At 34.7% G+C, this 57,671-nt stretch carries 46 protein-coding genes and 2 tRNA genes (2 of these 48 running past the window's edge); 25 read left to right on the top strand and 23 right to left on the bottom strand.

Features of this window, described 5'->3' with window-relative positions; genetic code table 11:
- A protein-coding gene (locus P177_RS03385) for a DUF5916 domain-containing protein (RefSeq protein ID WP_036151841.1) crosses the window boundary here: on the bottom strand, positions 1 to 2,440 show its 5' portion. Its footprint begins 191 nt before the window's first position; only the first 2,440 of its 2,631 coding nucleotides appear in the window; the start codon lies at positions 2,438 to 2,440; the stop codon falls past the left edge of the window.
- A 245-nt stretch (positions 2,441 to 2,685) separates the two neighbouring features.
- Here P177_RS03385 and rplM point away from each other — a divergent pair, with 245 nt between their 5' ends.
- The 4 genes from rplM (at position 2,686) to tsf (ending at position 5,925) form a co-directional block, all read left to right on the top strand.
- Positions 2,686 to 3,141, top strand: coding sequence for a 50S ribosomal protein L13 (gene rplM, locus P177_RS03380; RefSeq protein ID WP_036151839.1), 456 nt, complete (start codon positions 2,686 to 2,688; stop codon positions 3,139 to 3,141).
- 1 nt (position 3,142) lies between these two features.
- Positions 3,143 to 3,529 carry a 30S ribosomal protein S9 gene (rpsI, locus tag P177_RS03375; RefSeq protein ID WP_036151836.1) on the top strand — a complete coding sequence of 129 codons (387 nt, stop codon included), beginning with the start codon at positions 3,143 to 3,145 and terminating at the stop codon, positions 3,527 to 3,529.
- A 241-nt stretch (positions 3,530 to 3,770) separates the two neighbouring features.
- Positions 3,771 to 4,889, top strand: a complete 1,119-nt coding sequence (rpsB, locus tag P177_RS03370; RefSeq protein ID WP_036151833.1) for a 30S ribosomal protein S2 — start codon at positions 3,771 to 3,773, stop codon at positions 4,887 to 4,889.
- 70 nt (positions 4,890 to 4,959) lie between these two features.
- Positions 4,960 to 5,925 carry a translation elongation factor Ts gene (gene tsf, locus P177_RS03365; protein ID WP_036151832.1) on the top strand — a complete coding sequence of 322 codons (966 nt, stop codon included), beginning with the start codon at positions 4,960 to 4,962 and terminating at the stop codon, positions 5,923 to 5,925.
- A gap of 82 nt (positions 5,926 to 6,007) precedes the next feature.
- Here tsf and P177_RS03360 read toward each other — a convergent pair whose 3' ends face one another.
- Positions 6,008 to 7,879 (bottom strand): M61 family metallopeptidase, encoded by a 1,872-nt coding sequence (locus P177_RS03360; RefSeq protein WP_036157726.1) that lies wholly within the window; start codon positions 7,877 to 7,879, stop codon positions 6,008 to 6,010.
- Between the two features lie 154 nt (positions 7,880 to 8,033).
- Between P177_RS03360 and pyrH the strand changes: the two genes are divergently transcribed.
- The 5 genes from pyrH (at position 8,034) to rpoN (ending at position 14,883) form a co-directional block, all read left to right on the top strand.
- Entirely contained in the window at positions 8,034 to 8,741 is a 708-nt protein-coding gene (gene pyrH, locus P177_RS03355; RefSeq protein ID WP_036151830.1) for a UMP kinase, read from the top strand.
- Positions 8,742 to 8,786: 45 nt separating this feature from the next.
- The gene (gene frr, locus P177_RS03350) at positions 8,787 to 9,341 is read left to right on the top strand and encodes a ribosome recycling factor (RefSeq protein ID WP_036151827.1); all 555 of its coding nucleotides are present in this window, start codon (positions 8,787 to 8,789) and stop codon (positions 9,339 to 9,341) included.
- 131 nt (positions 9,342 to 9,472) lie between these two features.
- Positions 9,473 to 11,863, top strand: coding sequence for an efflux RND transporter permease subunit (locus tag P177_RS03345; protein WP_036151824.1), 2,391 nt, complete (start codon positions 9,473 to 9,475; stop codon positions 11,861 to 11,863).
- A 90-nt stretch (positions 11,864 to 11,953) separates the two neighbouring features.
- The gene (asnS, locus tag P177_RS03340) at positions 11,954 to 13,387 is read left to right on the top strand and encodes an asparagine--tRNA ligase (RefSeq protein ID WP_036151823.1); all 1,434 of its coding nucleotides are present in this window, start codon (positions 11,954 to 11,956) and stop codon (positions 13,385 to 13,387) included.
- A gap of 38 nt (positions 13,388 to 13,425) precedes the next feature.
- Positions 13,426 to 14,883 carry an RNA polymerase factor sigma-54 gene (gene rpoN / locus P177_RS03335; RefSeq protein ID WP_036151821.1) on the top strand — a complete coding sequence of 486 codons (1,458 nt, stop codon included), beginning with the start codon at positions 13,426 to 13,428 and terminating at the stop codon, positions 14,881 to 14,883.
- 599 nt (positions 14,884 to 15,482) lie between these two features.
- Here rpoN and P177_RS03325 read toward each other — a convergent pair.
- From P177_RS03325 to P177_RS03290, 8 genes are all read right to left on the bottom strand, one after another.
- Positions 15,483 to 16,151, bottom strand: a complete 669-nt coding sequence (locus P177_RS03325) for a porin family protein (RefSeq protein ID WP_036151817.1) — start codon at positions 16,149 to 16,151, stop codon at positions 15,483 to 15,485.
- Between the two features lie 77 nt (positions 16,152 to 16,228).
- Complete coding sequence (locus P177_RS03320; protein WP_036151815.1) at positions 16,229 to 16,711, bottom strand: ExbD/TolR family protein; 483 nt, start codon at positions 16,709 to 16,711, stop codon at positions 16,229 to 16,231.
- A 22-nt stretch (positions 16,712 to 16,733) separates the two neighbouring features.
- Positions 16,734 to 17,357: an ExbD/TolR family protein gene (locus tag P177_RS03315; RefSeq protein WP_036151812.1), complete on the bottom strand. Its 624-nt coding sequence runs from the start codon at positions 17,355 to 17,357 to the stop codon at positions 16,734 to 16,736.
- 15 nt (positions 17,358 to 17,372) lie between these two features.
- Complete coding sequence (locus P177_RS03310; protein WP_036151810.1) at positions 17,373 to 17,804, bottom strand: hypothetical protein; 432 nt, start codon at positions 17,802 to 17,804, stop codon at positions 17,373 to 17,375.
- 25 nt (positions 17,805 to 17,829) lie between these two features.
- Positions 17,830 to 18,579, bottom strand: a complete 750-nt coding sequence (locus P177_RS03305) for a MotA/TolQ/ExbB proton channel family protein (protein WP_036151807.1) — start codon at positions 18,577 to 18,579, stop codon at positions 17,830 to 17,832.
- Positions 18,580 to 18,656: 77 nt separating this feature from the next.
- Positions 18,657 to 18,744: transfer RNA gene (locus P177_RS03300), tRNA-Ser, on the bottom strand.
- A gap of 71 nt (positions 18,745 to 18,815) precedes the next feature.
- Complete coding sequence (locus P177_RS03295) at positions 18,816 to 19,853, bottom strand: asparaginase (protein WP_036151804.1); 1,038 nt, start codon at positions 19,851 to 19,853, stop codon at positions 18,816 to 18,818.
- A gap of 15 nt (positions 19,854 to 19,868) precedes the next feature.
- Positions 19,869 to 20,636 (bottom strand): TatD family hydrolase, encoded by a 768-nt coding sequence (locus P177_RS03290; protein WP_036151803.1) that lies wholly within the window; start codon positions 20,634 to 20,636, stop codon positions 19,869 to 19,871.
- 37 nt (positions 20,637 to 20,673) lie between these two features.
- On the opposite strand from P177_RS03290, the gene P177_RS03285 reads away from it, so the two are divergent.
- Positions 20,674 to 21,123: a retropepsin-like aspartic protease gene (locus tag P177_RS03285; protein WP_036151801.1), complete on the top strand. Its 450-nt coding sequence runs from the start codon at positions 20,674 to 20,676 to the stop codon at positions 21,121 to 21,123.
- Between the two features lie 44 nt (positions 21,124 to 21,167).
- On the opposite strand, the gene odhB is transcribed toward P177_RS03285, so the two are convergent.
- Both odhB and P177_RS03275 read right to left on the bottom strand, forming a co-directional pair.
- A complete protein-coding gene (gene odhB / locus P177_RS03280; protein ID WP_036151799.1) occupies positions 21,168 to 22,388 on the bottom strand; it encodes a 2-oxoglutarate dehydrogenase complex dihydrolipoyllysine-residue succinyltransferase in 1,221 nt (406 codons plus the stop codon).
- Between the two features lie 25 nt (positions 22,389 to 22,413).
- Positions 22,414 to 25,209, bottom strand: coding sequence for a 2-oxoglutarate dehydrogenase E1 component (locus P177_RS03275; RefSeq protein WP_036151797.1), 2,796 nt, complete (start codon positions 25,207 to 25,209; stop codon positions 22,414 to 22,416).
- A gap of 117 nt (positions 25,210 to 25,326) precedes the next feature.
- Here P177_RS03275 and P177_RS03270 point away from each other — a divergent pair, with 117 nt between their 5' ends.
- A complete protein-coding gene (locus P177_RS03270) occupies positions 25,327 to 25,842 on the top strand; it encodes a hypothetical protein (protein ID WP_036157723.1) in 516 nt (171 codons plus the stop codon).
- A 36-nt stretch (positions 25,843 to 25,878) separates the two neighbouring features.
- Positions 25,879 to 26,982 (top strand): acyltransferase family protein, encoded by a 1,104-nt coding sequence (locus tag P177_RS03265; protein WP_036151795.1) that lies wholly within the window; start codon positions 25,879 to 25,881, stop codon positions 26,980 to 26,982.
- 7 nt (positions 26,983 to 26,989) lie between these two features.
- On the opposite strand, the gene P177_RS03260 is transcribed toward P177_RS03265, so the two are convergent.
- From P177_RS03260 to P177_RS03245, 4 genes are all read right to left on the bottom strand, one after another.
- Positions 26,990 to 27,343: a hypothetical protein gene (locus P177_RS03260; RefSeq protein ID WP_036151793.1), complete on the bottom strand. Its 354-nt coding sequence runs from the start codon at positions 27,341 to 27,343 to the stop codon at positions 26,990 to 26,992.
- A 46-nt stretch (positions 27,344 to 27,389) separates the two neighbouring features.
- Complete coding sequence (locus P177_RS03255) at positions 27,390 to 28,661, bottom strand: metal-dependent hydrolase family protein (RefSeq protein ID WP_036151791.1); 1,272 nt, start codon at positions 28,659 to 28,661, stop codon at positions 27,390 to 27,392.
- A 76-nt stretch (positions 28,662 to 28,737) separates the two neighbouring features.
- Positions 28,738 to 29,754: a UDP-glucose 4-epimerase GalE gene (gene galE, locus P177_RS03250; protein WP_036151789.1), complete on the bottom strand. Its 1,017-nt coding sequence runs from the start codon at positions 29,752 to 29,754 to the stop codon at positions 28,738 to 28,740.
- Positions 29,755 to 29,798: 44 nt separating this feature from the next.
- Positions 29,799 to 30,953, bottom strand: a complete 1,155-nt coding sequence (locus P177_RS03245; RefSeq protein ID WP_036151787.1) for a DegT/DnrJ/EryC1/StrS family aminotransferase — start codon at positions 30,951 to 30,953, stop codon at positions 29,799 to 29,801.
- 89 nt (positions 30,954 to 31,042) lie between these two features.
- On the opposite strand from P177_RS03245, the gene P177_RS03240 reads away from it, so the two are divergent.
- The 3 genes from P177_RS03240 (at position 31,043) to P177_RS20460 (ending at position 32,960) form a co-directional block, all read left to right on the top strand.
- Positions 31,043 to 32,290 (top strand): 3-deoxy-D-manno-octulosonic acid transferase, encoded by a 1,248-nt coding sequence (locus P177_RS03240; protein ID WP_036151784.1) that lies wholly within the window; start codon positions 31,043 to 31,045, stop codon positions 32,288 to 32,290.
- A 181-nt stretch (positions 32,291 to 32,471) separates the two neighbouring features.
- The gene (locus P177_RS20465; RefSeq protein ID WP_262493302.1) at positions 32,472 to 32,603 is read left to right on the top strand and encodes a hypothetical protein; all 132 of its coding nucleotides are present in this window, start codon (positions 32,472 to 32,474) and stop codon (positions 32,601 to 32,603) included.
- 234 nt (positions 32,604 to 32,837) lie between these two features.
- Entirely contained in the window at positions 32,838 to 32,960 is a 123-nt protein-coding gene (locus P177_RS20460) for a hypothetical protein (RefSeq protein WP_262493301.1), read from the top strand.
- Between the two features lie 185 nt (positions 32,961 to 33,145).
- Here P177_RS20460 and P177_RS20320 read toward each other — a convergent pair whose 3' ends face one another.
- Positions 33,146 to 35,230 (bottom strand): family 16 glycosylhydrolase, encoded by a 2,085-nt coding sequence (locus tag P177_RS20320; protein ID WP_051941695.1) that lies wholly within the window; start codon positions 35,228 to 35,230, stop codon positions 33,146 to 33,148.
- A 299-nt stretch (positions 35,231 to 35,529) separates the two neighbouring features.
- Positions 35,530 to 38,325 carry a helix-turn-helix and ligand-binding sensor domain-containing protein gene (locus tag P177_RS03230; RefSeq protein ID WP_036157718.1) on the bottom strand — a complete coding sequence of 932 codons (2,796 nt, stop codon included), beginning with the start codon at positions 38,323 to 38,325 and terminating at the stop codon, positions 35,530 to 35,532.
- Positions 38,326 to 38,729: 404 nt separating this feature from the next.
- Between P177_RS03230 and P177_RS03225 the strand changes: the two genes are divergently transcribed.
- Positions 38,730 to 38,978 carry a hypothetical protein gene (locus P177_RS03225; protein ID WP_036157715.1) on the top strand — a complete coding sequence of 83 codons (249 nt, stop codon included), beginning with the start codon at positions 38,730 to 38,732 and terminating at the stop codon, positions 38,976 to 38,978.
- A 64-nt stretch (positions 38,979 to 39,042) separates the two neighbouring features.
- Here P177_RS03225 and P177_RS03220 read toward each other — a convergent pair whose 3' ends face one another.
- The 3 genes from P177_RS03220 to P177_RS03210 form a co-directional block, all read right to left on the bottom strand.
- Entirely contained in the window at positions 39,043 to 39,321 is a 279-nt protein-coding gene (locus tag P177_RS03220) for a DUF427 domain-containing protein (protein WP_209435205.1), read from the bottom strand.
- Between the two features lie 20 nt (positions 39,322 to 39,341).
- Positions 39,342 to 40,547 carry a bifunctional alpha/beta hydrolase/OsmC family protein gene (locus tag P177_RS03215; protein ID WP_036151779.1) on the bottom strand — a complete coding sequence of 402 codons (1,206 nt, stop codon included), beginning with the start codon at positions 40,545 to 40,547 and terminating at the stop codon, positions 39,342 to 39,344.
- Between the two features lie 278 nt (positions 40,548 to 40,825).
- Positions 40,826 to 40,907: transfer RNA gene (locus P177_RS03210), tRNA-Leu, on the bottom strand.
- A gap of 128 nt (positions 40,908 to 41,035) precedes the next feature.
- On the opposite strand from P177_RS03210, the gene P177_RS03205 reads away from it, so the two are divergent.
- The 3 genes from P177_RS03205 (at position 41,036) to P177_RS19300 (ending at position 44,404) form a co-directional block, all read left to right on the top strand.
- Complete coding sequence (locus tag P177_RS03205; protein ID WP_036151776.1) at positions 41,036 to 42,427, top strand: dipeptidase; 1,392 nt, start codon at positions 41,036 to 41,038, stop codon at positions 42,425 to 42,427.
- A gap of 261 nt (positions 42,428 to 42,688) precedes the next feature.
- Positions 42,689 to 43,597 carry a YHYH protein gene (locus P177_RS03200; RefSeq protein ID WP_051941694.1) on the top strand — a complete coding sequence of 303 codons (909 nt, stop codon included), beginning with the start codon at positions 42,689 to 42,691 and terminating at the stop codon, positions 43,595 to 43,597.
- A 171-nt stretch (positions 43,598 to 43,768) separates the two neighbouring features.
- Entirely contained in the window at positions 43,769 to 44,404 is a 636-nt protein-coding gene (locus tag P177_RS19300; RefSeq protein WP_051941693.1) for a toxin-antitoxin system YwqK family antitoxin, read from the top strand.
- A gap of 10 nt (positions 44,405 to 44,414) precedes the next feature.
- Here the strand turns inward: P177_RS19300 and P177_RS03190 are convergent, their stop codons facing one another.
- Positions 44,415 to 44,993 carry a PhnA domain-containing protein gene (locus tag P177_RS03190; protein ID WP_036151772.1) on the bottom strand — a complete coding sequence of 193 codons (579 nt, stop codon included), beginning with the start codon at positions 44,991 to 44,993 and terminating at the stop codon, positions 44,415 to 44,417.
- Between the two features lie 124 nt (positions 44,994 to 45,117).
- On the opposite strand from P177_RS03190, the gene P177_RS03185 reads away from it, so the two are divergent.
- The 4 genes from P177_RS03185 to P177_RS03170 all read left to right on the top strand — a co-directional run bounded on the left by P177_RS03185 (position 45,118) and on the right by P177_RS03170 (position 50,439).
- Positions 45,118 to 45,663: a hypothetical protein gene (locus P177_RS03185; RefSeq protein WP_157486437.1), complete on the top strand. Its 546-nt coding sequence runs from the start codon at positions 45,118 to 45,120 to the stop codon at positions 45,661 to 45,663.
- 86 nt (positions 45,664 to 45,749) lie between these two features.
- Complete coding sequence (locus P177_RS03180; protein ID WP_036151767.1) at positions 45,750 to 46,115, top strand: BlaI/MecI/CopY family transcriptional regulator; 366 nt, start codon at positions 45,750 to 45,752, stop codon at positions 46,113 to 46,115.
- 35 nt (positions 46,116 to 46,150) lie between these two features.
- Positions 46,151 to 49,198, top strand: a complete 3,048-nt coding sequence (locus P177_RS19295) for a M56 family metallopeptidase (RefSeq protein WP_051941692.1) — start codon at positions 46,151 to 46,153, stop codon at positions 49,196 to 49,198.
- 137 nt (positions 49,199 to 49,335) lie between these two features.
- Positions 49,336 to 50,439: a DUF4407 domain-containing protein gene (locus tag P177_RS03170; protein ID WP_036151764.1), complete on the top strand. Its 1,104-nt coding sequence runs from the start codon at positions 49,336 to 49,338 to the stop codon at positions 50,437 to 50,439.
- Between the two features lie 59 nt (positions 50,440 to 50,498).
- On the opposite strand, the gene P177_RS20455 is transcribed toward P177_RS03170, so the two are convergent.
- Positions 50,499 to 50,627 (bottom strand): hypothetical protein, encoded by a 129-nt coding sequence (locus P177_RS20455; RefSeq protein WP_262493300.1) that lies wholly within the window; start codon positions 50,625 to 50,627, stop codon positions 50,499 to 50,501.
- Positions 50,628 to 51,121: 494 nt separating this feature from the next.
- Here P177_RS20455 and P177_RS03165 point away from each other — a divergent pair, with 494 nt between their 5' ends.
- Positions 51,122 to 56,047, top strand: a complete 4,926-nt coding sequence (locus tag P177_RS03165; RefSeq protein WP_167333091.1) for a translocation/assembly module TamB domain-containing protein — start codon at positions 51,122 to 51,124, stop codon at positions 56,045 to 56,047.
- Positions 56,037 to 57,671 carry the 5' portion of a translocation and assembly module lipoprotein TamL gene (tamL, locus tag P177_RS03160; protein ID WP_036151759.1) on the top strand. It continues 687 nt past the right edge of the window, so only the first 1,635 of its 2,322 coding nucleotides appear in the window; its start codon is at positions 56,037 to 56,039; its stop codon lies off the right edge, out of view. The genes P177_RS03165 and tamL overlap by 11 nt, the downstream gene beginning before the upstream one ends.

Raw genomic sequence — 57,671 nt, 5'->3', positions numbered from 1 at the left:
GGACATATGAAAAATCTGGATTTTCAATCCGATAATCTGTAATTCCGTCAAAATCCTCATCAATCAAATAGTTATCAGTGTTATTAGATTGCGAAATTTGATTTTCAGAGAATAAAGTTACTCGCTCATTGAGGCTTTCCGCAATAGGATTATTCACGTAATTAAAATTAGTATACGTTCCTCTAGAAATAAATGGCTCGCCATAATACTGAATAGATAGATTAGGATTTATACTATAATTAAAACGGATGGAAGTACTAAACGTTTTTTGATCAATATTACCGGTAATATATCTAGCATCTCCATTAAAATTGGTTTCGGTAACATATTGCGTTTTATTAGGGTTCTCTTCAAATTCAGAAGAGATAGACAGGTTAAAAGCATCAAAAGGTTGGTAGTATAATCTAAACACATAACGCGCTAACGAAAAGTTTTTTTCGGCTGCCTGACTATTTACATAACCCAAGGTAAAACTTAGTTTCTTTCTACTATCAGAACCGAAAAATAGATATGCAAAATTTTCATCTGACCAACGCCAACGTGGTCCGCCACGTAATACGGTATTAGAAAATATACGGGGTTTATGCGCTGCCCCAACTTCTGTCCACCAATTATTTTTATAATTTATAAATCCCTCAAACTGATATTGAATTCTATTATAATTACCCTCAAAATCGTAGGTTGAATACTGACTTAATTCCATATTTGCCCTTCTATAGAAATTAGTGGGTTTAATAAACAATCTACTTACAGATGCAGTTTGTTTTATTTCATCTGCTTGTCTTAGAAATCCAATGTCATTAAGTTCCAATTCGGGTGATCGCCAAATGACGCCACCGTCATATCTCCAATTACCGCCACCTGCTTTACCTATCTCTATTTTACCACCAGTACCTGTAAGCGAGGTTCTATTAATATCTACAGAAACATGGTCTGCATCAACTCTTTGAAAAAGGTGCGTTATACTAGTTTGCGTTCTTGCAATTGCATCTTCACTTCCTGTAACATGACTACCAACAATGTTGCCTTCCACATAATAATTTCTATCCTTCCAATTGTGTTTAAAATCAAAACCGCCGGTGTATGCACCACTTCTTAAAAAATCTAGATTATCTGGTAAATTTCTATTCGTAGCAGTAAAAATTCCACCAATAAAAGAATTACGTTCATTAAAATCTTTTTGCACCCTACCTACCAGATAATTAGTTAGTGGTTCTACAAGTTCTGATCGTTTGTTACCTACAACATCTTCAATGTCTGCATACATTTTACCGGTAACACTTTCTAAAAGACCCAAAGACCACCCGTTTTTGGTTTTACCAGAGAACTTAGCAGCACCCAAAATTGTACTATTGGTTGGCTGATCAATGAATTCATCTGGTGTTGTCGTTGCAAAACCTTGCGGACTTCTTCCTATTCTTCTACTATAAAAAATATTGTCATTACCATCGGCAAACTCATAATCGAAAATATTCTTGTTCTCGATAAAAAAAGGTCGTCGCTCTTCAAAAAAGATTTGAAATCCGTCTAAAGCAATAGCTCCCGGATCAGCATCTACTTGACCAAAATCCGGATTTACGGTCAAGTCTAAGGTCAAATCATTTGTCAAACCAATTTTAGCATCTAACCCAGCATTTAACCTATAATCATTACCATCACGAAATGGATTACCATCTTGCGAAGGGTATGAATCATATTGATTTACCAAAAAAGGTTGAATTTCTAATTGTTTTTGTGGTTGAATATCAATAAGTCCCCTAAGTACACCAAACTCACTTACCCAGCCCGGGGCATCTAACGAAACAGGTTGCCAAAGAGAACGTTCCTCTGCCCTAAAAAATCTTCTGTTCAATTGTAAACCCCAAATCTGTTCTTTTTGTTCTCCAAATTTTAATTGACTGAAAGGTATTTTCATCTCCGCAGTCCATCCTTCCGCATCAATTTGAGAAGCAGTATACCAAATTGGATTCCAGCTAGCATCCCAAAAATCTCCATTTTGAGATATAAACTCATCCCCCTTTACGCCTGCGGCAGAAATATTGAAAGAGAAACCGGTTCTTTTATCGTTATAACTATCTATATTAATCTCTATCCAATCACCAGAAAAATTATCGCGCCTTGCAAGTCTTTTTTCTATTTTAGAAGGAATACTATCATAACATCGAATACCTACATAAAGAAATTTGGCATCGTAGGTAATCTTAAATTTTGTGGATTGACTTGGTTTTTCTCCATTATTAGGATCAAAAACAGTAAAATCCCCATCCCAAGATACAGTATCCCAAGCCTTATCAGACAATTCTCCGTCAATTGTAATTTCTTCTCCTAACGTAAGTTGCTTGGTAATATATTCCCTTTGTACCTTTGCAACATCTTTTTGAGCTACTACTGTCGTTAGAAATAGTAGAAATAAGATACTTAGGGATAAACATTTATTCATAACTGTGCGTTCTTTGGTTGATTGATGTGATAATGAAGAGACACAAAAGAATTGTAATTGTTACAGAAACAGTAATAAAACCTATAAGTTTAACAGTATCTCAATAAAGACAAAGTAGTTAGATATTACATTTATTTAAAAAATGTAAAAAAATAAGAAACAAGTATTTGCAATTCAAGTTAATAATTGTAGATTTGCAGCCCCTTTCTAGGGATTGATTAAAATAATAGTTAAAAATAGCAGTAGTGGATACATTAAGTTATAAGACCGTTTCGGCCAACAGAACAACTGTAAACAAAGAGTGGTTATTGGTAGATGCCGAAGGAGAAACATTAGGACGCATGGCTTCAAAAGTCGCCTATTTGTTAAGAGGAAAGCACAAGCCAAGTTTCACCCCTCATGTTGATTGTGGTGATAATGTTGTTATTATCAACGCAGAGAAAATTGTTCTTACAGGAAACAAGTGGTCTGATAAATCATATATGAGATACACTGGCTACCCAGGTGGTCAACGTACTACTAGTGTAAAACAATTATTGGATAAAAATCCAGAAGGTATTCTTGAAAAAGCAATAAAAGGAATGTTACCTAAGAACAGATTAGGAGCAGAACTTTTTAGAAACCTTAAAGTTTACGCAGGTACAGAGCACGGTCAAGAAGCTCAAAAGCCAACTGTTGTTAATTTAAAAGACATTAAATAAGATGGAAGTAATTCATAAAATTGGTCGTAGAAAGACCGCTGTAGCTAGAGTATATCTTTCTGATGGTAATGGTGATATCACTATTAACAACAAAGATTTAAGCGTATACTTCCCAACTGCAACACTTCAATACAAAGTAAAACAACCTTTCACATTAACTGAAAGCTTAGATACTTACGATGTAAAAGTAAATGTTTACGGTGGTGGTATCACTGGTCAAGCAGAAGCTATTCGTCTTGCTTTATCTAGAGCAATGTGTGAGATTGATGCTGAGAACAGAACAGTCTTAAAACCAGAAGGTCTATTAACTAGAGACCCTAGAATGGTTGAACGTAAGAAATTCGGTCAGAAGAAAGCACGTAAAAAATTCCAATTCTCGAAACGTTAATTCGGAATTACAAGATTACCAGGCACCCTTTTTGGGTGCCTATTTTTATATTTTATCATACTGGAAAATCCAGATTATTAACAAGTTCATTGAAAGTCCTTTTAGGACAATTAAAAATCCTTTAATCACTTAATATTAAAGGTAAGATTAGTTTAGCATCTAAATGATGAAGGCTTTTCGGTTGTAAATCGAAATACCACTTTATCATTGCTAATTCATAAGAACGTAAACTAAATTTAAAATGGCGAGAGTCGAAGTAAAACAATTATTAGAAGCAGGTGTACATTTTGGTCACCTAACAAGAAAGTGGAATCCTAACATGGCTCCTTACATCTACATGGAGCGTAATGGTATTCACGTAATCAACCTTTACAAAACAGTTGCAAAATTAGACGAGACCAATGAGGCTCTTAGCAAAATTGCAGCATCAGGTAGAAAAATACTTTTCGTAGCTACCAAAAAACAAGCAAAAGATATCGTTGCTGAAAAAGCAGCTGCAGTAAACATGCCTTACATCACAGAAAGATGGCCAGGTGGTATGTTAACCAACTTTGTTACTATCCGTAAAGCTGTTAAGAAAATGGCTTCTATTGATCGTATGAAGAAAGATGGCACCTTCCTTACATTATCTAAGAAAGAAAGATTGCAAGTTGATCGTTTACGTGCAAAATTAGAAAAGAACTTAGGTTCTATTTCTGAAATGACTCGTTTACCAGGTGCTTTGTTCATTGTTGATACAATGAGAGAACACATTGCAGTAAAAGAAGCTCAAAAATTGAACATTCCTATTTTCGCAATGGTAGATACCAACTGTGATCCTAGAGATGTAGATTACCTTATACCTTCTAACGATGATGCATCAAAGTCTATTGACATCATTATGACAGAAGTTACCAACGCAGTAGCTGAAGGTCTGGCAGAACGTAAGGCTGAAAAAGGTAACTCAGAAGATAAAAAAGAAAAAGCTCCTAAGAAAAAAGTAGCAGCTGAAAAGCCAGCTCCAACTCCAGCTAAGGTTGATACTAAACCTGCACCAATGGTTGCTAACGTACCAGACGTTGAGGTAAATGTTGAGGCTACAAAAGAAGCAGTAGCTAAAGATGTGAAGGCTGATGATTTAACAAAAGTTGAAGGTATTGGACCAAAAGCTGCTGAAGCATTAGTTGCTGCAGGTATCGCTACATTCGAAGACCTTTCTAAAGGCGAAGCTGAAAAGATCAAAGAAATCTTAACAGAAGCAAGTTCTAGAATGGCTCATTTAGATCCTACCTCTTGGCCAAAGCAAGCTAAAATGGCTGCTGATGGTAAATGGGACGAACTTAAAGAATGGCAAGACAACACTAAAGGTGGTGTAGAATAAGTTTTTCTATTTTTGATATAAATAAATCTAAGAACAACCCTTTAAAACGGGTATCCTAAAAGAAAATAAAATGGCAAAAATTACCGCCGCAGAAGTAAATAAATTAAGAAAGGCGACTGGCGCTGGAATGATGGATTGTAAAAACGCTTTGGTCGAGGCCGAAGGTGATTTTGACAAAGCCATTGAAGTGCTTCGTAAAAAAGGGCAAAAAGTAGCAGCAAAAAGAGCAGACAGAGATTCATCTGAAGGTGCTGCGATTGCTAAGTTAAATTCTGACCAAACTGTTGGTGTTGCTATAGTACTTGGTTGTGAAACTGATTTCGTTGGTAAAAACGAGAACTTTATTTCTCTTGCCAACCAATTAGCTGAAATAGCACTTAGCTGTAACTCTAAAGAAGAGCTTTTAGCTGCTGATTTTGGAGGTATGACAGTTGCTGACAAATTAGTTGAGCAAACTGGTGTTATTGGTGAAAAATTAGAAATCACGGCTTTTGAAAAATTAGAAGCACCATATGTTGGTTCTTACGTTCACATTAACAAGATCGCTGCTTTAGTTGGTCTATCTGCTAAGGTTGAGACTGCTGATGTATTGGCTAAAGACGTTTCTATGCAAGTTGCTTCTATGGGTGCAACAACATTATCTTACAAAGATTTTGACCCTACATTCGTAGCTGCTGAAACAGAGGCTAGAATAGCTGTTATTGAAAAAGACAACGAAGAACTAGGTCGTTTAGGTAAAACACTTAAAAATGTACCTCAGTATATTTCTATGTCGCAGTTAACTCCTGAAGTCATGGCTAAAGCAGAAGAAGATGCTAAAGCACAATTACAAGCTGAAGGTAAACCAGAGAAAATTTGGGATAAAATTCTTCCAGGAAAAATGGAAAGATTCGTATCTGATAATACTACTTTGGACCAAGAACAGTGTTTATTAGACCAAAACTTCATTAAGGATGAGAAAATCAACGTAGCTAAATATGTTGAGTCTCATGGTGATGTTTCTGTTTTAGGTTTTAAACGTGTAACCGTAGGTTAATTACAATACAACTAACTCAATAAAAAACCGTCTTACTGTAAAAAGTAGACGGTTTTTTTATTTTCAATATTTTACTTATCTCCTAATTTTTCAACCAGGCATTTCGCAACTTAACGGTTTCTTCAGTTACCCCTTCTAACGGAACAATTTTCCTAACCTTCTTTAAAGGTTGCCCTACTGGTCCTTTTACAGATATCATTTCCCCATCTCTTTCTACAGTCATGCTGACTACGGTTTCTGGTGTCCAACCAAAGCTTTCACCTATTATCGGACGTAGGGTTTCTAAATTAATATCTTGACCATTGATAACCCTAAAAATATCGCCACCCTTCAATTTTAAATCATCAAAGAAAGAATTCAAGGCTATATTCTTACGAATAAATACTACGCTATCATTTTTTACATCAACATCCATATAAGGCACTTGACCATCAAAAAAGTAACCGGCAGGCTCCTCAACATTCTTTGTCACTAAACCAACCTTAGCAAAATACACATCATAATCTATAGGTGTTGTACCAATTACATGCTGCTTAAAGAAAGTATCAACTTCAGGATATGTCATGGAAACAATTTCCCCAAACAAAGCTTCATCTTCAAAAGGAACGTCTGTACCATATTTTTTAGACAACTCTTTCATTAACCAAAGCATACTCTTCTCCCCTCCACTCTTCTCTCGCAATATAATATCTAGACACATATTTATTAAAGCTCCTTTCTCATATACGTTGGCATAATTAGGTTCATAAGGCTGTTCCAATATATTTTTACTCATAACAGTAAAAGACATACTATCATCATAAAATTTTGAATTAGTGATTTTAGCCAACATACGTTCGTAAAAATCCTCTTCAGTAATTAGACCTTGCTGAATCTGAAATAAATTAGCAAAGTACTCTGTAGTGCCCTCATACATCCATAAATGTTCAGACATTTTTGGGTCGTTAAAATCAAAATACTGAATCTCTTTAGAGTGAACGGACAACGGTGTAACTATATGAAAAAACTCATGAGAAACCACATCTACCATAGCCTGTTCTAAACGTCCAATATCCATAGCTTCTGGTAACACAACCACAGTAGAGGTATGATGTTCTAATGCTCCAAACCCATGAGCATCTGGCACAGTATTATCAGACATATATAATAAGATGTTATATTCCTTTGTACTATCAACATCTCCTAAAAATTTCTTTTGAGCACCCATCATAGCCACCATTCTATCTTTTAAATCAGACGCCTTGTAAACGTTATTAGGAGAAAAAAGACTTAAGGTTACAGTAATACCATTTATCTCAAAAGACTCTGTATTTGGTTTTGCATACATTATTGGGTTATCAATTACTTCAAAATAACGATTTGCCTTAAAAGCATCCCACAAAGGATCTGGCTTATTATTTACTTCTCTGGCAAGCGTGGTAGTACCTACCAAATCTGTTGGCTTTTTAATCTGAATAGCATAAGGTATTTCTTTGAACCCATCAAAATAACCTACAAATCCATGAAGATTAAGCATAAAATTGCTATCCTTTGAGATATTGGTACCTGCCGGCGAGAAAACAGCATCATCTACTTCATCCTCCGTATCATAAGTATCATTTACCCAATATTGAACTTTATCTAACTGAGCAGCATTTGAAATACTCCAAGAGTTTTCATCTAGTTTAGTGCTAGGCAGAACATTCCCTTTATAATCTAGCGCTTCAAAATCTTCAATATACTTACCGTAATTATCGGAACTATATGTTCCAGGCACAGTCTTAGGTATTCTAAATATGACCGTTGAAGTTGTAAACACTCCAGGGTTGATTCCTACCTGAACTTTATCATCGACAACATTTACCAAATCAATAGAGGTGACCACGGGACTATTCTCAACAGACAAAAGAGCCTTACCTGCCCCACAAGCGTTTAATAGTAAAGCAATGGCAATAATTAATACATTTTTCTTCATAAAAAACTTCATAAGTGAATATTTAAAATCAATGATATCAAAGATAGATAATATGTAAGGACAACATCTCAACGATTTATGTTTTGCTTCAACCAAATATTGACTACACCCATCAAATATTTTCATTATTTTTGATGGCAAATAAAAAATTAAGATGCACTACAAAAGAATTCTTCTAAAACTAAGCGGTGAAGCCTTAATGGGCGAAAAGCAATACGGAATAGACTCTAATCGTCTAAATGAATATGCGGAAGAAATTAAAGAAGTAGTTGAAAAAGGTATTGAAGTTGCCATAGTTATTGGTGGCGGTAATATTTTTCGTGGCTTAGCAGGTGCAGCAACAGGAATGGACAGAGTACAAGGTGATCACATGGGAATGTTGGCAACCGTAATTAATGGCTTAGCATTACAAAGTGCATTAGAAATGAACGGTATACAAACCAGATTACAAAGTGCCATTAAAATTAACGAAGTTGCAGAGCCTTTCATTAGAAGACGTGCCATGAGGCATTTAGAAAAAGGAAGAGTTGTTATCTTTGGCGGAGGAACAGGTAACCCATATTTTACTACGGATTCTGCTGCAGTACTAAGGGCTATTGAAATAGAAGCCGATGTAATTCTAAAGGGAACCCGGGTTGATGGTATTTACACTGCCGATCCAGAAAAGGATAAAAGTGCTACGAAATTTGATAATATCTCTTTTTCAGAGGTACTTACAAAAGGATTAAAGGTGATGGATACTACAGCCTTTACACTAAGTCAAGAAAATGAACTACCAATTGTAGTTTTTGATATGAACAAAAAAGGAAACTTACTTAAAATTGTTGACGGCCAAACTATTGGTACAACGGTCAACCTATAATTTTCGGTATAGTTTATGTTATTGCGATAGTAATATAATTATTATATGAACGAAGAAGTACAATTTATATTAGACGCTACAAAGGAAGGCATGAATGCCGCCATAGCTCACCTAGAAAGAGAATTTTTGAAGATAAGAGCTGGAAAAGCCAGCCCAACAATGTTATCATCGGTAATGGTTGATTATTACGGATCACAAACTCCGTTAGCTCAGGTAGCCAATGTAAACACCCCAGATGGTAGAACCATTTCTGTTCAACCATGGGAAAAGAATATGCTTCAAGAAATTGAAAAAGCAATTATGAACGCCAACCTAGGTTTTAACCCTATGAACAATGGCGACATGATTATCATCAACGTTCCGCCATTAACAGAAGAACGAAGAATACAACTTACCAAGCAAGCCAAGGCAGAAGCTGAACATGCAAAAGTAGGTGTACGAAGCGCAAGGCAAGATGCAAACAAAGAAATTAAGGATTTAGATATTTCTGAAGATTTTCAAAAAAATGCCACTGCGGATGTTCAAGATTTAACTGATGCTTTCACAAAGAAAATCGAAGACTTCTTAGTTAAGAAAGAAGCTGAGATTATGAAAGTATAACCAAGAAATTTATAATTATCATTTAAAGCTACCTAAACTAGGTAGCTTTATTTTTTTTGTAAAAAATTTAAACTTTTCAATTTAGGAACAGATGTAGCTAATAGTTACCTTTGCGACCTGCAAAAACAGTTATGGTAGCTAAACTTACGAAAGGATTTTGGCCTAAAACGGCAAACATAATTCTACGAAACAGAATCCTGATTTTACTCTTGATTGCCGGTTTTACCGTTTTTATGGGTTGGCAATGGCAATACATGCGATTCTCTAGCTCGCAAACGAATCTACTGCCAGATGATCACCCTGTAAATGTTCAATATCAAGATTTTCTAAGCAAATTTGGAGAAGAAGGTAATGCGGTTGTTTTCGCCATACGCGATAGTGCCTTGTTTACACCTGCCAATTTTAACCGTTGGAACAAGCTTAGCAAACAACTTGCCGCTTTCCCAGAAGTGGAATTTGTTGTTTCAACAGACAATTTAAAAGAGCTTATAAAAGACAAAGAGAAGCAAGAATTTGTAATGCGCCCTTTAATAAATGGCGAACTAAAATCTAAAAAAGAAATAGATAGCATTACCAATCATCTTTTTAATGATATACCATTTTACGACAACCTACTGTACAATAAGGACAGCAAGACAATAAGAACCATTGTTAATCTAGATAAGGATATTGTAAATACCTCGGTTAGAAAAGACTTCATTTTACAGGACATAAACACTTTAGTCAAAAAATTTGAAGAAGAGACCAATTTGGACGTTCACATATCAGGTATGCCCTATGTGAGAACAATGAACTCCCAAAATATCATTGATGAAATTGGTAAATTTATTTTGGCGGCACTTGGTGTTACCTCGTTAATTTTCTTCTTTTTCTTTAGAAGTATTAGAGCTACGTTCATTTCTATGTGTGTGGTGATTATTGGTGTAATGTGGGCTTTTGGTTTACTTGGATTGTTGCAATATGAAATAACCGTTCTTACCGCACTTATTCCACCATTAATTATTGTTATAGGTATACCTAATTGTATCTTTTTGATAAATAAATACCAGCAAGAAGTCAAGAAACACGGTAACCAAGCATTGTCACTACAACGAGTTATTTCTAAGATTGGAAATGCTACCTTGATGACCAACATTACGACCGCATCAGGCTTTGCTACTTTCATTGTAACTGATAGTACCTTATTAAAAGAATTCGGTATAGTTGCCTCTATTAATATCATAGGCATATTTGTTTTATCGCTATTGATCATCCCCATTATTTATAGTTTTATGCCGCTTCCAAAAACAAAGCATTTAAAACATTTAAATAAAAAGTGGATTGATGCCTTTGTTCAGTGGATGGAACGTATTGTAAGACATAGAAGAATTACGGTGTATATAGTTTCTATATCGTTATTGGTAATAAGTATTATAGGAATTTATCAAATAAGAATATCAGGAAGCCCTATTGAAGACATGCCCAAGAATGCTGAATTCTTTCATGACATTCGTTTTTTTGAAAAAGAGTTCAAAGGTATTATGCCTGTAGAAATAGTAGTAGACACTAAAACTCCTAAAGGCGTTTTAAAACCTGTTACCCTTAAGCGCATGAACCAACTTGGGGAAGTTATTGAAGAAATTCCAGAACTCTCTACACCTGTTTCTGTCGTGAATTTGGTAAAGTATTCTAAACAGGCTTTCTATAATGGTATTCCAAAATATTATCAATTACCTACCAGTCAAGAAAATACGTTCATTATGGATGTTGCCCGTAAATCTGGTGATAATGGCGATTTATTAAAAGCCTTTGTAGACAGCACGGGACAAACAGCCAGAATGACGACTTTCATGCGCGATGTCAATACCAGCCGTATGGAGGAAATAGAAGGGCGTTTATTAGAGAATATTACAAAGATATTCCCAGCTGAGCGATATAATGTTTACATGACGGGTAGCGCATTATTGTTCTTAAAAGGAACTAAGTACTTGGTAAAAAACCTTATCATGTCACTTGCTTTGGCAATTGGGTTAATTGCCTTATTTATGGCTTACTTGTTTAGATCATTTAGAATGATCGTTATTTCATTGATCCCTAACTTATTGCCACTGGTAATAACCGCTGGTATTATGGGCTTTGTTGGCGTTCCAATAAAACCATCTACCATTTTGGTATTTAGTATTGCCTTTGGTATATCGGTAGATGACACCATACACTTTCTCGCAAAGTATAGACAAGAACTCACGGCTAACAATTGGCGCATAGAAAAATCGGTTTATAATGCATTAAGGGAAACAGGGGTTAGTATGTTCTACACCTCAATTGTATTATTTTTCGGTTTCTCAGTTTTTGTAATATCTAATTTTGGTGGCACCGTAGCACTAGGGTCGTTAGTTTCAGCAACATTGTTATTAGCCATGTTGGCCAACTTAATTTTATTGCCATCACTACTCTTGTCTCTGGAAAAAAGTATCGCTAACAAACAAACACTTAAAAAACCACAAATAGATATTTTACCACAAGATGAAAATAATAACCAATAAAATTATTTCATCACAAGTTATATAGCTATTTAAGCTCTCTATTTTTTAACAAAATCCTATCTTTGGGACTATAATTTTCAATTCAAGATCATGCGTTTAGCAACAATAAAAGAATTACTAGCAAGTAAGAACTTACTACAAGAAGTAACAATTAAAGGTTGGGTAAGAACCTTTAGAAGTAATAGATTTATAGCATTGAACGATGGTTCTACCTTGGGTACGATTCAGTGTGTTGTGGATTTTGAAAATTTTGACGAAGAGCTTTTAAAGAAAGTAAATACTGGTGCTGCTTTAAAAGTAACGGGGACTCTTGTTGAAAGTCAAGGTCGCGGACAATCTGTAGAGATTCAGGTTAGCGCTTTAGAGGTATTGGGTGTAGCTGATCCAGAAGAATATCCTATCCAACCTAAAAAACACTCTTTAGAATTTCTTAGAGAAAAAGCACATTTAAGAATACGTACTAACACATTTGCAGCAATTATGCGTGTTAGATCTACCTTATCTTTTGCTATACACAACTACTTTAGAGAAAATGGTTTCAACTATTTTCATGCTCCTATTATTACGGGATCAGATGCAGAAGGTGCAGGTGAAATGTTCAGAGTAACCACACTTGATGAGAAAAATCCACCGTTAACGGAAGACGGTGATGTTAATTATAAAGAAGACTTTTTTGGAAAAGAAACCAACTTAACGGTATCTGGTCAACTAGAAGCTGAAGCTTACGCTATGGCTTTAGGAAAAGTATATACATTTGGACCAACATTTAGAGCTGAAAATTCTAATACATCTAGGCATTTAGCTGAATTTTGGATGATAGAACCAGAAATGGCCTTTTTTGATTTAGATGCTAATATGGATCTGGCGGAGGACTTTATTAAGAATGTTATTTCTTATACTTTAGAACATTGTCAAGAAGATTTAGAGTTCTTAGAAAAGAGATTGTTAGACGAAGAAAAAAGCAAGCCGCAAGCTCAGCGTAGTGAAATGCCTTTAATTGAAAAATTAAAGTTCGTAGCAGATAACAACTTCAAAAGAGTTAGTTACACTGAAGCTATAGATATTCTTAAAAATTGCAAGCCCAATAAAAAGAAAAAATTCTCATATATAATAGAAGAATGGGGTGCCGATCTACAAAGTGAACATGAACGTTATTTAGTAGAAAAACATTTTAAATGTCCGGTAATATTGTTTGATTATCCTGCAAAAATCAAAGCTTTTTACATGCGTTTAAATGAAGACGGAAAGACCGTTAGAGCCATGGATATTCTTTTCCCTGGTATTGGCGAAATAGTTGGTGGATCTCAAAGAGAAGAGCGTTTAGATGTATTAAAGGAGAAAGTTAAGGAACTGGGCATTGACGAAAAAGAACTTTGGTGGTATTTAGATTTGAGAAAATTTGGAACTGCAGAGCATAGTGGATTTGGACTTGGTTTTGAACGATTAGTTCTTTTCGCTACAGGTATGGGCAATATTAGAGACGTAATACCGTTTCCTAGAACACCGCAGAATGCTGAATTCTAAGCGGATTTAATTACTTTTACAAGTACTAGAATAAAGTAATGCTAAAACAACATTTATCTTTTAAACTTTCCCAAAAGTTATCTCCCCAGCAAATTCAATTGATGAAGCTGATTCAATTGCCTACGCAAGCTTTTGAACAACGCCTAAAACAAGAATTAGAGGAGAATCCTGCTTTAGAAACCGGTAAAGAAGATGTTGAAAGCACTACCGATGATTATGATGATGTTTATGATGATGCATCGGACAATGAAACCATCAACACAGAAGACATCAATATAGATGATTATCTGAGTGATGATGAAATTCCTGATTATCGTACCAAAGCAAATAACTACAGTTCTGACGATGAGGAAAAAAGTGTTCCTTATGCAGCAGGTATTTCATTCAACCAACATTTATTAAATCAGCTAAATACCGTTTATCTAACAGATGATGAATGGAACATTGCCGAGTTTTTAGTAGGTAGTGTAGATGAAAGTGGATACATACGTAGACCAATAGCCGACATTATGGACGATTTGGCTTTTACGCAAAATGTATACACAGACGAAGAAACCATAACTAAAATACTGGGCATAGTTCAAGAGCTAGACCCGCCAGGTGTTGGTGCAAGGTCATTAGAAGAATGTTTGATCATACAACTGGAACGTAAAGAAATTACACCAAGTATTGAGCTTGCTACGGATATTCTTAGAAAATCATTTGAGCACTTTACCAAAAAACATTATCAAAAATTAATTCAAAAACATAATATAACCGAAGCTGAGCTAAAAGAGGCAATCGGAGAAATTGAAAAATTAAATCCTAAGCCAGGTGGTTCCTATTCTGGAAACAACAGAATTGTAGAGCACGTTGTACCTGATTTTGCAATTAGAATTACAGAAGGTGAATTAGAACTTACCCTCAATGGTAGAAACGCACCAGAATTACATGTATCTAGAGAGTATAGCAATATGCTTAAAGGCTATAAAGAAGCCAAGGAGAAGTCCAAATCCCAAAAAGACACAGTAATGTTCATTAAGCAGAAATTAGATGCTGCTAAATGGTTTATAGACGCTATTAGACAACGTCAACAGACATTGTTCATTACCATGAACTCTATCATGCAATATCAAAAAGAGTATTTCCTAACAGGAGATGAACGTAATTTAAGACCCATGATCTTAAAAGATATTGCAGATGAAATTGGCATGGACGTTTCTACCGTTTCAAGGGTAGCAAATAGCAAATATGTTGACACCCCTTATGGTACTAAACTTATTAAAGAGTACTTTTCCGAGTCAATGAAAAATGAACAAGGTGAAGATGTTTCTACTAAAGAGATAAAGAAAATTTTAGAAACAGTTATCCAAAATGAGCCTAAGAAAAAGCCATTAACAGATGACAAACTTGCAGCAATTCTAAAGGAAAAAGGATATCCGATTGCAAGAAGAACGGTTGCCAAATATAGAGAACAACTAAGTATTCCGGTAGCACGCATGAGAAAAGAAATCTAATGAAGGTTTTCTCTAACTTATTCTCATACATATTACATCCCCTCTTCATTCCCATAGGTGGTACTGTTGCCTATTTTCTTATAACTCCAAAATACACACCTTTAGAAATACAGAGTGCTAGCATTCTACCTATTTTTATATTGACGGTTATTATACCCATAATTACATATTTAATATTGAAAAATTTGGGTCTAGTGCAATCAGTATCCCTAAACACTATACAGGAAAGAAAATACCCCCTTTATATTCATGCCTCCATTCTTCTTTTAATCCTCTACAAGGTCATTCCAAACAATTACGTGAGTGAGTTATATTTTTATTTTACGGGTTTATTAGGAGCCACTGTTGCCTGTATATTATTACTACTGTTTAATTTTAAAACCAGTTTACATACCGTTGGCGTAAGTGGTCTTTTAATGTATTTGATCAATCTAAGTATACACTTTGAAATCAACTTAATAATAGCAATAAGTTTATTTATTCTGTTTACGGGAAGTATTATAACCGCCAGACTTTATCTAAAAGCACACACAAGTATTGAAGTGATAGTTGGTCTGTTTATAGGGCTATTATCACAATTGTTAACCGTAAGGTTTTGGTTATAGAATATAAAAAATAAGTCCGATTCTAAGTGGACGATACTGCAATACCTCTCCATTTACAGAAGCATTACCATCAAACAATTCGGTTAAAGAATAATAAGCATTTACATTAAACGTATTATACCCAAAACTTAAAGTCAGTCCGTATTGAAATTTTGTCAGATCTGTATTCTTGAAACCCTCACTAATATCATCTAAATCATACTTTGATCGAGCACCTAGCACATATGCAGCCTTAATACCACCATATATACGCCAAAACTTATATTCCTCTGCTGTAGAATTCCGCCATCTAAATTCTAACGGAAACTCTATTAAGTGCGTTTCTAGCTTACTCCTGGTAATATCGTCATTGATACTATAAGATATCTCATCATCAGAAATATCTGCCACAAGATTTGAGTAATAACTGTTCAATGCTAAGCCTGCACCTATACCTATAGCTTTAGTTCCTGCACGATTTAAAGGCAAATCTTTAATTATACCTGCTTGTAGACCATAAGATAGGTTACGTTGATTAGAACCCTCAGGATGATTTAAAATAAAATTGTAGGATAATCCTATGTAAAACTGATCTTCAAAATAACGTTCTTCCTCCACACTATTAGTTACTAACTGAGCATTGGAATAAAATGTGACCAAACAAAATAATAGGACAAAGCGCATGAAGTAAATTTAATGAAATAAAAAACGCTTCAAATAAATTTGAAGCGTTTTAAAAATGTAATATTCTACTTAACTAACTATTGTAGATTATTGAAAGCGTCACCTTCATAGGTAGTATAATTTACCTTTAAAGCGTTAACCTTTCTTAACTCTTGTTTAATATCGGAAATCAATCCCATATTAGCGTTCTTATCAACCTTAAGTGCCGTGGTCAATACATTTTGAATTTCCTGAGGCTTTTTAGCTCTTTCCATTAAAATATAATCACCAACTTCTGAAGGACTAGCAAATTTATCGTTTAATTGAATCTTTGGTTCAGTACCAAATGTTTTCTCGTATTCTTTTGTTGGCTTACCAACATAAATATAGATTACACGATCTTTCTTTTCCAATTTCTTTACTTCACTAGCGTTCGGAAGTACGTTATCAACTTTCAAGGAACTATCCTTCATAACGGTTACTGTCATAAAGAAAAACAAAAGCATAAATACAATGTCAGGAAGGGAAGCTGTTGATACCGCTGGTACCTCTCCATCTTTTTTCTTTGCAAATTTTGACATAGTGTTACTTTTAATTTATTAATTATTCGCTTGAAGTTTCAGCTTCAGATAATTTCTGAGGAAACAAACCTTGTATTCTTTGTACCTTTTCCTTCAATTCTTCTTTAACAGAATCTTCAGTTTCAGGATTTAAATACTCCGCTTCCATTTCAACATAATCCTTGCCGAATAAACGTTTAGCTTCTCTATTTCTAAGATCGTTGTATGCACCTACCAATTCATTCTGAACTGTAATGTAAGTACTATACTTAGTTTCTCGATCATTCTTTAAAGAGATAATTGCTTTTGTCGGGTTATCCGAAGATTCAGCATTACGTTTTCCTTTACAGTAGCTACAATAATCAGGACTTCCTGATGGTGCTCCACCGTTATCTAAAAACGCTACTGCTCTTTCACGCAATTTATCTATTGAAAGAATCTCATCTTCCACCAACAACTGACCATTTCGGTTAATGTTTACCGTAAAAATGTTCTTTTGCTTAATAATTGGTGGCGCTTCCGTAGGTGGCTCCATTGGCGGTAACATACGATCCAATCCCGCATCTGTCTCAATAGTAGTAGTTACCAAGAAAAAGATAAGTAAAAGGAAAGCTATGTCTGCCATTGAACCCGCACTAACTTCTGGTGCTCCTGCTCTTCTAGCCATAGTTTTCTTATTTTATTATTTACTAAACATGTTTTTAACTGACGGTATAACCAAAGATAATACAGCGATTATAGTAAGGATAAAAAACACGTTTAAACCCATTCCAATATTCTTTATAGTACCTTCATCTGACATAGCAGCAAACTCAGGATCTACATCCGTTCCGCTAGCTAATACATAAGAAACTCCAACTACTAATAAAAAACCACCTACAACGAACAAAGTTTTCTTAAGACCTTGTGGATTTGAAAATAAGTTTTTTAGAGTAAAAACTAAACTTACTACAACAGCAATACCTAATAATAGATAAGTTATAATAAACATAGTATTCATAGCTCCACTCTGAGCAGCTTCAGCTGCCGGCATATCTGAACTTGGTAATAAATACCATAGTATAGCACTTAATACACCTATAGCAATTAATGCTATTTTAATAATTTTTTGCATAATTTTTAGGTATTAAAAGTGATACTTATTTTTTGTGATCTACCAACATATCGATTAAAGTAATCGAAGAGTCTTCCATATCATTAACGATGCTATCAATTTTAGCGATAATGTAGTTATAGAAAATTTGAAGGATAATTGCCGTAATAAGACCGAATACCGTTGTTAATAATGCAACTTGAATATCACCTGCAATAAGAGATGCACTTAAATTACCAACAGCTGCAATCTTTTGGAAGGCTTGAATCATACCGATTACCGTACCCATGAAACCAAGCATTGGTGCAATTGCGATAAATAAAGACAACCAAGAAACGTTTTTCTCTAATTGCCCCATTTGAACACCACCGTAAGAAACAACCGCTTTTTCAGCAGACTCAATGCTCTCACCAGCTCTATCTAAACCTTGATAGTAGATAGAAGCAACAGGTCCTTTTGTATTTCTACAAACCTCTTTTGCAGCCTCAACACCACCAGATGCCAATGCGTCTTCAACTTGTTGTTTCAACTTGGCAGAATTTGTACTAGCCATGTTCAAATAAATAATTCTTTCAATAGCAACTGCCAAACCAAGAATCAAACATAAAAGAACGATACCCATGAAACCGGCACCACCTGTAATAAACATTTCTTTTAAAACTTGAGTAAAGCCTTTTTCAGCTTCAGCTCCTCCTTCTTGAACTAGCAAAGCTACTGCTGCTACTTTTGCACTTACAATATTTGTACCTGCTACAAATGCCCCAGCGACTGCTAGGCTTGGGAATAATTTTTTCATTTTTTCAAACTTAAATTAGTTAGTTAATAGGGTTAAAGATAAAAAAAAAACAATATAAAAAAAGTAAAATTTACTTGCAGAGAGGAAGGGATTCGAACCCTCGATACCCTTTTGGGGTATACACACTTTCCAGGCGTGCGCCTTCGACCACTCGGCCACCTCTCTAAGATACCTTTTTTAAGGGTGGGCAAATAACAAAAAAAATATTGGTTTAAGAAATTAAAGCACTGTTAAATTTATAGCATCTCTCCACGTAGTGAAGTTTCAAAAACAGTTTTAAACAACTCATTAGAGATACCACTACCAAGTAAGTACATTGCCTTTGTAATGGCAGCCTCAGTTGTAATATCCTTACCATTAATAACTTGCATTTTTTTTAGCCTAGAACTAGTTTCGTAATGCCCCATCATTACAGCGCCACCAGAACACTGCGTAACATTAATTATATGAATACCTTTATTTATTGCATTATTTAATTTCTCTAAAAACCATTCTTCCATAGGCGCATTTCCAGAACCATACGTCTCCAAAACCAGTGCTTTTAAATTTTCAGCTTGCAAAATTGCATCAATAACATTTTTGTTAATTCCCGGAAAAATTTTTAAAATCGCCACATTATCATCCATATTTCTATGAGATTTTAACGTTAATTTCTTTTTTTGAGGTAATAAATATTCATTAAAAACGGTCAAATGCACACCAGATTCAATTAAATGCGGATAATTTAAGGACGCAAAAGCTTGAAATTGTTCTGCATTTATCTTCGTAGTTCTATTACCACGATACAATTTATACTCAAAATAAAGTCCGACTTCTTGTATCACAGGCTTACCCTTTTTATATAAAGCAGCAATTTGTATAGCCGTTATTAAATTCTCTTTAGCATCGGTTCTCAAATCACCAATAGGCAATTGAGATCCTGTCAATATTACGGGCTTTGAAAGATTCTCTAGCAAAAAACTAAGTGCCGATGCCGTGTAACTCATAGTATCACTACCATGAAGCACCACAAAACCATCATAATCTTGATATTTGCCAGAAATAATATCTGCAATTGCCACCCAATGAGCAGGGTTCATATTAGAAGAATCTATTGGATGCTCAAAAGAAAAACTAGATATGGTACAATCTAATTGATTAAGCTCAGGTATATTCTTCAGCAACTGCGAAAAATCAAAAGCTTTTAAGGCTCCAGAAGTATAATCTTTCATCATACCTATAGTACCTCCCGTATAAATCAATAGTATATTTCTTTTATCTACACCCAAACCCATTTCTTATTTTAATTACTAAATACCAAAAACATCCTTAGAGTTCCCTGTTGTCAATAAAGCTACCTCTTCATTAGGAACACCGTGAATATCCGCCAATTTCTCAAGTACATTAATAATGTAGGCACTTTCATTTCTTTTACCTCTATAAGGTGTAGGCGCTAAGTAAGGCGAATCAGTTTCAAGTACAATATGTTTTAAATCTATTTTATTTAAAAAAGTATCTATTTTACCATTCTTAAAAGTAACTACTCCACCAATACCCAACTTCATATTATATGATATAGCCTTTTCCGCATGCTCATATGTTCCCGTAAAACAATGAAATATCCCTCTTAAATCATCACCTTTCTCCTCTTCTAATATCTCAAACACCTCATCAAAGGCATCGCGACAATGTATAACAATAGGCAATTTATGCTTTTTAGCTATCTGTATTTGCTTTCTAAAAGCTATTTGCTGTTCTTTTAAATACTTCTGTTCCCAATAAAGGTCTATTCCAATTTCACCTATTGCATAGTAAGTATGTTTACCCAACATTTCTTCTACATGCGACAACTCTTCCTCAAAATTTTCTTTCACATGCGTAGGATGCAAACCTGCCATTAAGAACATATGACCCGGAAAGTCTTTCTCTAAAGCTAACATACTTTCTGTATAGGTAGAATCTATAGCAGGAATAAAAAATCGCTTCACTCCTAAATCAATTGCTTTCTGCACGGCTTCATTTCTATCTTCATCAAAAGCTTCGCTATATAAATGTGTATGCGTATCTGTTATTATCATGCCGCAAAAATAGGCTTATCTTTGAAAAAAATGAATTATGACTACCCTCAAAAACTTTTTGAAGGATAAAAATTACGTACGCATACCCTTAGTTTTGACCGCTACAGATCATTTTGAAATTAATGCAGAAATAAACGCTGTTGAAGGACGGTTTATTTTAGATACCGGAGCATCCAACACCTGTATTGGAATGAATCGTATTGAACATTTTAAATTGATTTCTGAAGAATCTATAATTAAAGCTGCAGGGGCAGGTGCCACTAATATGGAAACCTTAGTCTCTAAAGAGAATACAATTGACATCAATTCTTGGAAGTATAAAAAACTAGAGATCGTACTTTTCGACCTTAAACACGTGAACGAAGCACTGACTGCCCACAATGCAGAACCTGTTGATGGAATTATTGGAGCTGATATCTTAAAAAAATCGAAAGCAATTATAGATTACAACAAAAAGTGTATTTATCTAAAAAAGAAAAAGCGCTGAGTTTACCTCAACGCTTTTTCTATATCTTACTAGCTTTAGAATATTTACATTTCTAAAGCTTTCTTTACATTATTATCCATCAATAATTCTTCTGGATTTTCTAAAGCTTCTTTAATTGCAACTAAGAAACCTACAGATTCTTTACCATCAATAATTCTGTGGTCATAAGAAACCGCAACATACATTATAGGTGCAATTGCAATAGCCCCATCTCTAGCGATTGGTCTCTCTACAATATTATGCATACCTAAAATAGCACTTTGTGGCGGGTTGATAATTGGCGTAGACAACATAGAACCGAATACACCACCATTAGTAATAGTAAATGTACCACCCGTCATTTCATCAACAGTAATTGCTCCATCACGTGCTCTTAATGCTAACCTTTTTACTTCTGCCTCAACACCTCTAAATGTTAAGTTTTCAGCATTTCTTATTACAGGAACCATTAATCCTTTTGGTCCAGACACCGCTATACTAATATCACAGAAATCATAAGAAACCATTTCTTTACCATCTATCATAGAATTAACGGCAGGATACATTTCCAAAGCTCTAACCACAGCTTTTGTGAAGAAGGACATAAATCCTAATCCCACACCATGTTTACTTTTAAAATCTTCTTTGTACTTTTTTCTAAGTTCAAAAATAGCACTCATATCCACTTCGTTGAAAGTGGTTAGCATAGCTGTTTCGTTCTTTGCAGAAACCAATCTCTCGGCAACTTTTCTTCTTAACATAGAAAGTTTAGATCGCGTCTCACCACGGCTACCACCTGTAGGTGTACCCATTGAAGGAACTGCATTTACAGCATCCTCTTTAGTAATTCTTCGATCACGACCAGAACCGGAAACAGATGTACTATCCACACCTTTTTCGTCAAGTATTTTCTTTGCGGACGGTGAAGGTACACCCGAAGCATAAGTTTCCTTAGCTTTAGCTGGCTGAGGAGCTTTTTCAGTTTTTGGTGCTTCTTTTTTCTCTTCCTTCGGTGCACTAGGTGCACCTGAAGCACCTTCTGGTTTCTCTGCACTTGTATCTATTAAACACACGACAGCACCTACGGCAACAGCATCACCTTCTTCTGCTTTCAATGTAATTATACCACTTACTTCTGCAGGTAATTCTAAAGTAGCCTTATCTGAATCTACCTCTGCAATTGCTTGATCTTTTTCTACATAATCCCCATCTTCAACTAACCATTCCGCTATCTCTACCTCTGTGATAGACTCTCCCGGCGAAGGGACTTTCATTTCTAGAATCATTCTTTCTATAATTTGATATGTTATATTATTTTTTAGGTTTGGACATATTGTCCTTTGTCTTATCAAAGACGTAATCTACAACTTGTTGGTGACGTGCTTTTGAACGTACAGAACTACCTGCTGCAGGTGCCGCATAAAAACGTCTAGACACTACTCTGAAATTTCGAGCCTCGTCAAAATGCGTTAATAAATGGCTCCATGCACCCATATTTCTAGGTTCTTCTTGAGCCCACACCACGTCATCTGCATTTTTATACTTTGCAATAGCCGCTTTCATTTGTTTTTCCGGTATAGGAAACAACTGTTCTACCCTTACCAAAGCAACATCATCTCTATTGTTCTCTTCTTTAGCAGCAAGCAAATCATAATAGAACTTACCTGTACAGAATACTAAACTTTTTACTTTTTTAGCATCTGCAGTTTCATCATCTATTACTTCTTGGAAACCACCACCGGTTAAGTCAGCAATTTTAGATACCGCCCTTGGATGTCTCAACAAACTCTTAGGAGTAAATATGATCAATGGCTTTCTAAAATTAGACTTCATTTGCCTACGAAGAATATGGAACATCTGCGCTGGTGTAGTCACATCTGCTATATACATATTATCCTTAGCACACAATTGTAAGTAACGCTCCATTCTAGCAGAAGAGTGCTCAGCACCTTGCCCCTCATAACCGTGTGGCAATAACATTACCAAACCGTTTTGAAGCTTCCACTTATCTTCTGCCGCAGAAATATACTGGTCAATCATAATTTGGGCTCCATTACTGAAATCTCCAAATTGTGCTTCCCAAATAGTTAATGTATTAGGACTGGCCATAGCGTAACCATAGTCAAAGCCTACCACACCATATTCTGACAATAGTGAATTGTATATTTGAAATTTAGCTTGCTTTTCAGAAAGGTGATTTAATAAAATAACCTCTTCTTCACTCTCTTCAACTTTCATTACCGCATGACGGTGAGAAAAGGTACCACGTTCTACATCTTGTCCAGACATACGAACCGCATAACCTTCTTCTAATAAAGAACCGTATGCTAAAAGTTCTCCCATTGCCCAGTCAAGATTATCGGCTTCAAAATACATGTTGTATCTATCTTTAACCAATTTCTCCACTTTGCGTAAAAACTTCTTACCCTCTGGTAAAGCCGTAATTACTTTGGCAATTTTATTCAATTTGGTTTTAGTGAATTTAGTATTCACCGCATCCATCATTTCCCACTCACGCACATTTTCAAAACCTTTCCATTCATCTGCCATGAACGGTGTAATTACAGTTTTATCTTCTTTACGTGAATCTTCTAATTTTTCTTCTAGAGAATCTTTATACTGCTTTTCTAATTGCTTTACATAAGTGCCATCAATAACACCTTCTTGAATCAGTCTTTCCGCATAGATATCTCTTGGATTCTTATGTTTAGATATTGCTTTATACAATTTAGGCTGTGTAAATCTTGGCTCATCACCTTCATTATGCCCGTATTTTCTATATCCTAACAAATCTATAAATACATCACCTTTAAAGCGCATTCTATATTCTAATGCAAAAAGAGATGCGTGTACAACCGCCTCTGCATCATCTGCATTAACATGTAATACCGGACTCAATGTCACCTTAGCAACATCTGTACAATAAGTAGATGTTCTAGCATCTAGGTAATTAGTAGTAAACCCAATTTGGTTGTTTACAACTATATGTATGGTACCACCAGTCTTATATCCATCAAGACCAGCCATTTGAACTACTTCATAGACCAAACCTTGACCTGCTATTGCAGCATCACCATGAACTACAATAGGCAAAACCTTAGAAATATCATCTTGATAATCAGCATCTTGTTTTGCTCTTGCAATACCTTCAACAACCGCACCTACCGTCTCTAAGTGAGATGGATTAGGAGCAATACTCATCTTAATTTTATTTCCGTTATCAGATTTTCTGTCAGACGTCCAACCTAAGTGATACTTAACGTCTCCATCAAAAATCTCTTGTTCGTAATCTTTACCGTCAAACTCACTAAAGATATCTTTAGCAGATTTGCCAAATATATTGGTAAGTACATTTAATCTACCACGGTGTGCCATACCCATAACAAATTGCTTCACACCCATTTCAGCGGCGCGTTCTACAATTACATCTAAGGCAGGGATCAATGATTCATTTCCTTCTAAAGAAAATCTTTTTTGCCCTACATATTTAGTATGCAAAAAAGTTTCGAAAGAAATAGCATGATTAAGCTTCTTAAGAATATGCTTTTTACGATCTGGCTCAAAATTCGGATGATTGTCATTTACATTTATCCAATCTTGAATCCATTTAACGCGCTCTGGCTTTCGTATATACATATACTCTACACCAATAGCATCGCAATAGATACTTTGTAAATGTCTAACAATCTCTTTTAAAGAATTTGGACCTATACCAATTACGTCACCTGCATTAAAAATAGTATCGAGATCAGACGAAGCTAATCCGAAGTTTTCAATATCTAAAGTTGGTTCGTAATGTCTTCGCTCACGTACGGGATTTGTTTTAGTAAACAGATGACCTCTGCTTCTATAACCATCTATTAATCGAATTACCTGAAACTCTTTCTGGAGAGATTCCGGCATTTCACTAGAATGGCCATTTACTACAACTGTAGTGCGATTTTCATCGATTTCCAGCTCATCTAAAGAGCTCTCCATTCCAAAATCGAATCCTTGAAAAAAGGCTCTCCAACTTGGCTCTACACTATCTGGATTTACTAAGTACTTATCGTATAACTCTGAAAAAAAAGAGGTATGAACGGTATTTAAAAAGGAATATTTATCCATGAATTACTTTCTGTATCTTTAGAATAAATTTCTAACAAAAATACAACATTTACAATATCTAACGATAGAATGGCATGTATTATTGAAAAAAACGAAACTTTAAAACAAAATCATCATATGAACTTAAAAAAATTAATTTTTATAGGGCTAGCAACATTAAATATCACTTTCTCTCTTGCTCAATCTTCAAAAACCAGTGCTGATTTCTGGAATAACGTAAGATTTGGTGGAAGTATTGGCTTAGGATTCACAAATAATGGATTTAATGGATCTATTGCGCCAAGTGCTATTTACCAATTTAACGATCAATTTGCATCTGGAGCCAGCTTAAGTTTTAATTACGCCAAGTTTGACAATGATAAATTATTGGCTTACGGCGGTAGTGTTCTCTCACTTTATAACCCAATTCCGCAAATACAGCTTTCCGCAGAATTTGAACAATTACGTATAAATAGAACTATAGCTACATCAATCATAGATATAGAAGACAACTATTGGCTACCGGCATTTTTTATTGGCGCAGGATACAGCAGCAGAAATGTAACATTTGGTATACGCTATGATCTATTATATGACGACAATAAAAGCATTTACGGTAATGCACTAATGCCATTTGTACGTGTTTATTTTTAATAAATTGTTATCTTTCATAAGACCAAACCAACCAACATGAATAAATTAAAGAACCGATATCTTTCATTGGATGTTTTTAGGGGTATGGATGTTGCGCTCATGATTATAGTGAACTCCCCCGGAAATGGTGACACGAGTTTTGGAATTTTGAAACACGCCGTTTGGAACGGATTTACACTTACCGATCTTGTCTTTCCTACATTTTTGTTCGTGGTAGGTAATGCGATGAGTTTTAGTATGAAAAAATACGAAGACGAAGGAAGTAATACATTTTTCAAAAAGGTTCTAAAACGCTTTTCTATAATATTTTTATTAGGGTTTCTTATGTATTGGTTTCCATTTTTTGAAGATGGTGGTTTAAAACCGATTGCAGAGACCAGAATATTTGGAGTATTACAACGAATTGCACTATGCTATTTATTCGCTTCTATCCTACTCCATTATTTTAAAACAAAATCTGTATTGATTTTCAGTGCCCTAGCATTGATAGGTTATCAAATTATATTGTTAGTTTTTGGAGACCTCTCTTTAATGGGCAATGCCGTTTTAAAACTTGACAAATTCTTAATTGGCGCAGACCATATGTATCATGGTAATGGTGGCGTAGCTTTTGACCCCGAGGGATTATTAAGCACCTTACCTGCTATAGTAAATGTTATTGCAGGATATTTTACCGGAAAATTCATTCAAAAAAGCGGTCAGAATTTTGAAACCATTGCAAAACTTATAATGGTTGCAGGTCTTCTTGTTGTAGCAGGATTTGCATGGGATTTAATATTCCCGTTCAATAAAAAGCTTTGGTCCAGCTCTTTTGTATTACTTACTAGCGGAATAGACATATTTATTATAGCCGTTTTAATATATCTACTGGATATGTCCAAACCTGGCAAATGGACGTATTTCTTTGAAGTATTTGGCAGAAATACACTATTCATTTACCTATTATCCGAACTGTTCATTATCAGCTTGGCAGTAATATCCATGAATGGCACAAATGCTTATAACTGGATAGCAGATAACATTTTCATTGCCACAGCTGGCGATTATTTTGGTTCGCTATTATTTGCTTTATGGATAATGTTTACCTGCTGGCTAGTTGGTTATATTATGGACAAGAAAGGAATTTATATAAAGGTGTGAAATATCTTTATTGATATCGATTACGATACCACACCTTTTTATACTCCCGCTTTAAAATCAATAATGTGACCTGATCTGCTACATCTACAGTATCGGTAATTTCTATATTCTGAAATGCACTTTCCGGAATGTCTATGATGTACATTAAGTTTAAATATTCAGCAAAATGCTCCATCATTAGGTAATACACCTTCTCACGAATAAGCGCTATAAACTCAGCATGACCTAATTTTTCAGGAATTTGCAGAGGTATATTGGCAAGAACAAAATCCTTCTCCACCTGATGCTTCAATTTATCAAAAAGAGAATCACCAATAGCAACCTGCATTAATTGCTCGCTATTATCAACATTTAACTTCATTTCGCACCTATATACCTTACTTCATGAAATAGAAAATAATCCAAAATCATTGCTTATACACAACACCATCTTTCATAACAAAAACAACATCTGTTAATGTTTCTACATTATCTAATGGGTTTTCATTTACTGCAACGATATCGGCTAAATAACCTTCTTTGATTTGTCCTAATTCTTTCTCGCCTAAAAGCATTGCATTTGTAATTGTAGCTGAACGTAACGCTTCTATGATAGGCATACCTGCTTTGTTCATGTAGATAAATTCTTTAGCATTATCTCCATGAGGCGACACTCCAGAATCGGTACCAAAAGCGATACTCACCCCCTTTTTATAAGCTTTTGCAAAAGTTGCATTCAATTTAGGACCAATCTCCAAAGCTTTCTTAGCTACAACAGGTGGTAAGTAGTTTGGTATTTTTGCCAACCTAGCCGCTTCTTGTCCTGCAGAAATGGTCGGCACCATATACGTATCATGCTTAATCATTAATTCCATTGTTTCCTCTGACATCAATGTACCATGCTCAATAGTTTTAATTCCTCCTAAAATGGCTCTTTGCATACCTTCATCACCATGCGCATGCGCTGCTGTAAGCATACCGTAATCTTTAGCCGTTTCTGTAATTGCTTTTATTTCTTCAATAGTAAACTGAGGGTTCTGACCATTTTTAGCAACACTTAAAACACCACCAGTAGCAGTAATCTTAATGACATCCGCACCATCTTTATAACGTTGGCGAACCGCTTTTCTGCCATCTGCGGGTGAATTGACTACACCTTCTTTTGGTCCCGGATCACCCATTAATTCATTACTTCTACCGTTAGTTGGATCTGCATGACCACCTGTAGTAGCAAGTGCTTTACCTGCTGTAAAAATACGTGGACCAACAACAGTACCTTTATTAATTGCATTTTTTAAGGCAATATTTACTCCCGACCCGCCTAAATCACGTACGGTTGTAAAGCCTGCCATTAATGTTCTTTTAGCATAAACCGTGGATTCAAAGGCTACATCAGCTTCATTCATGGTAAAAGCCTCTAAATATCTTGACGGACTAGATTCGCTTTCAATGTGCACATGCATATCTATAAAACCTGGTAATATGGTCTTTAACTTTAAATCTACCACCTGATCTTGATCACCACCAACTATATAACCATTTTTGATTTCTGTAATCTTGTTACCCGAAATAACAATTGTTTTCTCAGACAATACCTTACCCGATTCAACATCTACAATTTTACCGCACTGAAGATATATGTCTTGTGCAGTTGCGCCTGTAAATACCAGTAAAACTAAAAGAAATAATGATTTTTTCATAAGAGGTGGTCTTTAAATTAAATAAGGGGAAATATAGCTATATTTCCCCTTATTTATATGGTTACACCTGAAAAAATCAGTCACGTATTTTCTGTTCCCAAATCCATGCATAATTCATGGCCTCTTCCAAAGTATACTCCGCTTTCCAGCCCAATACTTTATTTGCTTTAGTGGTATCTGCATAAGCAGTGGTAATATCACCTGGTCTTCTGTCAACTATTTTATAATTTAATTTTCTACCAGATACTTTTTCAAAACTTTTTATAGCCTCTAATACCGAGCTGCCAGTTCCAGTACCTACATTAAAAACTTCAAAATTAGATTCGTTTTTTCCATTCATCAAACGTTCTAATGCAACAACATGGGCTTTAGCCAAATCTACCACATAAATATAATCTCTTATACATGTACCATCTGGCGTAGGGTAATCATCCCCAAAAACGGATAACTGATCCCTTAATCCAATACCGGTTTGCGTAATAAAAGGCACCAAATTCTGAGGCACTCCTTTTGGCAACTCCCCTATTTCTCCACTTGGGTGTGCACCCATTGGATTAAAATAACGCAAGGCAATAGCATTTAAACTTGGAGTAACTTTACAGGTATCTGCTATTATTTCTTCGCCCATTTGCTTGGTATTACCGTATGGCGATTCTGCAACCTTAACCGGTGCGTCTTCTGTAATCGGCATTTTATCTGCCTGACCATATACCGTACAAGAAGAGCTAAAAATAAAACTAGCCTTATTCTTTTTACAAAGTTCTTTTAATATGTAAACTAACGTACCAATATTGTTTTCATAATACAACAATGGTTTCTCTACACTTTCGCCTACTGCTTTAGAGGCAGCAAAATGGATAACGCCGGCAACATCTTGGTATCGTTGAAAAAAGTCTTCAACTTTATGTTTTTCTTTTAAATCTAACTTTTCATAAAGCGGCTTTTTACCTGTAATAGCTTTAATACCATCAAGTACATTTTCATCAGAGTTAGAGCAGTCATCTATAATGACCACTTCGAACCCTTTGTTTTGAAGCTCCACTACTGTGTGAGAACCGATAAAACCTAATCCGCCTGTTACTAATACTTTCATTTACAATGCTGTTTGATTGTTATCAAATTTAAAAAACTACACCACTACCCGTTTACAAATCCGATAATTAACTCAGTTATGTAGTTAATCTGTTCTTCATCTAATTCTGTATGCATCGGTAAAGACAGTACTTCTGTTACCAATTGATTGGTTACAGGAAAATCTTCTTCCTTATATCGATCATCCAGATAAGCTTTCTGCTTATGTAGCGGAATTGGGTAGTAGACACCAAAAGGAACTTTATTCTCAGCAAGAAATTGTGCTAGCTCATCTCTTTTACCATTTGTAATTCTCAACGTATATTGATGAAAAACATGACAATCGCACACATCGCAAATACCCTCACAATTATTCACCGTTACCGGAGTAATGATATTTTCCTGACCCTCAAAGGCTTTTGAATACGCACGAGCGGCATTTCTTCTTGCATTACAATAACCATCTAGCTTGGGTAATTTTGCTCTCAACACTGCAGCTTGTATAGAATCTAATCTTGAATTTACGCCAACTACATCATGGTGGTAACGCTCGTACATACCATGATTAACAATACCTCTTAAAGTATGAGCTAGTTCATCATCATTGGTGAAAATTGCTCCACCATCTCCATAACACCCTAAATTTTTAGAAGGAAAGAAAGATGTTGCACCTACATTACCCATACTACCAGCCATATGCTTTGTACCATCTTTTGAAAGATATTTAGCTCCAATTGCCTGAGCATTATCTTCAATAACGAACAAATCATGTTTTTTTGCCAACTCAAGAATAGCATCCATATTGGCACATTGACCGAATAAATGAACAGGAACTATAGCCTTAGTTTTTGGTGTTATTGCTTTTTCTATAGCTTCTATATCAATGTTGAACGTATCTGGATAGACATCAACCAAAACCGGAGTAAGTTGTAACAATGCAATAACCTCTACTGTAGCGGCAAAAGTAAAATCTGCTGTAATAACCTCATCACCAGGCTTCAAACCTAAACCCATCATAGCTATTTGCAAAGCATCGGTACCATTGGCACATGGTATTACATGTTTAACCTGAAGATAGTCTTCTAGCTCCTTCTGAAAAGCATGAACCTCTGGCCCGTTTATAAATGCCGACGTTTCTAAAATTTGAGTTATAGAAGTATTTACTTGATCTTTAATTTCTTGGTATTGACCACCTAGGTCTACCATTTGTATCTTTTTCATCTGTTGTAATTACATGAAGTCATACAAAAATACGAAACAGACGACACTAATTTTATGGAAGAAACGTAATTTAGCCTAAAAGCATCTGTTTGAACTTTCTCTATAATCTTCTTGTCATAAGCGTATCTGCCATTTTAAAGGTATTGGCATTGGTGAATTCAAAACTATCGCTATTTGTAAAGGGCAGAAATGAAACTATTTCGCTTATTAAGCAATCTATTTCAAAAGAAGACAGCGTTATTTGGATACATGCAGCATCTTTAGGCGAGTATGAACAAGGTTTGCCTGTTATTGAACAATTAAAAATTCATCATCCTACACATAAAATAGTACTTACTTTTTTTTCTCCTTCAGGATACGAAGTAAAAAAGAATAGCAAAATAGCTGATGTTATTTGCTACTTACCAATGGATACAAAGCGGAAAGTAAAGTCCTTTTTGACAGCCGCACACCCAGATATTGCCATCTTTATAAAGTATGAAATATGGCCTAATTACTTATATGCCTTAAAAAAGGCCAATACACCCACCTATTTAATTTCAGCATTATTTAAAGAAAAGCAAATTTACTTTAAGTGGTATGGTGGTTTTATGCGCAACGCATTAAATAACTTCTCGCACTTTTTTGTGCAAAACGAAAAATCAAAATCATTATTAAATTCCGTTGACTATACTAATGTAACCATTGCCGGAGATACTCGTTTTGATAGAGTAAGTGAAATAGTAGAGCGTGACAACAAATTAGATTTCATGACCCGCTTTAAAAATGATAAGTACTGCTTTGTTGCAGGAAGCACATGGGCAGAGGACGAAAAAATTATCATAGACTATATCAATAAAAACGTTCAGCCAATAAAATTTGTGATAGCTCCGCACGCCATCAAGGATAATCATATTGAAGAGATAATAGCAGCTATTGATAAAAAAGTAATACGCTATACAGAAATGGAGAATTCAACTTTAGCTGAATATGATGTACTTGTCATTGACACCATAGGTATTTTGACCAAAGTATATAGCTATGCCGACATCGCATATGTAGGTGGCGGTTTTGCTACAGGGTTACACAATACATTAGAACCAGCCGTCTTCGGTATCCCGGTTATTATAGGTCCGCAGTATGATGGATTTGCCGAGGCAGAAGAATTGGTACAACTAGGCGGTGTCATTTCTATAAAGAATAAAAATGAATTCCAAGAGCATGCAGATAAGTGCTTTGAAGATATTGACTACAGGTTAAAAATCGGTCTTATAAACACAGGCTACATCAAAGAAAAAGCTGGTGCCACCGAACGTATTGTTTCTAAATTAAATGCAGTTTTAATATCAAATAATTGAATTATATTCAATTAACCACCTTCTGTATTATTTAATAAACCATTTTCACAACTGTTAGTTATTGTATAGAAAACATACTTTACACAGATACTTTCTATACGTTAATCGATTTTACCCTTCTATTTAACAGCACTTTAGGTAAGATCTACCATATTGAAAACAGAACAATAGAATAATGATTATGGAACAAGAACTAACTTCAGGAGTTAAAATACTCAATGGATTTCTTAAATTAATGGTTACCTGCTTGGTAATAATACTTTTATCTGTACCCTTGGCAGGCATAGCAGATTGGTTGAATCTTATTAAATAGATTTCATCATAATAATACTTACGAAAGCTACAAATTGTGATATAAAACTCTAAAGTGCTGTAATTCAGATATCGACGAGATACCATTTTCTAGGCTGAAATACATATTTTAAAAAACCTATACCACAAGAATGTAGGATTTTACATCTATTTAAGAGAGTTTTACAACTTTTTCTATGGAATTGTTGCTTAATTCAACTAACTTTAGTAATGTAACTTTAAAGTAGGTAATGTTATGAACAATTTATCATTTAAAACCGGAGTAGAAACTTATCTCTCCGTGCTTGTTATTGCAATGCATGCATTTTTAGCTGTAGTTGTAGTAGGAGCTTTTTTAGCCCTTTTGGGGATTGTCTAATCTTTTAATACCAAATCCTTATTGAGAAAAAATTACTTTAAAAAAAATGCCCCTTATTCAAGGGGCATTTTTTTTATTATCAATTCATGTAATATTTAATCTTACAATTCTTCTAAAATTATTAAAGAAAAACAAAAGGGCTGTTGATTTAGAAATCAACAGCCCTTTATATAAACCAAATGTTATTATTGATAAACTCTTACATAATCTACTTCCATAGTATCTTCTGTAAAAGCCGCATCGATAGTACCACCTAGTGTACCGCCCATAGCGACATTCATTATTAAAAAGAAATCAGCATTGAATGGTGTTGTAGCATTGTTCACAAAACTGTTATGTACTAACTGATCATCTACAACAAACTTAATACTATCAGGTGTCCACTCTACAGTATAATTATGAAACTCAGAAGTTGCATTTTCCACTGGCGTAGATCCTACTACGGCATTACCTGCAGAATTACCAGGATAATGTAATGCACTACTAATAGTATTGTTATTATTACCAACATGTTCCATAATATCTATCTCTCCAGCCGTAGGCCAACCAACTTCATCAAAATTAGCACCCAAAGCCCATAATGCAGGCCAAGTACCACCAGCTGATGGAAGTTTAGCTCTTATCTCAACTCTACCATAAGTAAACTCGTATAAGTTTTCAGATTTAATACGACCCGAAGTGATTCCGCCAGAAGGAGAAACACCAAAATCAAAAAACAACACAACTCGGTCATAAGTACCAACAGGAACACCGGTGAAATCAAATGTTAGTGTTTCCCAGGCATTTGCAACAGTTGAATTTACACTTACCTCAACATTCTCATCAGCATTAGCTTGATTCTCAAGTTTCAAAATTATATTGGCTCCAGCTGCAGGCGACCATGTTTTTAAACTAATACTAGGATATGTAACAAGATCAACCGGTCCAGACAAATCAAAGAAAGAACCCGCCCATGTCTCTGCACCTAAAGCTTTAGTAGATTCTGCAACATTAGCACTAGTATTCTCTCCCGTAGGATCCGGATTTGCAATAACTGCAGTACCAACACCACCAAAACCAGTAAAAACAGGGGCCGCACCTTCAAAATCTTCTAAAGTTTGCGTAGCACCACTTCCATCGACTAATGTCATTTCATCAAAATAGTGAACAGCTGCTTCTCCCTCACCAGCTATAGCGGTAATTTTTAAAACACCGTCTTCAACTTTAACGTTTTCAGCTGCATCTGTATATGTTTGAGCCTCACCATTACCCCAGCCACCTGCGCCAAGGTCATAACCCCAATTGGCAGCATTTGGTGCACCATCAACATCAAATTCATCTGACCAAACTAAATTGGTATAAATGGTTTCAAGACTTTCGTCTCCACCATCAACAGCAACATCAGAAGTAAATTTATGATACCACGCTAAATCAGCATTCTCCGTATCATATGTTCTTACATATAAGAAATCCTCGCTTATAGATAGTATTTCATATACAGAAGAACCTACATAGTACCCCATGAAACCTCCATCAGAAAATGTCATTTGTATTCCAGTTGTCTCACCCTCGGGAACATTTCCTTCTACTTCAGAAAGCTGAACTGCTTTTTCACCTGAAGTATCAAAATCATAACAAAAATCAATATCCTCACCTCCGCCAACAATAGCTTTATGACCTACATTAAAATATGTTTGACCTTTATTATCCAAACTGTAAACTAAACCGCCAGTCGCATTTACTGAAAATGTAAGTTCATCATCACAAAGACAATCAGAATCTTCCGTTCCACATTTTTCAAATGCAGCAGCGGAATACCATTTAGGATACCACCAATCGCCATCAATACCTTCTCTAGCAGGTCCAAGTCCTAAGTGACCCTGTTGAGATGCCGCTAAAAACCAAGTTTTTGAGCTATCGTTAGTTAAAAAAGTTACCGTTTCAGTATCGGTAAAAGCTAATGAAACAGAAACCTCTAAAGTCTCAGATATCTTTTTACCTTCAGTTGAACCCGCAGTAATAGTTACAGTATATGTATTATCACCTATTTCTTCATAGGTTTTTGAAGTTGCCCCAGAAGTTTCCAGAGCACTTGTGCCATCACCAAAATCATAATGATAATAATTAGCATTTGTTGCTGATGCTGTAAAGTCGAATACACCTTCGCCCATGTTCTGAGCACTAACCGTAAGATTAGAAGGCGTAACCGATTCTGGAATATCAATGTCATCACCATCGCAGCTCATCATTACTGCAAATACCGACACCATGATGTACTTTAATTTTTTCATAGTTAATTTTTTGAGTTAATTATTTGATTTACAATTTATCTAAACGTAACACCAACTAACTATGTAGTGTTAAAATTAAAATAATCGCTTATGCAATTTACAATATGCAATTATCAAATTGTAAATTTTTACCACTACAAAAAACATACAATACAAAATAAATGGCTCAAAAAAGAGATTATGATAACCAAAGTCGTGAATTATCAACTTAAAATCAGCAATAAAACTAACACTACAAATACATAAAAACAGCTATTGTTGTGGTAATGTTGTGGTGGTTTTGAATATTGTAGTGGAGATTACAAATTAATGATATAGTCTGTTAATCCAATTTCGTGCGCAAGATTCATTTTTTTACGCAGGCGGTATCGTTTCACTTCAACACTTCTGACCGATATATTTAAAAGAGGTGCAATTTCTTTAGAAGACAGGTTTAATCTCAAATATGCACATAATTTTAAATCATTAGCAGATAACTCAGAATGCTTTTCTTTCACCTTTTTCAGAAAATCTTTATCTGCATTATTAAATGCACTTTCAAAAAAATTCCAGTCATCTGCATTGTTAATATTACTATCTATTGTTTTAATTACTGATTTTATCAGTGGAATATCACTACTATCTTTCAACTTTTCTTTGATAGTATTCAAAAACTCATTCTTTTTTATAATACTCATTGTAGAAATAGCTAGTTCTCTATTTTTACTTTCTACAAGTTCTTGCAGCTGTTCATTTTTTATTTGAACTATCTTTCTTTGATTTTTCAGCTTTTTACGTTTCAACCTCTTATTATTCTCCTTGACAAGGTTCCTTTGCTGTTTCTTGTAATAATCCTTGTACATCTTATGAATTAAAACAGCTAGGAAAGCACCTAATATTATATAACCCAACAGCGCCCAGTAAGAGATGTACCATGGTCTTTCTATAACAAACCTATATGAAGATGTATTTTTGGTTAATTCATTACCTACTTTTCCTCTAACCTCAAATTCATAGGAACCATAAGGTAAATTATTAAAAGAAACTTCTGACCCAGTATCCCAATTACTCCAATCATTGTATAAACCGTCTAATCTATACTGGTAATAAACCTCAGTGAATTTATCATATGATGTAATGTTATAATTGAAGCTTAAACTATTTTGATCATATGAATACTTGTCATTGTCTTTAAAGGCGACAGGAACACTTGGAGCATCATAAGACTTACGTGAAACACTGTTAAGATTGATATTATAATCTCGCTTTTTAACATTACTAAGATTTAAAGTGACGTAACCATTAGAAATTCCAATTAAATACAATTCATTTTCTAAATGAACTACAGATTCAAAACCAAGAACTCCCATACTTCTTCTAAAAAAATTGGGAATAGATATTTTAATACTTTCTGGTTCTTCACTTAAATGCCCTGTAGAAACACTAATAATATTATCATCTGTAAAACCCCATAACCTCTCAAAATCATTGGTAGATTTTAATACCCCTAGAATACTTTCGTTTTTATTGAAAAATTTACTGGTCAACAATGTATCTAAAACAAAGTTATTCTCCTTAGCCCTAAATTTGAAAACACCGTTTATAGTTGAATATACTATATCGTTGTTATATCTCAACAAGCTTGATCCGTTACCTTTCGATTCAATTTGCTTGACATCTAAAGCTGATGTATATGTTACATCTACCTTTATGTAAAAAACACCTTTATAATCGTGGTTAACTAATATTCGATGATTATCCACAAACTCAAAAAATCTACTTGAGCTATCAAATCCCTTTATATTATTTCGGTATTTCCATGCTCCGTTTTTAAATTCAAGAATACTCAACCCTTTGTAATTACCTTGAATTAGTAACTCTGAATTTGTTTTTATAGGTTGAATATCCCAAGTGCCTGGATAATCTGAAATAAGGGTAGCGGTATCATTTTCAACAACGTAGGTACCTTTGTGATGCCCACAAAACAAAGTACCGTTAATTTCTTTTAAAATCCATACCTGACCTTCCGTACCTTTAACTAGTTTAAAGTCTTCCTCCTCGTCACTTTTATAAAACAGTCCTTGATTTGTACCTAAATACAAAACATTATTCATTTTCTTTGCAGTATAAACCACTCCTAGAGCCCCTACATGATCTATATACTCTTTAAACGGAGAATCTAGATTTAACACACTTAACCCATTATCCAGACCCAGCCATAAGTTATGATCATCATCTTGAAATAAGGAAAGGACCGTATTATTATTAAGCCCTTTTTCTTGATTTATATGTTCAACTATTTTTCCGTCCTTATCTAAATGATAAATACCTTTTGAAATAGTTCCCAAAACAAAAGTCCCATCATTTAAAATCAGAGAACTGTAAACTTTCACTGATGACAAATCTATCTCTGATTTAATCTCCCATTTTTCAAGATGACCATCTTTCAGGTATAAAAACGCTCCATTCTCAGTAATAACTAACATATTATCTCCAAATGGAAATGCACCAACAATATTATTATTTTTAAAGATAAAATCATCGGAAACCAAGAGTGGTTTGCCATTTTCTAATGTAAAAAAACCTTTATCTTTTATTTGAAAATAGACCTTTCCCCCAACTTCAAAAATTTTTGCTCTTGTGTTTTTTGCATTTAATATTACAAAATAGCCTGTTTTAGAATTATATATATAAATCCTATCTAAAGATTGAAACAAAACCCAATCTTTAAACTGAGTAATATTCCAAAAGTCTTCATCGTCAATTAATGGCTCATTTAATTTAGAGGATAACGAACTATAATTTAAAACCCCTAAATCATCCTTTTCCCAAAAGCCGAATTCCATGTAACCTCCAGTGTAAATTTTGCTTCCAATGGATTTTACAGATTTAACAGGAGTACCAAAAGGAGCCTGATATAATTGCCAAGTAGTGCCATTAAATGCTAACAAGCCACTATTATTTGCAACATATATAGTTTGATCTTCTGACTGGTTTAAATTCCAATTTTGATTACCGGCATTATATTCAATAGGAGTATAATTTTGAATAGGAGATATTTCTTGAGCAGAAACAAATAAAGAATACAAAAGAAAAATGTAATAATACGGCTTCATGATTATTTTTAGAAAAATCAAAGTTAGTGGCATTTAAATATAATGCATTTAAAACGAGAGAAGAACTGAATATCGTTGTATGTTGAATTAAAAAAGACATAAAAATATGACTTGCTAGATTTTTTTCATTCATAAAACTAAGTATTGAAAAAGTCTAAATTACATTCATTCAAAATGATATTTAAAATCTAACATTTATAGTCATTTTATATTTACTTAGGTCTTAATCTTGATTGAAATAGTAATTTCATTTTCGGTTAAAAACACCTGAAATACCGCTTATGTTGCTTTCAATAAAGTATTATTTTTAAATAATCTAAATATATACAACTGAAAAACAGTTATTTAAATTGCTTCTAAAAGGTGAAGGGTCTAATTTTAATATGAATTTAAAACAGAAGATTATGTCGATAAGATTTGGAAATAGTTGTGTTAATTGTGATAATTTGGTAGAAGGCAATACTTGTAAAGTACACGGCGTAAAAGTAGGTAATAGCTATACGTGTGATAGTTTTGAAATGAAAGCCACTTTAAAAGATGACACCAATTGTGTAACCTGTGTAAAGTTTGAATCTAGTGATTGTGCTAATCCACAAAAGGCAGCACCAGGTATGTCTTGTAGCCATTGGGCACCACAAAATGCTACTGCATAAATGCAAAAAATATTTAAGTGAAAAATTTAAAGGTCAGCCGAAAGCTGACCTTTTTTAATATAAACTATTTTACTTCTACGCCTTTCCAAAAAGCCACATAACCCTTAATTCCTTTGGCTAATTCTGAAACTTCAGGATAATACCATGCAGCATCTTTATTAACATCTCCATTCACTTCAATATCATAATACGACGCTACTCCTTTCCAAGGGCAGTTTGTATGGGTCTCGGTACCTTTGAAAAATTCTTGTTTTATTGCTGTTGGAGGAAAATAATGATTTCCTTCGATCACTACTGTAGCATCACTTTCTGCTATTACTTCGTTATTCCAAATTGCTTGTATCATATCTTAAATATTTAATTCTATTTTAATTCCGTTAATACTGTAGAACCTGTGGTTAAAGTTTTATGTACGGGACATTTATTAGCAATCTCCAATAACCGCTGACGTTGTTTTTCATCTAGATTACCGAACAGTTCTATTTTTCTTTTAAAGGTATCTATTTTCTTAATCGTTGCCGTGTTTTCAGAATCTGGGGCATGCTCTTTGCCATAATCAACATGTACTATTACTCTTTGTAAATCCCATTTTTTTCTAGTGGCGTACATTCTCAATGTCATCGCTGTACAAGCTCCTAATCCCGATGAAACATAATCATATGGAGAAGGACCAAAATCGTTTCCACCAAAATCAGTAGGTTCATCTGCAATCAACAAATGATTACCAGAAACTATTTCAGAGGTAAAACCTTCATTACCTATACTCACCGCTACTTGATGAGCTGTCTTTAATGGTGCTCTCTTAGGAATATCCAAATAACGCTCTGCCCAACCAGCAATAACATTACCTACATAAGTAGAATCTTCATTATCCGTCAAAAGATGATCAGCCTTGTCTATAGAAATAAAGCTCTTAGGATGATGCGCGTATTTATACAATTCTTTTGCATTTTCAATACCCACAATAGTATCTTGTGGCGAATGAATGACCAAATATGGTTTTCTCAAGTTCTTTAAAACCTCTTTCATAGGTTTTGACTCAATATCATCAATAAAATCTTTCTTAATGGTGAAGTCCCTACCACCAATATTTACTTTTGCTTTTCCTTTCGCATTTATTTCTTCCACATTAGACTTGAACAAATGTTTTACATGAGCTGGTGAAGAAGGAGCCCCAATAGTTGAAACAGCGACTACAGATGCAATTTGAGAAGCAGCAAAAATTACAGCCGCACCACCAAGCGAGTGTCCAATTAAAAGAGAAGGAGCTTTATAATTTTCTTCTAAAAATTTAGCCGCGTGAATAAGATCAGAAACGTTCGATGAAAAATTGGTGTCCTCAAAACTACCTTCACTATCACCTAGACCTGTAAAATCGAAACGAAGTACGGCAATTCCTTTATTTACTAAAGCTCTTGATATATTACGAACGGCAGAAAAATTCTTGTTACACGTAAAACAATGGGCAAAAATTGCATAACTATGAGCCACTTGATTGTTAGGCACTTCTAACCTAGCCGCTAATTGTTTTCCTTCAGAATTTGTAAACGATACTTTTTCGAACCCCATATTTGACTTTTCTATACTGTTAATCTAATCTAAAGTATTAGAAGTAAATAAAGGTTAAAACTTACAAATCTCTTTTAAAAGGGAAGTTCTAAAGAGCTTATTAGAAAAAATTCATCCATAAAAAAGCCCCTTGATTTCTCAAGAGGCTTTTTTTTTGTACAGGCGGAGAGACTCCCTTCGGCTGTGCTCAGGATAAACTTCTCATCTCTCCGAATAGAATCTCCAATAATTTTTTTTCATAAAAAAAGCCTCTCAGTTTCCTGAAAGGCTTCTCTTTGTACAGGCGGAGAGACTCGAACTCTCACACCGCAAGGCACTAGATCCTAAGTCTAGCGTGTCTACCAATTCCACCACGCCTGCATACTTTCCAAAATCACGACATATGATTATCGGGGTGCAAATATAATGCAAAAAATCAATTCTCTAAATTTTAGCTATTTAAAAATTACGCTTTTTGTACTTTTATCGAAAGTTACATAAAAAAGCACATGATAAACGTAAAGAATTATATAGCGGAAAATAAGGACAGATTTTTAAATGAAATCATAGAACTACTTAAAATACCGTCTGTTAGCGCAGACCCTGCCTTTTCTCAAGATGTTTTAAATGCTGCAGAAATGGTAAAGTCCAGATTAGTGGATGCAGGTTGTGATGTTGTTGAAATTCATGAAACAGCCGGTTACCCTATAGTTTATGGCGAAAAAATCATTAATAAAGAACTACCAACGGTCCTAGTATACGGTCATTATGATGTGCAACCGGCAGAACCATTGGAATTATGGACTTCGCCACCTTATGAGCCGGTAATTAAAAAAACGGACTTACACCCAGAAGGAGCCATATTTGCACGTGGTGCGTGTGACGACAAAGGGCAAATGTATATGCATGTAAAAGCATTGGAACTTATGGTGAAAACCGACCAGCTTCCATGTAATGTAAAATTCATGATTGAAGGTGAAGAGGAAGTTGGCAGTAATAACTTAAGCATTTACGTAGCCGAGAATAAAGAAAAACTGGCTAACGATGTTATTTTAATTTCCGATACAGGTATGATTGCCAATGATGTGCCGTCTATAACTACAGGTTTACGTGGACTTAGTTATGTTGAAGTAGAGGTTACTGGCCCTAATCGTGATTTACATTCTGGCTTATATGGCGGTGCGGTTGCCAACCCTATCAATATTTTAACCAAAATGATTGCTAGTCTACACGATGAAAATAATCATATAACAATACCCGGTTTTTATGACAAAGTAGAAGAACTTTCTGCTGGTGAACGTGCAGAAATGGCAAAAGCACCTTTTAGTATTGAAAAATACCAAGAGGCTTTAGATATTGAATCTGTTTACGGTGAAAAAGGATATTCTACCAACGAACGTAATTCTATTAGACCCACATTAGATGTTAATGGCATTTGGGGTGGATATACTGGAGAGGGTGCAAAAACGGTCATAGCAAGTAAGGCATACGCCAAAATATCTATGCGATTAGTTCCTAATCAAGATTGGAAAGAAATTACCGACTTGTTTAAAACACATTTCGAAGCTATTGCCCCAAAAGGAGTGAAGGTGGTTGTAAAACCTCACCATGGCGGACAAGGATATGTAACCCCTATCGATACTACTGCATACCAAGCTGCCTCAAAAGCATATGAAACTACATTTGGTAAAAAACCGATACCGCAACGTAGTGGCGGTAGTATTCCTATAGTTTCCCTTTTTGAGCAAGAACTAAAAAGCAAGACCATACTTATGGGCTTTGGTTTAGATAGTGATGCCATACACTCCCCTAACGAACATTTTGGAGTATGGAACTACTTTAAAGGAATTGAAACCATTCCTTATTTCTATGAGTATTTTACTGAGATGACCAAGAAGTAGTCACCCATTAGTTTCAGTCTTTCAGAAAAAAGAAGCGACTTATAGCTTTGGTATGCCAAAGCTATAAGTCGCTTCTCTGTATATATAATAAGTAGTGAAATTTTAAATAAACCAATACCTCAAACTTTAAATAAATATAAAAAGACTCAGAGTACAGTTTCACTTAAATATAACTACTATTCACAGAATTCATAAAACACCAATTGTTATCTATCTTATTTTTAATAAATAAATCATCTTAACTTATTTAAAATCAAGATAATGATAAAGTATTTTTTAATTCTATTACCGTTTTATCTCGCAAGCTGTAGTAATTCTGATAGTACAGATGACGAGACTACAACAACCACTTCTACCACATCTGAAAATGGCTCTGTTGATATTTCCTCTGTAGTCCAGAATGTTTTCGACTCAGAAAATGGTGTCACGGTTAACGTTGAGGGCGAAACTATTATTATAACCAGTACAGGCCTTCCTGATCACAAAACACCATATTGGGATATTGAGGGTATGGAGCATGAATTGTACGAATCTTTCCCTACTTATATTATTGATGATACCGATGCCTATGACGATGATGCAGAAGAATTAAGTAGATTAATCAGTACCGATAGTGAAGGTAATACGTTAATAACCTATCAAAATAACATGAATATGGAAATGATAGCTTTTGATTATAGTATGGAAATCCCTACTAATCCTTCAGAAGCCGAAAACAAAGAACAAACCGATCTTGGGTTAATAGGTTTAGCTTTAAACGGAGTTCCTATTTATAATGATTCCGAAGGTAGAGATGTACTTGGTGTTGTTGCCATGAGTACTTTTGATTCAGCAGGCGCACACCCAGGTCCTAATTCAGATTATCATTACCATACAGCAGCTCAATTAAGTATTTATGCCGAAGATGATGGTAGTACATACCCTACTGTAAATGATTCTAATTTAATAGGATTTTTAAGAGATGGATTCCCTATTTATGGACGTCAAGAGGCAGACGGTACCTACCCTGATGATTTGGATGAAAATGGGGGACACATTGCCGCAACAGCAGATTTCACTGAAGGTATATATCATTACCATTGTAGTAGTGAAAATTATCTTAACACAGGTTGGTACGTAATGAAGGCAGGTGCTTATCATGGTACACCCGGACCTTCGTCTGGTAATTAGAATACCATCATAATAAACAAAAGGTAGCTGTGGAAATTAAAAAATCCCAGCTATCTTTTTCATATTTTTTATTTATGATTCAAACCATCATTATTAGCTTTAAAAGATCCTAAGTAAACTATGAATACTTTGACAATAAAATACCGTTGTTGTATTGTTATAATCTTAGGCATGCTTTGCAGTTTTACCTCATGTAAACAATCTACCAAAGACAATGATAATAGAACTATTGACAAATTTGCATTACAAATACAAAGTGTAGCTATAGACCTTTCAGGTGTACCAAACGATACTATAAATAACACCGATCCTGATTACGCTATTAAAAATGGTCTTTTCTATTATAAGGGCAAAAAATATTCTGGGATCTTAAAAAAGACTCATGCACAAGTTAACATGATAGCTTATACCTCTGTTTATAAAGGCAAACGTCATGGTTCATATAGCAGTTATTATGATACAGGAGCACTTTTTGAAACCAAACAATACAAGCACAACCGTGTTACAGGTAGACACTATATATATTGGAAAAACGGTAATCTTAAAGCTGACAACTGGTACTATAATGGTAAAATGGAAGGTACACAGAAGAAGTGGTATGCAGATGGCTCTCCCTTCTACGTATTCAATTATATAAACGGAAAACGAGAAGGAAAGCAAAAAGCATGGAGAACCTCAGGTAAACTACAGATTAACAATGAAATTATAAATGGTAAAACCTATGGATTAAACAGAGCTTCCCTTTGCTATAATGTTAAAAACGAAGAACCAGAAATGTTAGGTTATGCCGAAGTAAGAAAAAAATAAGCTTCTTGGCTTAAATCTTTTTTACATATTTGGTGATGATAACCGTCATAGTTGGTCCTACCTTACCTTCAATGTACTCGGCATTCTCACGATCTAAAGAAATTCGTCTTACTGCTGTACCTTGCTTGGCTACTTGGCTAGACCCTTTAATTTTTAAGTCCTTCACCAGAACTACACTATCTCCATTTTCAAGAATTACACCATTGACATCTCTGTGTATAATTTTCTCGCTTTCAGCCAATCCTTCGCCAGTAGCTTTTGCCCAATCTAAAACCTCTGGTTCCAAATACATCATATCCAACAAATCCTTAGGCCAGCCTTCAGATTTTAATCTTGATAGCATTCTCCAAGCCACAACTTTCACTGAATCATATTCGCTCCACATACTGTCGTTCAGACAACGCCAATGGTTTGCATCCATCTGCTCCGGGTCTTCAATTTGAGTACGGCAAATTTCACATGCCAAAATACTTGAATCGACTCCACTAATAGAAACCGGTTCTACTTCAAAAACCTCTAAATTATTGGTTCCCGTACATAATTCGCAAGTGGAGCCACTACGCGCTTCCAAATCTGCTAATACACTCATATTATTGGTTGTTTTAAGAAGACAAATTTACGCTTTTACAAAAGAAGACACATCCTTTTTACTTTTTGATAAAACACTTAAACCTTTTATTAATCGTTCTATATTCGTATTAAAAGATAAAACATTGATAACAAAGCAAAAATCCAACCTATTCCTAAGACTTAGTATTGCTCTAGCATTAATTGCCGTACTTTTTAAGATGATGCATTGGCCCTTTGCTGAAATCATACTTATCATCGCCGCTGTGGGAATATCGTTATTCTATAGTATATGGTTTTACCTAAAGACAAATAAAACTTGGTTAGATTATGCCAAATTATTTTTATTGATTTCCTTTCTACTTCATTATTTATTTCGAGTTCTTCATTTAAATTATGGATATATTTTCTCATATATCTTTAGAGTAGCCCTAGTATTATTCATCATTGCATATATAAAAGATACATTTATTTCTAATGAAGATTCCTCCCAATTAACGGAATCACAACCTAATTTAAAAAAGAAAATATTCTCAATCATAATAAATACTATTGCCGTTCTCTGTATTATAATTGGTGCACAATTAAAAATTTTACATTGGGAATTCGGATTCATAAATGGAAACATTCTTCTTGCCGTAGGTCTCGTAGCTGCTAGCCTTTCCATCATATTAGGATTTAAAAAATATTAACACTCCTTAACCAAACCTCAACTCTACATTTGTAGAATCAAAATATATGTTCTATGTTTGTAGAACATGCTCTAAACTTATAGAAAATGCAGTTATCCAAATCGGAAGAAGAATTAATGAATATTCTATGGAAGCACAATAAGGCTTTCATGAAAGATTTGCTCGATGCTTATCCAGAGCCAAAACCCGCTACAACAACTGTTGCCACTTTATTGAAAAGAATGACAGACAAGAAGTTTATTGACTATAAAAGCTTTGGTAGAAGTAGAGAATACTATCCGCTGGTAAAAAAGAAAGATTACTTCTCTAAACACGTTAACGGACTCATTAAAAACTTTTTCAATGATAGTGCTAGTCAGTTTGCATCATTTTTTACTCAAGAAACCAATTTAAGTAAAGCTGAGTTAGAAGAATTGAAAAAATTAATAGATGTTGAAATAGAAAAGAAGTAATCATGGTAATCTATCTTTTAAAATCCGTCGCATGTATGGGCATCTTTTTGCTTTTCTATAAACTCCTTTTGGAGAAAGAAAGCATGCATCATTTTAAAAGATTTTTTCTATTAACTGCAGTCATCGTTTCTTTTATAATACCTCAAATTGTCTTTACAGAATACGTTGAAATTGAACCCACCACGGCAGTAATTCAAATTAAATCCATAAATGAACCCCAGAATATACCTCCAGTAGTTCAGGCTATTGAAAAATCGCCCATGAATTGGTATTTAATACTATGGACTATCTACGGATTAGGTGTTGCAGGATTCGCATTTCGCTTTATGTATAATCTACTTAAAATATGGAAACGTATTCGTAACAATCCAAAAACGAAACATAGTACTATCTATAGAATCCTATTAAAAGAACAACTGCCGCCACACACTTTTTTAAAGTACATATTTCTGAACAAACAAAAATTTGAGACTAAAAGTATACCTAATTCTGTGCTGCTACATGAAGAAACCCATGCTATACAAAGGCATAGTTTGGATGTTCTTTTTCTGGAGGTATTGCAAGTGGTATTCTGGTTTAATCCGTTGATTTACGTTTACAAAAAAACAATAAAACTAAACCATGAATTCTTAGCAGATAGTGCTGTATTAAATGGTCAAGAAGATCATTTAAATTATCAAAATACATTACTGTCGTACTTATCAAACGACAGTTTTAACACCCATCAATCAGTTGGTATTGCAAATGCCATAAATTATTCATCAATCAAAAAACGATTCATCATCATGAAAAAACAAACATCAAAAAAAGGAATTGCAATTCGAAGCCTATTGTTGCTACCTGTATTGGCTTTATTGCTTTATGGCTTTAGTCAAAAAAATGTGGTAGCTCAAAACACCATTAAAGACATTAATATTGAAATTACAAAAACTGGAGATTTACTAATCAACAATAAGCCAGTAGCATTAGAAAACCTTTCGACAGAAGTTTTAAGAACCAATCAAAATTTCGGTCCTTACATCATAAAAAACTATCTAACGGCACATATTCTTTATGATGAAAATCAATATGGACTAATTGACCAAGTTCAGACAGAACTAGCAGCTATTGGCATTTCTAACATTGAACATTTTAGTAAAACAACTACGAATATTTTTGGTAAAAACGGATTTCAAGCAAGTGAGTATCATGGAAAAACAGTAGATGAAGCAAAACTTATCAGAAAGAACAATGTATTCAATGAGCATAAAACTGATGCCAATAATGAACCATTGTTAGAAATAGCCTGGATAGAAGTAAAGAATGAAAACGAAATTTGGTTCAATAATCAACTTGTTCCTCTATCAAAACTAAATGAAAAGATAAAGGTGAAATTTCCATTAGCGATTGAAAACAACAAACTATCAGCACAAATTTATGCTACAGAGATTATTAATTCAGATTTTACAGATGCTATAACAGTAGAATTGAGAAAATTAAATACAAAAAGTATCACCATATTCTCGGATAGATATGCCATACCCGAAAATGATTCTTCTAATAAATTGAGAAGTGACAACACTTCAAACAAAAACCCAAACAGAATAATAAAACTCGCAGGTTTAGTATTAGATTCTGAAACTTTAGAACCTTTAGTAAATGCAGAAATTAAGGACCATAACGGAACTGTTCTCACCAAAACAGACATTAAAGGTTATTATTCGTTTGAATTAAATAATGACTCACAAGGTGAAATAAATTTTAACCTAACGGTCAGAAAAGATGGCTATAAATCATTATTACAGAATGAGCATTGGGGAAATCTTCAAAGTGAAATTACTAGCTCCTTCTTCTTCGGTCTTCAAAAAAATAATGGAACTACAACTGAGTTCTCTAAACTTTTTACGAGGAACGGTAACTTAGATTATGCATCTGTTTTAAAAAACAAATCTATAATTGAAAGCGAACGGTTTTTGAATTCAAAGTTAGAGGATGCAAAAAATGGTAATACTAATTGTATTGTAAAGGTTAATGAATCACATTATTTAGTAGACCCTACGTCATGGATTAAACTAAATTCTACAAACGATATAATAGCTATTAATGATAAAGAGAATTTACCTGCTTACAAATTAAACGGTTATATTAATAGAAACAATATTAAAGCAATGTCTCCATTAGAAAGCTTTGACAGTGCTCAGTTTGCTATATATACCACTTCGGGCGATATCAATACCAACCTAAACAAGAGAGCTTTTACCACATATAATAACCTTGCTAAAAAATACAACGCTATTCCCATTGCAACGAGAGAAATTCCACTTAATGATTTGAAAATATTGGAGTCTCTTTATAGAAATTTGAGTCCAGCTCAAAAAGAGGAGGCTCAACCCTTCCCCAAGTATTTGCCAAAGCAAAATCAAGATGGTGCTACAAAAGAGCAAATATCCACCTACAATAAGATGGCAAAAGGTTACAACACCATGATTTCCGAAGGCGGAAACATTCGCATCCTAAAAGCTGATGTAGATCAACTAACTTATATCTACGGATTAATGTCTATTAAACAAAAAACAACTGCAGAACCATTCCCTGATTTCCCGGAGCCACCACCTGCTCCAAAGGCACCTAAAGTGGCAAAAGGAGAAAAAAGTAACATTCCACCTCCACCAGCTCCAAAAGAACCAGAAACACTTATAGAATCATCATTAAATTTCCCTGCACCGCCCCGCTCACCCGATGCACCAAAAACACTGAACACGACTAACTATGCTAGTAACCAACTAAAAGAAATAATTAAAAATCAAGACCCATATGATCATTTAAACCTCGATGCAAAGGCTATAAACGGAATTCCTTCAAACACCCAAACTTTTCATTCTAAAACTAGCAGTCCGGTTGCACCTCCTACTCCACCATCCCCATTAGATTATGCTATTAGTATGGCGAAAAAAGGAGCAACATTCTTCTATGAAGGCAAAAAGGTTTCGTCTGATAAAGCCATTGACCTACTAAAGAAAAACGACGAGTTAAATATAGAATCTAGAGAGAAAAATGGTAAAGCAGAAGTACGAATTACCAAAGAACCTGTAACAATAAGATAACCACAACGTCAAACATATGTTAAAGCCCTCTTTTCGAGGGCTTTTTCAGTACCAAAAGTGAAATAGTTACGTTCACCCAGTATACATCATCATCAACTTGCCAGCCGTATGGATGGTCAAAAAACAAATCATTAATCATGATACAAGACTTCTTTATTCTCTGCTCAGGGGCAGATGCCGATCTTTTAAAAACCTGCTCTAAAGGTGAACAAAACAAATATGCAGGTATTGGCGCTACCGTATTTTTTACAGCTGTAATGGCTTTTATTGCTAGTAGCTATGCATTATTCACGGTTTTCGACAATGTGTATACCGCAGTATTCTTCGGTTTTATTTGGGGATTATTAATATTCAATTTAGACCGTTTCATAGTTGCTACCATTAAAAAGAGAAACAATTTTGGTCAAGAATTTTTACAAGCTACTCCCCGTATCATTCTCGCAGTTATAATTGCCATAGTAATTTCGAAACCCTTGGAAATGAAAATTTTTGAGAAAGAAATAAATCAGGTATTGTTGGAGCAAAAGAATGAACTTACACTTGCCAATAAAAATCAACTTGCGTTACAATACACGCCAAGGGTTGCGCAATTGAATCAAGAAATAGCTGCATTAAAAAATGAAGTTTCAATTAAAGAAACAGAGACGAATGCACTGTACGATATTTATATAAATGAAGCCGAAGGTACTGCAGGGACCAAACTGCTAGGCAAAGGTCCCGTTTATGCTGAAAAACGAGATAAGCATGATGCTGCACTTGCAGAATTACAGGCGCTTAAAACTACTAATAATGAAAAAGTATCGGCGATAGAATCTCAAATAGCAGCATTAGATACGGAATATGCAGAAGTAGTTAAAAATTCGCAACCTATTATAGATGGTTTTGACGGATTAATGGCAAGAATTACCGCTTTAGACGAATTACCTTGGTTACCTTCTTTCTTTATATTTCTATTGTTCTTGGCTATTGAAACATCGCCTATAATAGCCAAATTACTTGCCCCTAAAGGAGAATATGATATTAAATTAGAAGAGGAAGAAAGTATACTTTCTACTTGGGTTGAACAAAAGCTGGCACAACGTCAACTTATAGCTTCAACAGATAGTGAAATCAATCAAAAAATATACGAAGATTTAAAGGGAGAAGAGGAATTATACGGCTATAAAAAGAAAAAAGCAGAAGAACTACTTCGACTACAAGCAGACAGCTTTCATAAAACTCAAGCGAAAGCTCTAAAATAGAAAAAGACCAATATTTCTATTGGCCTCTTTCGGTTTGGGGGAACTACCTGAACAACTATTTATACTGCCATTGCCTCTAGAATCAATTCTGAATTTGTAATATTAAAATTGCAGATTTCAAAAATTTCGTCTTGACTTATAGTTTCAAAATAACCTAAACATCTATTTGAATTTCTTACTGTTTTCATATGCTATACTATTAGTGTTATTATTAGTCAATCATTAATCACACTCCAAAGGTATAGTGTAGATAGCACTCAACTTTTCAATCGTAGATTAACCCACAGCAACTGTAGACGAATCAACAAAAAGTGTAGATGAACAGTTTTTAGCCAATAACTTAAATAGGTAATAAAGGCACAAATTGCTTGATTATGTTGAATACCGATAATCTTCGAGGCAAATAAGCTAAATTTATATTTTGGTAGACTTAACTTTGCGTTTTTATGGCATCACTTAAAGAAACCAAGAAAAAGAAAAGAAGGTTTTACAACCTAATAATCATAATAGTCTTACTAATTATAATTGCTACAGGTTTTATGGCACAACTTGAACAATAGTTTGTCATTGATGAAAATTGAATGTTTGCATTCAATCCTCTAGTGCTCACTATATGGTCAACAAAAATGCGAAATTCAAAAAGTATTTAAAACGCTTAGGAAAAATAATCCTCGGGGTATTATTGCTATTTTTTATTTTGGTGTTGGTCATTAGAACTCCTTGGGCCCAGAACTTCATTGTTTCTAAAGTCACTAATTACATATCTGACAAAACGAATACTAAAGTAGCCGTTGGCAATCTATACCTTACCTTCTCAGGAGACATTCAAATAGAGAATATATTTCTGGAAGATAAAAAGGGTGATACGTTATTCTACTCAAAATCACTGCAAGCAGATATCCCTATCTACCCCATTGTTTTTAAAAATGAACTTTCCATTGATGACGTAGTTTCAAATGGAGTAGTTGCTAAGATAAGTCGAGAAAACAATCCTGAAGAGTTTAATTTCACATTCTTAATCGATGCACTGACCACACCAACCGATACTACCGCAACAACCAGCGAACCAATGAGTATTACCTTAGGTAATTTAGATGTCGTTGATTGGAAATTGACCTATGCAGATGCCTATCTTGGAACCGACGTTAATTTAGTGCTTGGTAAGTTAGATATAGATGTATCTGAATTTGACTTAGGTACCATGGAGTTTTCTTTGGATGATTTTACGTTAAGCGATTCTGAGTTTAAATATGTACAATCTCATGCATTCCCCATAACCGAAGACAGCACAAGTACAGCGCTACCATATATTGAAGTTGAAGATTTTAATGTGAATAATGTTCATATCAACTACGACAGTCAGCCAGATGGTTTACAAACCAAATTACAATTAGGTACTATTGAACTAACAGATATACTAGCAGATGTTTCTAAAAATAGATACGAGACAGATGACCTTGTTTTACATGATTCACAAATAGACCTAAGAATAAGCGGTGTAGAAACTGAAGTAACTACATCCAATCCAGCTACATTCGAATGGCCAGAATTTATCATCGCCGCAAACACTATAGATATTGCTAAAAACAATTTCACCTATGCAATGAACGGCACAAAACAGGTTGCGGATACTTTTGACCCTGATGCCTTCAATATTCAGCAATTTCAATTGCAAGCTAAAAATTTGACCTACCAACCCGAGAAATTTAATTTGAATGTTTCTAAATTTTCATTTTCAGAACCCAGTGGCATCGGGTTAGATCAATTGGCATTTAATGCAGGCTTAACCAATACAGAAGCATCACTATCAGATGTCGTTTTTCAAATGAATGAAAGTTCAGTAAAAGCAGATTTTAAGGTACAGTTTAGTTCCTTAAAAGGCGCATTAGAAAATCCTGAAAAAAGTGCCTTGACGGTCAATATTTCAGACCTTAATTTAGAGCTAGATGATGTACTTCAACTACAACCTGAACTAGCCCAAAATCAGTATTTAGATTCCTTATCGGCATACCCTATCAGTGGCAATTTAAAAGCTAGGGGAACTTTGAAAAAAGTTGATGATTTCAGTACGGATCTACAATGGGGAGAGAACACTAAACTTGTAGCAAAAGGAAGTATCAATAATCTTACCGAGACAGATTCACTTACTTACAATTTGAACAATATTAGCTTCAAAAGCACTAAAGAATCAATAAAAAATATAATATCGTCTAAAGACTTAGGTGTTTCTATTCCTAAAACCATAATAGCGGAAGGAAATATATCTGGTGGAACCACATGGGTAAACCCTAATATGAATATCAAAATTCCTGAAGGAACCGCTAACGTAAATGCACTAGTAGATTTTGGAAATAGCACGAAATTTGACGGTGCTATTTCAGTCGATAGTTTACAACTGGGGCATCTGTTACAAAATGAGCAGTTAGGTAAAATATCACTTAGCATAAAGGGTAAAGGATCAGGAAGTGAACTAAGTAATTTTAATGCCGATATCAACGGTACAGTTTCGCAATTTCAGTACAGTGGATATGATTACAAAGAAGTGACTATTGACGGTAATCTAAAAGACGGCAATGGCAAAATAACTGCCAACATCAACGATTCAAATTTGAATATGAAAGCAAATGCTACTATGGCACTTTCATCAGAAGAAAATGACATTACATTTACTACAAATATTATCGGGGCAGATTTACAAGAGCTTGGTTTTACAAAAGATAATATTAAGATTGCCGCAAATATTAACGGTGATTACCAAGGAACGCCATCTAATTATACGATTAACACAACTATTGATGAAGGCATTGCCATTGCCGATAGTGAACAATACCAAGTTTCGACAATTGCTTTAAAAGCTCATATTGAAGATTCTATTACTGATGTATCGGTTAAAAGCAATTTCTTAAATGGGCAATTAGCATCAAATGCATCACCAAATCGTATTACAACTGCACTTAAAAAACAAATAGAACAGTATTTCTCTACCGATGATACTACGTTTAAAGCTGAGGACGATATTGACGCAAAATTGGCTCTCGCAATTATTCCAACTCCGGTTTTATCTAAGGTGTTTTTCAACGGAGTAAAAGACTTAGACTCTTTAAATATAGATGCAAGTTTTAATTCTAAGAATAGAAAAATATCCGCCGAGGTTAAAGTGCCTCATATTGCATACGCGGGTAGTTCTGTAGATAGTTTAAATGCATATATAAAGGGAGATTCTGTCGACCTTAAATTCTCTGCTGGTTTGGCAGATTTAATTTATGAACCCATCCACCTAAAACAGACTTATTTAGAAGGAAGTTTAAAAAACAAAGAGCTATTATTGGATTTTACTTCTAGAAACGACTCCGTACAAGTAATGCATATAGGATCGGGACTATCATTTCAAAAGGACACTTTAAGGCTCCATATCAATCCTGAAGATTTAATACTGAATAAAAAGCAATGGGAAATACCAGAGGATAACAGTATCGTTATTGCCGAAGCATATTCTGACTTTGAGAATGTAGTCTTGACCAGAAATGCTCAAAAAATGGAAATATCGAACAAATTTCCAAAAATGAATACCGAACATATCGGTATTCTGTTCGAGAACTTTCAATTACAGACTTTCCTTAGTTTTTTCAATCCTGATGAAGCTTTGGCGAAAGGAAAAGTAGAAGGAGATTTCGTAGTTCTTAATCCGTATACCGCATCGGGTCTAGTAGCCGATATTGATATTAAAGATTTTCACGTGCTCCAAAATCCGCTAGGTACTTTAACCCTAGATGCATCTTCAAAATCTTTATCAGAATACGATTTTGACTTGGCTATGAAAGATGGCGGTGCTAATCTTACCTTAACGGGAGATTACACAGCCAAAGAGAATACCGCCTTTTTAAACTTGGAGCTTGATATTCAAAAGCTCGAAGCCAGTATTATTCAAGGGTTCAGCAATGAACAATTGACCGATGGCAAAGGGTATTTAGATGGAAGCCTATTGGTAAAAGGCACACTTGCCGAGCCTAAATATTCCGGCAGAATAAATTTTAATGAATTTGGTTTGAGCCTAAACGCCTACAAATCTGCCTTCGCCATTGATGGTCAATCTATAGATATTGATCAAGATGACATTACCTTTAATTCATTTGCTATTAATGATATCAATCAAGGCACATTGACCATAGACGGTACAGTTACTACTGAGAGTTTTTCTAATCCGGGTTTTGATTTATCCGTAAAAACCGATCAGTTTAGAGTATTGAATTCCAAAAAAGGAGATGATGAATTGGTCTATGGTATTGCAAGTATTCAAGCAGATGTTACCGTAAAAGGAGATTTAGAATTACCGGTCATAGACGGAAAACTTCGTGTTAGAGATGTTACCGACCTCACTTATGTTGTTCCACAAAATCAATTGGATATTCAAGAACGTGATGGTATTGTCATCTTTGTCAACAGGGAAAACCCTGATGCTATACTGACAAAAACAGATGAAGAAACTACCAATTCATTTTTTGCAGGCATGGATATCAATACCATTCTAGAAATAGGAAACGAGGCAAAATTCACTATTGTTCTTGATGAAAAAACACAAGACAAACTACAGGCATCTGGTGATGCTACATTGAATTTGAACATAGACCCCAATCAAGACATTCGATTATCTGGGCGGTTAGAATTAAATTCAGGCTTCTATAGAACCAGCTTGTATAATTTGGTAAGCCGCGAGTTTCAGTTACAAAAAGGCAGTAGTATAGTTTGGAGCGGTGACCCTTATGATGCCAAAATGGATGTTACCGCTATTTATGAAATTGAGACATCAGCATCATCTTTAATGTCATCTATAAGTTATGGAACTGATAGCAGCGTATCTGGCACATACCAACAAGCAACAGACTTTTTGGTTTACTTGAATATTGACGGACAGCTAACACAGCCAGAAATATCATTTGCTTTAGATATGCCCGAGAGTGAACAAGGTAATTTTGGTGGTGCCGTCTATGGTCGTATTCAACAATTGAACGAACAAGAATCTGAATTGAATAAGCAAGTATTTTCCTTATTGGCACTAAACCGTTTTTACCCAACCACGGGTAGTGACGGTAGTAGCGGCGGTGCTATTTCAATTGCAAAAAACAATGTAAACAAAGTACTTTCTAATGAACTAACTTCCATTTCAAGTAAATTATTAGGGAATACCGGCTTTGAGCTTGGTTTTGATTTGGATAGTTTTGAAGATTACGAAAGTGGCACTGCTGAAAGTAGAACCCAATTGAATATAAGCGCAAGTAAAAAACTATTTAATGACCGTCTAATAGTAACTGCCGGTAGTGCCGTAGATGTAGAAGGTAGCGCCTCATCTAGCGAAACGGAAACACCATTAATAGGCAATGTTACTTTAGAGTATTTATTAAGCGAAGAAGGTACTTATCGACTTAAAGGCTTCAGAAAACAAGAGTATCAAAATATAATAGATGGGCAATTGATTATAACCGGAGTCGCTTTTATCTTTAATCGGGAGTTCAATAAATTTAGTCAATTATTCAGTCCGATAAAAAAAGAAGAATCCAAGAAAAAACCTTCAAAAAAGAACGATAAGAAAAAAGAGGAAATTGAAAAATAAAAAGATTACATATCGTACTTTACTCTGCATGGCGTTAGTGTTCGCCTATTCTTGCGGTATAGAAAAATATATACCAGAAGGGGAGCAATTATATACTGGAGCAACCCTTGATTTAAATTATGAAGGAGAACTACAAGACAGTAAGGAAGTAAAGGCAGAGTTGCTGAATCTTATAGAACCTAACCCTAACACCAAGTTTTTAGGAATGAAACCTGCCTTGTTTTTTCATTATAAGGCGCAGCGAGAAAAACCAGGATTCTTATATAAATTTCTAAACAAATCTTTTGGAGAAGAACCCGTTTATTTTTCAGATGTAAACCCTGAACGTGTAGAAGAATTGATATTGAACAGATTGGATAATAACGGATTTTTCTACAGTGAATCTGAATCTGAAACGGTCATAGATGAGAAATTTGCCTCGGTCAATTATTCCGCCAAGCTACCTGCTCCTTACGTATTGGAGAATTACACCCTAGAGTCGGATACTTTACCTATGTACAAGGAAATAGAAAAATTGCTACCGGAAACCGCGTTAAAAAAAGGAGACCGTTTTGATTTAGATCTTTTAAAAGCCGAAAGAGCACGTTTGAATAATGCTTTAAAGCAAAAGGGGTTTTACAATAGTCAAGAAGACCTGTTGATTTTTGAAGCGGATACCAATCGATACAAGAATAGAAAATTTGATTTGTTCTTAAGGCTTAAAAAAGATGTTCCTAGTCGTGCTTCTATTCCCTATAAAATAGACTCCATTACCGTTTACCCTAACTACTCAATAGAAGGAGATACGTTGCCATTCACCAAGGAAAACGTCACCCAAGTAGATAGTATAGATTTTATACAGAACGAATTGTATTTTAAACCAGAACTCTTAGAGTCATACTTACTTTTTAATGAAGGTGACCTATACGATGCGAACACATCTAAACAAACTAGCAGCAGATTATCTGCATTGGGCAGCTACAAGTACGTAAACATACAATACACCGAATTGAACACTACTGCAACCGACGGTAATGGCGGAACCTTAGCAGCAGATATCTATTTAGCCCCATTAACAAAACGATCCATTAGGGCAGAACTACAGGCGGTTTCTAGATCTAACGGTTACACGGGTCCGGGAATCTTATTGAGCCATACCAACAGAAATGTTTTTAATGGTGGTGAAACTTTTAGTGTTTCGGCAGATTTTTCTTATGAGTTACAATTGTCTAACAGCGATTCTAACCTTAGCAGTATTGCCGGTGGTTTAAGTGCCGATTTAATCATACCTAGATCAATACCATTTTCACCTAGTAGATTCAAATATGCCGTGCCCAAAACCAAAATATCTTTAGGAATTGATTTTCTGCAGCGTAGCGACTTGTTCACCTTAAGTTCTGTAAACAGCAGTTTTGGGTATACCTGGAAAGAAAATCAGTACGTTTATCACACCTTAGACCCTATTAGCATCAACTATTCTAGACTATCTAATGTAACCGATGAGTTTCAGGCTATTCTAGATGATAACGAATATTTAAGTCAAAGTTTTGAACAGCGTTTTATAGCTGGCTTACTGTATAGTTTTACGTATGACGAAGTATCTAATCTTAGCAAAGAAAAACCAATTTACTTTTCTACGAATTTT

The organism is Maribacter forsetii DSM 18668 (assembly GCF_000744105.1).
GTDB classification, from domain to species: Bacteria; Bacteroidota; Bacteroidia; order Flavobacteriales; family Flavobacteriaceae; genus Maribacter; species Maribacter forsetii.
This window is presented reverse-complemented; position numbering and strand designations above follow the sequence as displayed.

What these genes read in the sequence shown, in the direction of transcription:
- rpsI (WP_036151836.1), top strand. Translation starts at nt 3,143, where the DNA reads ATGGAAGTAATTCATAAAATTGGTCGTAGAAAGACCGCTGTAGCTAGA.
- rpsB (WP_036151833.1), top strand. Translation starts at nt 3,771, where the DNA reads ATGGCGAGAGTCGAAGTAAAACAATTATTAGAAGCAGGTGTACATTTT.
- tsf (WP_036151832.1), top strand. Translation starts at nt 4,960, where the DNA reads ATGGCAAAAATTACCGCCGCAGAAGTAAATAAATTAAGAAAGGCGACT.
- P177_RS03360 (WP_036157726.1), bottom strand. Translation starts at nt 7,879, where the DNA reads ATGAAGAAAAATGTATTAATTATTGCCATTGCTTTACTATTAAACGCT.
- pyrH (WP_036151830.1), top strand. Translation starts at nt 8,034, where the DNA reads ATGCACTACAAAAGAATTCTTCTAAAACTAAGCGGTGAAGCCTTAATG.
- frr (WP_036151827.1), top strand. Translation starts at nt 8,787, where the DNA reads ATGAACGAAGAAGTACAATTTATATTAGACGCTACAAAGGAAGGCATG.
- P177_RS03345 (WP_036151824.1), top strand. Translation starts at nt 9,473, where the DNA reads ATGGTAGCTAAACTTACGAAAGGATTTTGGCCTAAAACGGCAAACATA.
- asnS (WP_036151823.1), top strand. Translation starts at nt 11,954, where the DNA reads ATGCGTTTAGCAACAATAAAAGAATTACTAGCAAGTAAGAACTTACTA.
- rpoN (WP_036151821.1), top strand. Translation starts at nt 13,426, where the DNA reads ATGCTAAAACAACATTTATCTTTTAAACTTTCCCAAAAGTTATCTCCC.
- P177_RS03325 (WP_036151817.1), bottom strand. Translation starts at nt 16,151, where the DNA reads ATGCGCTTTGTCCTATTATTTTGTTTGGTCACATTTTATTCCAATGCT.
- P177_RS03320 (WP_036151815.1), bottom strand. Translation starts at nt 16,711, where the DNA reads ATGTCAAAATTTGCAAAGAAAAAAGATGGAGAGGTACCAGCGGTATCA.
- P177_RS03315 (WP_036151812.1), bottom strand. Translation starts at nt 17,357, where the DNA reads ATGGCTAGAAGAGCAGGAGCACCAGAAGTTAGTGCGGGTTCAATGGCA.
- P177_RS03310 (WP_036151810.1), bottom strand. Translation starts at nt 17,804, where the DNA reads ATGCAAAAAATTATTAAAATAGCATTAATTGCTATAGGTGTATTAAGT.
- P177_RS03305 (WP_036151807.1), bottom strand. Translation starts at nt 18,579, where the DNA reads ATGAAAAAATTATTCCCAAGCCTAGCAGTCGCTGGGGCATTTGTAGCA.
- P177_RS03295 (WP_036151804.1), bottom strand. Translation starts at nt 19,853, where the DNA reads ATGGGTTTGGGTGTAGATAAAAGAAATATACTATTGATTTATACGGGA.
- P177_RS03290 (WP_036151803.1), bottom strand. Translation starts at nt 20,636, where the DNA reads ATGATAATAACAGATACGCATACACATTTATATAGCGAAGCTTTTGAT.
- P177_RS03285 (WP_036151801.1), top strand. Translation starts at nt 20,674, where the DNA reads ATGACTACCCTCAAAAACTTTTTGAAGGATAAAAATTACGTACGCATA.
- odhB (WP_036151799.1), bottom strand. Translation starts at nt 22,388, where the DNA reads ATGATTCTAGAAATGAAAGTCCCTTCGCCGGGAGAGTCTATCACAGAG.
- P177_RS03275 (WP_036151797.1), bottom strand. Translation starts at nt 25,209, where the DNA reads ATGGATAAATATTCCTTTTTAAATACCGTTCATACCTCTTTTTTTTCA.
- P177_RS03270 (WP_036157723.1), top strand. Translation starts at nt 25,327, where the DNA reads ATGAACTTAAAAAAATTAATTTTTATAGGGCTAGCAACATTAAATATC.
- P177_RS03265 (WP_036151795.1), top strand. Translation starts at nt 25,879, where the DNA reads ATGAATAAATTAAAGAACCGATATCTTTCATTGGATGTTTTTAGGGGT.
- P177_RS03260 (WP_036151793.1), bottom strand. Translation starts at nt 27,343, where the DNA reads ATGAAGTTAAATGTTGATAATAGCGAGCAATTAATGCAGGTTGCTATT.
- P177_RS03255 (WP_036151791.1), bottom strand. Translation starts at nt 28,661, where the DNA reads ATGAAAAAATCATTATTTCTTTTAGTTTTACTGGTATTTACAGGCGCA.
- galE (WP_036151789.1), bottom strand. Translation starts at nt 29,754, where the DNA reads ATGAAAGTATTAGTAACAGGCGGATTAGGTTTTATCGGTTCTCACACA.
- P177_RS03245 (WP_036151787.1), bottom strand. Translation starts at nt 30,953, where the DNA reads ATGAAAAAGATACAAATGGTAGACCTAGGTGGTCAATACCAAGAAATT.
- P177_RS20465 (WP_262493302.1), top strand. Translation starts at nt 32,472, where the DNA reads ATGGAACAAGAACTAACTTCAGGAGTTAAAATACTCAATGGATTTCTT.
- P177_RS20460 (WP_262493301.1), top strand. Translation starts at nt 32,838, where the DNA reads ATGAACAATTTATCATTTAAAACCGGAGTAGAAACTTATCTCTCCGTG.
- P177_RS20320 (WP_051941695.1), bottom strand. Translation starts at nt 35,230, where the DNA reads ATGAAAAAATTAAAGTACATCATGGTGTCGGTATTTGCAGTAATGATG.
- P177_RS03230 (WP_036157718.1), bottom strand. Translation starts at nt 38,325, where the DNA reads ATGAAGCCGTATTATTACATTTTTCTTTTGTATTCTTTATTTGTTTCT.
- P177_RS03225 (WP_036157715.1), top strand. Translation starts at nt 38,730, where the DNA reads ATGTCGATAAGATTTGGAAATAGTTGTGTTAATTGTGATAATTTGGTA.
- P177_RS03215 (WP_036151779.1), bottom strand. Translation starts at nt 40,547, where the DNA reads ATGGGGTTCGAAAAAGTATCGTTTACAAATTCTGAAGGAAAACAATTA.
- P177_RS03205 (WP_036151776.1), top strand. Translation starts at nt 41,036, where the DNA reads ATGATAAACGTAAAGAATTATATAGCGGAAAATAAGGACAGATTTTTA.
- P177_RS03200 (WP_051941694.1), top strand. Translation starts at nt 42,689, where the DNA reads ATGATAAAGTATTTTTTAATTCTATTACCGTTTTATCTCGCAAGCTGT.
- P177_RS19300 (WP_051941693.1), top strand. Translation starts at nt 43,769, where the DNA reads ATGCTTTGCAGTTTTACCTCATGTAAACAATCTACCAAAGACAATGAT.
- P177_RS03190 (WP_036151772.1), bottom strand. Translation starts at nt 44,993, where the DNA reads ATGAGTGTATTAGCAGATTTGGAAGCGCGTAGTGGCTCCACTTGCGAA.
- P177_RS03180 (WP_036151767.1), top strand. Translation starts at nt 45,750, where the DNA reads ATGCAGTTATCCAAATCGGAAGAAGAATTAATGAATATTCTATGGAAG.
- P177_RS19295 (WP_051941692.1), top strand. Translation starts at nt 46,151, where the DNA reads ATGGGCATCTTTTTGCTTTTCTATAAACTCCTTTTGGAGAAAGAAAGC.
- P177_RS03170 (WP_036151764.1), top strand. Translation starts at nt 49,336, where the DNA reads ATGATACAAGACTTCTTTATTCTCTGCTCAGGGGCAGATGCCGATCTT.
- P177_RS20455 (WP_262493300.1), bottom strand. Translation starts at nt 50,627, where the DNA reads ATGAAAACAGTAAGAAATTCAAATAGATGTTTAGGTTATTTTGAAACT.